This window comes from Dyadobacter sp. BE31 (assembly GCF_031457695.1).
GTDB lineage: Bacteria > Bacteroidota > Bacteroidia > Cytophagales > Spirosomataceae > Dyadobacter.
Genome location: NZ_JAVDXA010000002.1, coordinates 173,015 through 230,685, shown reverse-complemented (window position 1 = coordinate 230,685; position 57,671 = coordinate 173,015). Strand labels below are relative to the sequence as shown.

The window sequence follows — 57,671 nt, the reverse complement described above, 5'->3', positions numbered from 1 at the left end:
CGTACTGGCACGCAATGCGGCCAACATCCGCACATTAGGCGCACCGAGCTACAACGACCAGTTCGTAGCGGCCGTCAAAAAATACTCCGAAAATCCCATCCCCGAAAACGAATGGGGCGTGGTGGACGGCGCACTTCAATACTACGGCTACAACCGGTATCAGGAGAAAATCATGACCGACTACGCGCCCACCAACCAGCAGGATTTGTCGATCTCCGGAGGCAGCGAGAAGTCGAAATTCTTCTTTTCGTTCGGGCGGTATAGCAAGGATGGCTACCTGCGCTACAACAATGAGAAGTTCAAGCGGTACAACATTCTGATGAAGGCCGATTTTCAGGTCAACAAATGGCTTAACCTCTCCGAAAAAGTGGTTTTCAACTCGCAAAATAGCAATAAACCCCACTTCTATAACTGGGACGTAAACATCAATTCGCTGGCGAGAGTGAACCCCTTGCAGGCGATACAATTCCCGGATTTGCCGTCCTATATGACGCCCGGAGATCACGATAAATATGCGCCGTTGATCGGGAAGTACTTCGGCGGAACGAATTTTTTCCCCTACCTGCTCGATGGCGGACGTGAAACTTTCACCAAAAACGACCTGTGGCTATCGCAGGAAGCGGTGCTCACTCCCCTGCCCGGTTTGAAGATCACCGGTAATTTTTCTTACAATATCTACAATAATGTCTACCAGGACGTCCAGAGCAAGGTCGAGATCGTATCTCAGGATTTGAAAGAAGCCAATCCGATCAGCTACGGTTTTAGCGGCGACGACTGGATCAAGAATGTCAACGATTACAACCGGTATTATGTGCTCAATACCTTTGCGGAATATACTTTTCAAAATCTGGGCAAACATCAGCTGATGGCGCTGGTGGGCTATAACCAGGAAATGGGCAACTACCAGTCTGCCACGGCGCAAGCGCGGTCGCTGATCACCCCGCAGGTGCCCGATCTGAACACGACCACGGGCACGCAGCAGACGCTCGGCGGCCGGTCGCAGGTAGCGTTGCGGGGTGTATTTTACCGCGTGGCTTACAATTACGGCGATCGGTATCTGCTCGAATTCAATGGCCGCTATGACGGTACGTCCCGCTTTCCTAAAAACGACCGGTTTGGCTTTTTTCCGTCCTTTTCGGCCGGCTGGCGGGTTAGTAATGAGAAGTTTATGACCGCAACCAACAGCTGGCTCGATAACCTCAAACTGAGGGGCTCTTTCGGAACGCTCGGAAACCAAATCATCCAGAACCGCAGTACGGGCGCCCAAATATATTACCCGTCGGTATCGACGATGGGGTCCGGACAAGCTCCTTACATTTTCGCAGGCTCGCTGATCCCCTATGTTTCGGCAGCAGGCCTTGTGAGCCCGACGCTGACCTGGGAGTCGGTGACCTCCAAAAACATCGGTCTTGACCTGACTATATTGAGAAGCCGGCTGGATATGTCGTTCGACCTTTACACCCGCGATACCAAGAAAATGCTGATGAATGTGGCCTATCCGGACATTCTGGGTACGACAGCCCCTCAGGAAAATGCGGCTGACCTGCGCACCAAAGGATGGGAACTCTCCCTTACCTGGCGGGACAAGATCAAAACCGACTGGAACTACGACGTAACCCTGGCCCTTTCCGACGCCAGTGCAACCATCACCAAATTCCGCAACCCCTCCGGCGCATTGCCCAATGAAGGCAGCGGGATTTATTACGAAGGCCAGAAACTGGGCGAAATATGGGGGTACCAAACCTTGGGGATATTCCAATCGGCGGATGCGGTGGCTGCTGCTCCCAACCAGTCGCGGCTGGGCAACAACTGGCGGGCAGGCGACATCCAATATGCCGATCTGAATGGCGACGGGATCATCAGCTCGGGCAATAATACCCTGGGCAACCCGGGTGACTACAAGATCATAGGCAACTCTTCGCCCCGGTACACCTACGGGATCAATGCAAGCATCGGCTACAAAGGGTTACGCCTTACGGCATTTTTCCAGGGTATCGGAAAAGCGGATTACCTGCCCAACAATGGAAACTGGAACTGGTTTTACCCGTTCAACGCAGGGCACGTAGAAAAGTATTACCTCACCGACACGTGGTCAGAAACCAACCGGGATGCCTATTTCGCAGCCCCGCACATTTCTACCAGTGACAAAAAGAACATTCTGCCGCAATCCAGGTACGTTCAGAACGCCTCATACCTGCGCGCCAAGAATATCATGCTCAGCTACACTTTGCCGTACGAGCTGACGGGCAGGATCGGGATTTCGCGCGCCCAGGTGTTCGTGTCGGGAATGAACCTCTTCGAATTCACGAAAATCCGCAAGCCGCTCGATCCTGAAACGATCCGGACCCCGACCATCGAATATCCAATGCAGCGTATCGGCACGGTCGGTATCAACATATCCTTTTAAAAATCAAATCCTTATGAAAGATATATTCTTAAAATCCATAACGGCCCTCGCGCTGCTTCTGCTGGCAGGCTGTAACGATGAATTTCTTGACCGGGCGCCGATAGACAAAATTACCAATGCAACCTATTGGAATACCGAAAATGACCTGGCAGTTTACAACAACAGCCTTTACAATATCGCCCGCAACGACTGGAAGATCCCCATTATGATGGGCCATACCGAGGGCTTCGATAGTCATTTTGGCAATATCTGGTCAATCGATGAGCTTTCGGATAATATGGCCCCGCGCGAGCCGAGACACAACTTTTTCCAGCAAATACGCGCCGGGAAATACAATGTACCTTCCAGCCCCGACTGGTTTGGTTACCAGGGCTGGGATTTCGTGAGGGCAATCAACGTAGGGCTTGCTAATTACGACCACGCCAAGGTGAGCCAGGCTGTGAAAGACAAATACATTGCCGAAGCGCGACTATTCCGGGGATGGTTCTATGCCGATAAGGTGCAGAAATACGGGGATGTTCCTTTCGTGGAAAAGGAGCTTACGATCGATTCGGAGGAACTTTATGCCGCCCGCACGCCACGCGCGGAAGCCATGCAGAAGGTACTCGAAGACCTGAATTTCGCCAGCCAGAAGCTCCCTAACAACTGGGGAGATGGTAATGCGCCCGGCAGGATCAACCGTTGGGGAGCGTTGCTGGTCAAAGCGAGGGTGTGCCTCTACGAAGGCACCTTTAACAAGTACCATGGAGCGGGCGATTCCAAAATGTGGCTCGAAGAAGCCGCCAAAGCAGCCGCGGAATTAATGGATACCGGCCCCTATCGCCTCTACAACACGGGTAAGCCCCAAAGCGATTACAATGCTTACCACCGGATACTGGACCTGGCCGGAAACTCCGAGGTAATTTATTGGAGAAAATACAAAACGGGGGTCATTAACAACCACGTCCAACAATATTTCAGCTACACCGGCGGCGCTACGAAGAGCCTGGTGGAAGATTACTTGTGTACGGACGGCCTGCCCATTACCCTATCGCCGCTGTACAAAGGCGATGAAACGATTGAAAGTACCTTTGAAAACCGCGATCCGCGCCTCCGTCAGACAATTCTCCACCCGGAGGATACGGGGCTTTATAAATACCACCTGGCCGACGGCCGTGCCTATCCTATGCTGGAAGGTATGCCGGGCGGAGGCTTTAAAACGACCACGGGTTACCACATTATCAAGCATTACAATGCCGATGATATGATTGGAAAGGCCTACAACACGGGCGAGTCTCCGGCCATTACCCTGCGGCTGGGAGAAGCGTTACTGATTTATGCGGAAGCGACTGCCGAATTGGGTACCATTAGCCAGGCCGACCTTGACAAAACCATTAACAAGCTCCGCGACCGGGTAGGCATGCCGCACCTGTTGCTGTCCAAGGTTCCGGTGGACCCGCGTTACACGAAGGACGGGATCTCACCGATCATCGCGGAAATCAGGCGCGAACGCCGGATCGAGCTGTTCATGGAGGGCCACCGCTACGCCGACCTGATCCGTTGGAAGCAAGGCAAAAAACTGGAAATACCCGCGATGGGCGTCCGCTGGAACGAAGCTGCGAAAAAACGCTTCGCCGGCACCACCATGAAATCGGACGTAGACCCTGTTTCGGGCAAAGAGTATATTGCCGTGTACAAGGGCACCGACTACGAAATACCGGTTTTCGATGAAAAGAAGCATTATCTCTGGCCAATCCCGCTGAACACGCTCGCACAAAACCCGAAAATCAAGCAGAACCCGGGCTGGGAGTAACCATTTAGCCATAGTATCATCCGACCGGCCGGCATACCGGTCGGATGCTTTTTAAATTAATACACAACCATCCATTATGAAAAGAGCGCTGACAATACTGATTACCCTGCAACTATTTACGCTGGTCCGGCTCGCCGCACAGCCCGCCGCAGACAGCATTCAGATACTCAAAACACCTCAAAAAGACCATCCCCGGCTCCTGCTTTTGAAGGGCGAGGAAAAGGCGCTGATAGCACAAATAGGAAAATACCCGCAATGGCAAACCGTGCACAAGGCGATGCTGGAAGAATGCGACCGCCTGCTGGACGCCGCGCCGGTGGAACGGATCAAGATCGGCAAACGCCTGCTGGACAAATCCCGCGAATGCCTCCGGCGCGTTTTCATGCTCTCCTACGCCTACCGCACCACCGGCGAACAAAAATACCTCACCAGGGCCGAGAAGGAGCTGCTCGCCGTGGCCGCTTTCGAGGACTGGAACCCTACCCATTTTCTGGACGTGGCCGAAATGACCATGGCCGTGGCGATCGGCTACGACTGGCTGTTTGAGAAGCTGAGTGAACCTACACGTGCACGCCTGCGAGAAGCCATACTCGCGAAGGGCATTAATCCTTCGCTGGACAAAACTTACAACTGGTTTTTGTCCGCTGAGCACAACTGGAACCAGGTTTGTAACGCCGGGATCACCTTTGGAGCACTGGCAATCGCCGAGCATGAACCTGCCATTGCCGCACAGATCCTGAAACGCGCCGTGGGATCCGTACCGAAGGCTATGCTCCACTCTTACAAACCCGACGGCGCCTACCCCGAGGGGTTCAGCTATTGGGGGTATGGGACGAGCTTCAATGTGCTGCTGATATCCGCATTGGAAAAGGCGCTGGGAACAGATTTCGGGCTTTCCGCTTCCGATGGATTTTTAAAAACCGGTTCATTCATGCAGCATTTGGTAGGACCGACAGGCCTGGCCCACAATTGGGGCGATAGCGGCTTGAAAGAAGGCCTCACTCCTGCCTTATTCTGGTTTGCTCAAAAAACCCAGAATCCTTCCCTCTTGTGGGGACAGAAGGCGCTGCTTTCCGCACCCGGGCAGACAGAAGTCAAAAACCGTATCCTGCCTGCATTGCTGATCTGGGGGACGCAAACGGAGCTTTCGGCTGTGCATGCGCCGAGCCAAACATTCTGGGCCGGTCAGGGCCCGTCGCCGGTAGCACTCATGCGAAGCTCCTGGGATAACCCGAATGCCGTATTTCTCGGCGTGAAAGCAGGCTCACCGGCCGTAAACCACGCGCATATGGACGTGGGATCGTTTGTGATGGACGCGCTCGGCGAGCGGTGGGCCATGGACTTTGGCATGCAGGACTACAACTCTCTCGAATCCAAGGGCGTGGACCTTTGGAACCGGTCACAGAACTCCCAGCGGTGGGAAGTGTTCCGCTTGAACAATTTTGCACACAACGTGATCTCATTTGACGGCCAGCTGACCAATGCAAAAGGTTACGCCAGGATCGACGGGGCCGTCGGAATGGGCCCGAATAAAATGGTGATAACTAATTTATCGGAAATGTATCAGGATCAGGCCAAAGAAGTGCGGCGCGGGCTGGGGATCATCGACCAGCGGTACGCAGTAGTGCGGGACGAGATCGAATGCGGCCAGAAGGAAACTGTCATGCGCTGGAACATGCTCACCAGCGCCGACGTCCGCATTGTCGACGGGAAAACCGTGGAGCTTTCGCAAAATGGGAAGAAAATGTTACTCGTTTTCGATACGCAAACTCCGATCAGTATTCGCACATGGCCTACCACGCCCCAGCACGATTACGATGCGCCTAATCCGGGGACTATATTCGTGGGTTTCGAAGCAAAATTGGCTGCGGGCAGCCGGCATAGCTTTTCCGCGTACTTATCCGAGTCGCGTGATGTAGCCCCCACCAAACCCCTGGCCGAATGGCCTGTAAAGCCATTGAAATGATTACCGCATTGCCTTATTCATGACACCTACTTGATCCACGACAGGGCGGATTCCAGCATTTCCTCATATTGAAGCCCGCATCGCACGCTTAGCCCGGCCCCCTGCTTTTGCTTCAACGCCCGCTGGTAAATGGAATCCGCCCTGGGCTGGTTTACTTCCTTCCCGGCAGCGGTAACCGGGTTGATCAACAGCAAACCTTTCCCGGAAAGCGCTTCCACCAGGTCAGGAAGGTCATATTCCGCCAATGCACTTGGCACGGCCGAAAGCGCGAAGCTGGGTTTGTAAAGCCTTTCCTCGGCAATGGATTGGTACGATACCAGCGGCTGGACCAACACCAGTTTGTCGAAAGGATTCTGAATGGCGGCCGCGTGCAGCAAATCGGAGGTCAGCGTTCCTACTGCGGCGGCTGTCAGAGCAGCTCCTTTGGTGCCGTTTTTTCTGATAAACTCTGCGAGGACCATGATTTCCTCCGCACGGGTTGCCACCAGACTTTTGTGCGTCAGCATGCCAAAAAACCACAGATTGAGCGGAACACCTTCAATGACCGAATCGCCGCCATTAATGAACCCGCTTCCGAGTTCTCCTATGCCGCTCAGATCCGGAATAACCACCTCATAACCCTGACTTGCCAGCCGGTCGGCCAGTTTGTTTTTCCGTACTGCCTGCGCTTTGCCCTGATCATCCAGCAACAGGACCGTCTTGCCGGTGCTTTGGGCAGGTTTCAGCCAAAGAACCGGAAGGTGGTAATCACCGCTTCCTTTCACCAGGTATTTCTCGACGGCGTAACCGGGACGGTGCAGCCTGCCTGAGAAAATTACGTCTATTTTACCCACCGGCTTCGTAAATCCGGAAATAGCAATGATTTTCTTCCTCAGCTCATCGGAAAAGTTCGCAGCCGGCTTTGCCTTGCTTCTCCTCTCAGCAAGCTCTTTTACACGTTTTTCATTTAAGGAAAACATGCTTTCACCCCTCAAAGCAGCGATGGCACGACCGCCGGGCGTTGCGTGCAACTCTTCGTCGGTCAGCAATTGTACCTCCAAATCGGCGGAACTGCCGGGATTGTTGAGGTACTTTTGAAAAAATGCATAGGAAGCCTCCCTGTTTTTGGGTGTAGAAGCATGGCCGGCATCATCTTCCGTCATTTGTATTTGCTCCCCTTTCCCGAAAGCCTTATACGCCCTTTTGGCTTCATGATAACTATCTCTGGCCCCCTGAATAGCAAATATATCCCGGGTAGTGGCTACGATTAATGCGGGTTTCGGCGCGCGCACTTCCAGGAAGTCGGCCATGTCGATCCCCTCGGCCAGCCCGTACATCAGGTTTTGCTCTGCATCCTGCGGGCCATTCGAGCGGATCAGTTTGTCAAATGTGGTGATGTAGCATTCCGGAGCGGCCACCGCGATCCGATCATCCATTGCCGCGATATACGCACTTTGCGTTCCCCCGCCCGACCGCCCGGCTATGCCAATACGCGCGGGATCCACTTCTTTTCTTGTCAGTAAATAATCCACGCAGCGAATACCGTCCCAAATAAAATAGTTGGCCGGCGGAAGCCCGGATATAAACGACTGCACACCCGCATAGGAATGCTCGCCTGTTGCCCCCTTTTTCAACTCATCAGGCTGGTACTGTATGCGTTCTCCCTGCCCGATCGGATCAAAAGCCAGTACGACGAAGCCCTTGTTGACGTAATTCAGGATCAAATGCTGATAGGCCTCGCTACGGAAACCGTTTTCGCTGTGGCCGCTGCAAAAAACGATCGCCGGTGCTTTTTCCTGTCTTTTATCGGGCAGGAACATCGCGGCTGTAACATGGTAACCAGGGCGGGATTCGAAATACAGTTTTTCAACCGAAAAGCCTTCCTTTTTCAATGTCCCCGTGATGACCGGGTTCAATGGTGTTTTCTCAGGAAAAGGTCCGACGGCCCTTGCGAGCCTGGCACGGACGTCTGCCTGCCGTTTTTGCCACTGCTCTTTGGTGGTCAGGGATAATACCGCAGCCTCACGTTTATCCAGCTGCGAAAATGCCCTTTCACTGAGCGATTTGTACAAAAGCTGATCCGCTGCGGGTTGATGGTACTTCCAATAACCGTAAACCGAAAGGTCCTCCTGGGCAAAAAGGTCATGGGGTAACCCCAAAAAACAGCAAGCAGCGACGATCAACGTATTGTATTTCATTGGATGCAGGTTTAGGTGGGAAAATTGGCAGAAAAGAACCATACCTGCTTTAAGTCACCTCTTGTGAAATGATACTGACCTTGCTGCCGGAGAAATGTGACGGCATTCCGAATTTTATGATCACCGATTGTAATTTTTACATGCATTCTGACGTTTGCATCAGATCGGGATTTCTGCCCATTTTGCTCCCTGCCCGATAAACGAGGCGCTTGAAAATAAGGGAGGGTATCAAATGCAAACGAAACGTCAAACAACTAGTTGAATTTCAATAACTTACAACACATATAGCAAATCAAATAAAACCCTGCTTGACGACCGCCCGAACTCTCTCACTTGGACTTCTTCCAATAAAATGATAGTTTTCAGCCTCAATTTGAAACTACCAGATTAATCGCTAAACACATGCTGATCACAGAGCCGCACAACTTAGTCTTTCGTCCGCTCGAAAAAAAAGATACCTACCCCGTTTGTTTGCTACTCGAACAATTGTCTGAATTCCCTGGTGGTGTGGATGCAATCGATATCGAAGATAGCTGGGAAAAACTCGCTTCCTGTTCCAATGCCTATGCAGTTGTAGGCATTTCCGACGACAAAATCGTCTGCTACGGCAGTGTCATCATCGAATATAAAATCCGTGGAGGAAGGTCTGGCCACATTGAGGATATCGTTGTGGATCAACAATATAGACGCAAAGGATATGGAGATTTGCTGATAACGCACCTCACCGACTATTGCAAAACGGCCGGCTGCTACAAGGTAATTCTCGATTGCTATCAGGAGACAGTCCCGTTTTACAACAAGCTGCACTTTAAGGCCACTCATTTGGGAATGTCGAGATATTTGTGAGTCCGCTCCGGATAAGCCTTCGCGTCATGTTGGCGAGCTATTCGCCGATCTGAACGAGAGTAGATTTTTACCCTCTTCACCCGTCACTGCATATGCAGGTGATTTCAAAAACCACAAACTTAAAAAAAACGCCTCGCGGGGATTTAAGTCCATATTATGATGATTCCATTTAACAAACCATATCTGACAGGAAAAGAGGCTCATTACCTTTATCAGGCAGTTCTGTCCGGCAAAATCTCCGGAGACGGAATTTTTACCAAAAAATGCCATTCCTGGTTTGAAGAGCGTTACGGCTTTCAGAAATCTCTCCTGACAACCTCCTGTACCGACGCCCTGGAAATGGCGGCCATCCTGGTGAATATCGAGCCAGGCGATGAGGTTATCGCACCTTCCTACACATTCGTATCCACCGTCAATGCTTTCGTATTAAGAGGGGCTAAAATTGTGTTTGTAGATTGCCTGCCCGACCATCCCAATATGGATGTGTCGCAAATTGAAGCACTGATTACCAAAAAGACCAAGGTGATCCTGCCGGTTCACTATGCGGGAATTGCCTGCGATATGGGGCCTATCATGGATTTGGCCGCAAAATATGGCCTGTTTGTGATTGAAGATGCCGCTCAGGCCATCGATTCCTATTTCAACTCTCAACCGCTTGGCCGCATAGGCCACCTGGGAGGATTTTCGTTTCATGAAACCAAGAATATCATTTCCGGCGAAGGCGGAATGCTGGCCGTCAATGAGCCCGGTATGATAGAGCGTGCAGAGATCATCAGGGAAAAAGGGACGAACCGGTCCCAGTTTTTCAGGGGGCAAGTTGATAAATACTCATGGGTAGACATCGGGTCGTCGTTTCTGCCGTCGGACATCATAGCCGCATTTCTGTTTGCACAACTCGAACACCTGGACGACATTCAGGCCAAAAGAAAGGCCATTTGGGACCTCTACCATGAGAAGCTCGGCGCGCTTGCCCAATACGGCGTGCAGTTGCCGTATATCCCCGCGTACGCAACCAATAATGCGCATATGTTTTACCTGGTCTGTAACTCGCTCGATGAACGGACTGCCCTGATCCAGCTATTAAAAGACAATGGAATCTTATCTGTTTTCCATTATTTATCATTGCACAAATCACAATTTTACGCAGATAAACACGACGGAAGGGCCCTGCCGGAAACCGACCGTTATGCCGATTGCCTGGTCCGCCTGCCGCTGTTCTACGAATTAGAAACAGCAGATGTACTCAAAATTTCTGATCTGATACTTGGCTTCTACCAAAATCGCTTTTCTGCATGATACTGCACTTGATGCACGACGAGAAGTTCTGTGACAATACCATTAAGAATTTCGAAAAAGTAAATCCGGGCAACAACAAATACCTTGTATTCAAGGCAGATAAGGATAAGGAGGGCTATCGGTTTATCAGTAACCCCGAGCTTACGCGCGATTTTTTTTATGAGCGGGAAAATTTAGACGATTATGTAACCAGCACACCGGCAGTCAGGGGGATCATTGCTCATTCCATTAGCTCGCTTTTCGCGTCAGCTATTCTAAGCATGAGCAAAAAAGTGAAGTTATATTGGGTCGTCTGGGGTTACGACATGTATATGCTGCCGAAAATTGAACCCGGATTGTACGCGCCGGGAACCTTGTCCTATTTGACGGGAAAGAATCGATGGTTAAGCCTTTCATGGGCGGTAAATAAATACCAACCACTCCGGTTTCTTTTTTACACAGCCCGCGGAAAAAAGAATGTCTGGAACCTGATCGAATCGGCACAGCGGGAGGTGGATTACTTTGTAACCTACGTCCGGGAAGATTACGAACTATACAAAGAGAAATACCCCGAAACGAAATGTGAATTCTTCGACGCTGCCTTCTTCAACCTGAATCAGTATGTCGGGGAAGCTTTTATGGACCAGAAAATTGCCGGCAAAAATATACTGATCGGCAACTCCAACTCCCCCGAGTCCAACCACCTCGACGTCATTCAGTTTCTCCAAAACGTGCCGTTAGCGGAGGACACAAAGGTATACATCCCGCTTTCTTATGGTGATAACGACAGTTATAAAGAAGCGGTTACGCAACGTGCCGAACAACTTTGGGGCTCACGCTCATTTCCATTGTTGGGCTTCATGCCTCAGCAAGCATACCTCGAGATATTATTGACCTGCGGAGTCGGCATCTTTTACCATTACCGGCAGCAGGCAATGGGCAATATCATTGCGATGCTTTGGCTCGGAGCACGCGTTTACATGGCGGGAGCCAATCCTGCCTTCCGATTTTTCAAAAGGCTGGGTATCCATGTGTTTGACTTACAACATGATTTCCAAAATCATGGACTGAACGCACTAACTGAAAGCCAGGTTGCCACGAATCGAGCGATTCTGGCAAAAGCATTCTCCGCGGAAAAAGTGGAGCAGGACTATAAGAACCTGGTCAGTAATATTTATGAAATTTAACAATCTTCCATGTCACTGAAACAAAAAGCATTTGGAGCGGCAAAATGGACGTCTTTTTCAGCCGTAGCTACTTCCGTAATGCAGCTGTTGCAAATTGTCGTCCTCTCGAGATTTATTGATAAGGCAGATTTTGGTTTAATGGCAGTCGCTCTTTTTGTGATCGGACTTTCCCAGATATTTATGGATATGGGAATTTCAAATGCGATTATTCACAATCAAAAGGTCACTAAGGCTCAAATCAATACGCTGTTCTGGCTGAATATTTTTGCAGGTATAGCCATTTATGTTACGTTGTATATTAGTACCCCTTTCATTGCCGATTTTTATCACAGCCCCGAGTTGGTCAGCATTATCCGGTGGACATCCGCAACCTATTTGATTATCCCGTTTGGCCAGCAATTCGAAACACTTCTGGTTAAAGAACTTAATTTCAAATCTTTATCCATCAGGGATGTAATCGGAAAGACAAGCGGCTTTTTCGCATCTGTACTCCTGGCATTTTTGCATTACGGTATTTATGCACTCGTTTACGCCAATTTAATCCAGGCCCTCGTTTCTACCTTGCTACTGATCGTTTACGGCCTGAGAATATTCAGGCCAAGGCTCGATTTTGATTGGCAGAGTTTGAAAAGCGAAGGCTTCTTTTCGTTTGGACTCTTCCAAATGGGCGAAAAAACGGTGAACTACTTTAACTCTCAGTTTGACACGCTCCTCATCGGAAAATTGCTGGGTATGGAGGCGCTCGGTGTCTATAACATTGCTAAAACCCTCGCATTCAGACCCTATCAAATCATTAATCCAATTGTGACCAAGGTCGCATTTCCTGTTCTGGCAAAAATCCAGGACGATATCGACAAATTAAGACGGGCCTATATTCAGATTCTGCGCCTGCTCACCTATGCCAACGCGCCCATTTACGCCGCAATGATCCTGCTCGCCAAACCATTGATTATTCTATTTTTTGGCGAGGCCTGGACCGAATCGATACCTTTTTTGCAAATTCTTGCCATAACCGCCCTTTGCAACAGCATCGGTAATCCGGTCGGTGCCTTATTGCTGGCGAGGGGCCGGGCCGACTGGGGCTTCTACTGGAATGTGGGTATGCTGGCGTTTATGCCGCTTTGCATTTGGATAGGCAGTTTCTGGGGATTGGAGGGGGTTGCCTGGGGACTGACGCTGTTCAAGGTCGCTGTGATGCTTCCCGCGTGGGGTTTGTTTGTGTATCCGCTCTGCAAAGCCAAGTTTCTGGAATATTTCGGGAGTATCGGCAAACCTATTCTGCTCGCTACAATCAGTTTCGCTGCTGCCTATTTCCTTTCTCCGGCCGTAAGCAATAATTATTTTGCACTAGGCATAGGACTCCTGATACTCGGTTCCGTGTATGTTATTATTGGAATGCTGGCCACAAATAACCAGGAAAGGGCATCGCTGATGCATTTTTTTGTCAACAAGGGGCAGGCTGGGCAGCAAAGTTAATCCGAGAGCGCTTACTAGCCACGCCCGGCAAATCACGGTGCCATTCCAGAATTGCAAAACCCAAAACCTTCTTAAAAAATAGGGCAGGACTAAAAGCCCTGCCTATCCTCTGCCTAACTAAATAAAAAATATCGCAAATCCTGGCGGTACCTTGTCAGTACCCGCCGTTCTGTTTCAATTCGGGGCTGTTACGGTCTATTTCTGTCTGTGGAATCGGCCAGAACTCGTACTTGTCTTCGTAGTAAACGATTTTCATCATAGACTTGGAGTTAAATAAACTTATAAAGGAAATCCGAGGCAGCTGAATCGGCCTAAAGGGCACAGCGCAGCCCCCCGCTCATGGAAGGTATCGAAACACAAGGGCCCGCCTGGCAGACATGTGCGAACGCACCAATCCATGGTGGTCAATATGATACCACTTACTCTTTTATGTGTTTATTAGGTTAATCTGAAAGAATACTGCGTCGAAAGCCACCCAAACAGGCTAAAATAAGACTTCCTACCACCTCATGGGCTATTCAGACGCAAGTATCGTATTGGGCAAGAACCAAGGCTGCCAACCGGATGATACAAAGAAAATATATTGAAGGAACCGTCGAGGACAGTATTCTATCCAACTATTAAGCTATCTTGGCATTTAAAATATTTCACAGTTTTTCTTGTGTTTTTTTGATTTGCGGATTACCCGGGAACAGGATCGGTCACGCCCGCATCGCCCTAAAATCGTTCGTTGTCATGAAACCTCATCTTTTGCAAGTGGCTACTGCCCCAAACAGATCTTTCAGTGTCAGGAAAGAACTGATTCCCAATATCAATTGCCGGTGGCACCGCCATGCCGAGGTGGAGCTGATTTGCTTCCACAGGGGCAGCGGCACCCAGTTTGTCGGTGACGATATCAGGCGCTTTGCGCCCGGGGATGTAATATTGGTAGGTTCCAATCTACCCCATTACTGGCATTACGACCAGGAATATCAGGCAGAGGGCAACGACCATGCCACCCCGTTTGCGACGGTCGTTCATTTCATAGAAAACTTCTGGGGAGAGCGGTTTCTGATGCTTACCGAGAACGCGATGCTCAGGAATGTGCTGGACAGGGCCAAACGCGGCCTGTTGGTTAGGGGTGAACCGGGGGAGCTGATTGCAGGATTAATGGAAAAACTGCACGCAGCCGAGGGCCCCTACCGCGTAATGCTTCTGATGGAATGCCTCATTGCCGCCAACCGCGCGGAGGAAAACGACGCCCTTGCTTCGCTGGGATTCAGGGATGACAATGCGGAACAGGAAAGCGAGCGGATCAACGCCATTTACAAATATGCGCTGGCGCACTTCCACGAAAAGATCCGCCTGGAAAAGATCGCATCGATTGCCGGCCTTTCCCCGAACTCGTTTTGCAGGTACTTCAAGTCCCGCACGGGCAAACAGTTCTCTCAGTTCCTTATCGAAATCAGGATCGGCAATGCGTGTAAAATGCTGATCAACAACAACATGAATATCAAGCAAATCTGCTACGCAAGTGGTTTTCAGAATTTCACATGTTTTTACAAACAATTCAAACAAATAACCGGAAAAACGCCCGCCGCTTACCAGCAAGCGTTTTCTAACCGGTAGCTACGTCGGCGGCAACTGCATTTACAAATGTAAGTGTGATCCGCGCACTCGCCGGTTGGGGAATTCAGACATTCTGACGGGTGGATATGGACAATTAAATCAGGTACCTTTGCTAAAAAAATCCGATGAAACATATCAGCATCATTGCCCCTGACGGGCAAACAAGCATGTCCACGGTGGCTTGCATTGTAGGCGCGAACCAAATGTTTACCGAGGCCAGTGGGTACCATACTGCCGCGGGTCACAAACCGGCTTACCGGATTGAAATTGTGGGAGTGGATAAAGAGGCAGACCTCGGCAGCGGATTACTGACAATCAGAACACATACAACCATCCGGCAATTGGCCAAAACCGACCTGATCCTGATACCTGCGGTACCCGATAGTTTCGACAAGAACCTGGAAAAAAACAAGTTGCTAACCGAATGGATTGTGCAGCAATACAAAGGGGGGGCCGAGGTTGCTTCCATGTGTAGCGGCGCGTTCATGTTGGCATCCACCGGACTGCTCGACAGCAAGAAGTGCTCGACGCACTGGCGTTTTGCCGAAACTTTCAAGGCCCAGTTCCCGAACGTGGACCTGCAAACCGACATGCTGATCACCGATGAGCACGGCATCTACACAAACGGAGGAGGCTATTCATTTCTGAACCTCGTGATTTTCCTGATCGAAAAATACTTTGACAGGCCAACCGCCATTTACTGCTCCAAAGTATTCCAGGTGGAGATCGACAGGCAAAGCCAATCCGCATTTAGCATTTTCAGCGGCCAGAAACTACACGGGGACGATGTTGTGCGGCAGGCTCAGGCATACATCGAAAGCAAGTTGGATGAGCGAATTTCTACGGAAGCGCTATCCGCCAGGTTTGCGGTCGGCAGAAGGAATTTCGACCGGCGGTTTATCAAAGCGACTGGTAATACACCCACCGAATATGCTCAACGGGTCAAAATCGAGTCGGCCAAGAAGGCATTTGAAACGAGCAGGAAGACTATCTATGAAGTAATGTACGAAGTCGGATACTCCGATTTGAAAGCGTTTCGCGAGTTGTTCAGGCGGCTGACAGGGCTGTCCCCACTGGAATATCGGACTAAATACAATAAGGAAGCGATAGCAGGGCTTAGCTAGCGAAGCCGTTTGCGCAGCGAATAATTCTGCAATTTAACGGCAGGCGCTCAGCGGCGATTTCTTCCCAGAATGACCAGTGCAATGCCACCCAGAACAGCAACCGATGCTATAATGAGGTTGAAAGTAAGGTTTTCACCCAAAATTAAAACTGCGGCCGAAGAAGCGATAACTGGCACGGTGAGCTGAACCGACGCCGCATGAGTAGCTCTTAGGGAAGGCAGAATGCCGTACCAGATCGCGTAACCTACGCCCGAGGAGATAGCGCCCGACACTACCGCAAAAGTTGCTCCCTGCAAATCGACAGACCCCGCCAATGGGATAAGCAACAGGGAAAACGGTGCGGCCCTGAGAAAGTTACCGGCTGTGGAGGTGAGCGGGTCGCCTTGCTTTCTTCCAAGAAGCGAATAGATCCCCCACGCTATTCCTGCCGTAGCCATCAGCAATGCGCTGAGCGGGTCGGGCGCGTGAATGCCTGGTGCAACAAGGATAATGAGCCCGCCAAATGCAGTGAGCAGGCCGATCCATTGTACCGGGCGGAAATGTTCCCCCTGATACAATCCGGTCATGATCATGGTAGCTTGTACAGACCCGAAGAGGAGCAGCGCCCCGGTTCCCGCAGCTAATTTTACGTAAGCAAAGGAAAATGCAACGGCATACGTCAGGAGGCTGAATGCTCCTGCCCAACTGCCGCTGTTACGAAGCGTGCCCTTGCGCAGCAGAACGATCGTCCCCAGCGTTATGGCCCCCGCAAACATCCGGATCATCGTAAAACCCGCCGGATCGGTATCAGTCTGGGTAAGTGCAATCCTGCACAACAACGAATTGGCCGCAAATGCAGCCATCGACAACGCTACTTGTGAAATGATTCTTACTGAAAGCGATCGGGGTGGCTGGGTCATGGGGTATGTGTGATATTATTGTTTCATGCCAATGAATGATCTTTCTTAGTGCGCTCCGACGAGGCGGCGGCATGAGATCCAAACTCCCCTTTTTCCAAAGCAATCTGATTCCCCCAGGCGAGGATAGCATCCAGCACCGGCGTGAAACTCTGCCCGAGCCCGGTGAGGCTGTACACCACCTTAATGGGTGGCTTTTCTCCGTAAACCTGCCTGAGAATCAAGCCATCTTCCTCCAACTGTTTTAATTGCAGGCTCAGCGTCATTTCGGTGATACCGGGCAGTTCCTTTCGGAGTTCGCTGTACCGCTTGGCGGCATTCTTTAAATGATAAAGGATCACCACCTTCCACTTACCGCCGACCAGGTCCATGGCCAGGCTGACCGTACAAGGATACACTTCATTATTGACCTTTATGAAATCCCCCTGACATTCGATTCCCATCACATTCGCTTTTGATACACCTATCCATTTGGATAGTTATTGCGAAGCTAATAACCTATCAATAGTTTTGCAACTATCATTTTTATAGTAGCAAAAGTTTTCTCCATAATAAATCATGAATAAGGATAAACCATTGATAACCATCACGGGCGTATTGGGCAAACAGGGCCGCAGCGTCGCACACACTCTACTGGTCAGCGGACGTTACCGCGTGCGCGGCATTACCCGCAGAATCGACTCCCCCGAGGCGCTCGGACTGGCTGCGCAGGGGATGGAATTGGTGAGTATTCCGCTTGCTCCCGGAAATCAAAACGCGTTCCGCGATGCATTCCGCGGCTCGGAGGGAGTTTTCCTGCTGACCCCCAACATCGTTCCGCCAGCCAGCCACGAGTTTGAACTGGGGCGCGAAATGGCCGATGCGGCGGTTGATGCAGGCGTGCGCCACATCGTTTTCAGCAGCCTTGAAAACGTTGATCAAATCAGCGGAGGCAAATTGTTTGTGCCCCATTTCACCGACAAAGCGCGCATAGAGGCATACATCCGCACGCTGCCGATCGTCAGCTCATTCATTTACATGGCTTTCTTTTACACCAACCTGATTGAATTCTACACGCCTACCGTGCAAGGCGATACGCTCGTGTTCCCGATTTATTTACCCGAAAATTTCCGTGCACCGTTTGTTGACCCACTCACTGCTACCGGCCCGGCCGTTTTAGCACTGTTATCGAATCCCGAAAAGTATGCAGGCAAGTCGCTGCCGGTCATCGGCGATATCATCTCGCCGCGGGAAATGGTGGACACATTCACGCGCGTCACCGGCCGGAAGGCGGCATACAGTTCCGCATTTTCGGCCGAGGAACTACTGGCGCATTTCCCCGGATTTGCTTCCAATGAGGAACTCGTGCGGGAGATTTCAGGGATGGTTTCCTACGCTTTCGAGTACGGATACTATCGTGAAAACCGCGACCTGCAATGGAGCAGACAAATAGACCCGAATGCGCTCACCTGGGAGCAGTTTTTGCGGGTTACGGGTTGGAAGGGAGATAACAATGCGTTCTTAAATAACTGATTTTATATGATAATACTCTCCGCACCGTCCGGGCGGTGAGTGACAACGATGAAAGTTATTGAGACAGGTCTGACTTCCGCTTATATTTCTTAGGATAGACCCAGATAACCGGCCCGGATTTCCATTGGCTCAGATCGACAAACGCACCATCGGGGACGACGGGACCTCTCTCCCACACGCGCAGGAAACCATAGGATCTCTCCGGAAGGGACTCTTCTTCCCCATCTTCGGCGGAGTCATTGCGGCGCGCGGCAGAAGCGGCTCCGTTATCGAAACGAGTTGAATGCGTTCCGTCAGGATTTACGATGATTGACGTGTTACCATTGTGAAATGCAGTGGAATGCGTTCCGTTCGGATTGACGATAATCGATGTGTTTCCATTGCGAAATGTAGTGGAATGCGTTCCGTTCGGATTGACGATAATCGACGTGTTCCCATTGTGAAATGCAGTAGAATGCGTTCCGTTCGGATTGACGATAATCGACGTGTTCCCATTGTGAAATGCAGTAGAATGCGTTCCGTTCGGATTGACGATAATCGATGTGTTTCCATTGTGAAATGCAGTAGAATGCGTTCCGTTGGAATTGACGATAATCGACGTGTTACCATTATTCATAATATGCGAATGGCTCCCGTCCGGATTTACCATAACGCCTTGCGCAGATCCAGCCAATGCCAGGCTCAACAACGCCAATGTTAGTCTGATCTTCATATCCAAATGCTGATGAAATAAGTAACTCCAATTTAGGTATTTAAATTGATTTGGCTCTTCGAGTCAAGTGAATTTTCCCAATAAAAATTCTTTAAAATTGAGATCTGTCCGTACTAGGAAATACCATTATCGATAACTTAAAATCCAATAAAATAAGCAGTATAAAAAGAGGGTAACAAACAGCAAAATAGGCTGTTCGTTACCCTTCCATTTACATTGACGGTCGGCTAGCCAGACCGCTGTTTATTCATTCACAAATACTTCCATTTCAGCCAGGAACGTATGCACAGAGAGCCCTTCCAATGCTGTAAATTTCAAGTACTGGTATCCGGTGGCTGATGAAACCGGGAAACTCTGAGGCGTGATGGTTGCCGGAACGAATTTGAATTCTCCGAGATTTGTCCATGTTTCGCCGTTGGCGCTTCCTTCCAGTTTGAATTTGGTGAAGCCATTCTTGTTGTTTTGACGGGCCGTCAGATCCACCGAAATCATCTTGTTGGGCTTCTTCATATCTACGACAAACCAATGTGGAAATCCCGGATGGTCGGGATCATATTGGGTGTGCCAAATGGTGTTCACATCCCCATCCAGCACCGCTGATGCTAAACCTGTATTTTCCGAGCCATCTCCCTGTTCGCTGGATACTGCCGTAATGGCCCAGCCTGAACGGTCGGCTTTGGCAGCCAGGGGGTAGTCTATCCTATCATCCGAGCAACCTGTAAAAGAAGCGGTTACCACCAACGCCATCATGAGTTGAAATATATTCTTTTTCATTCTTTCTCCATTTTTAAGGTAAACTTTCGATATCAACTTGCGGTTGCTGTCCTCCTGCCGGACGGGTAAAAGGCGTTCCCGCCTCCACATAGGTATTAAAGAAACCACCGTTCCGGAGGAAAAACCGGCCGTTTTCCACACCACCTCCGAAATCCATCCTTTGTTTGTTTTTGCCCGTGGCATCTACGCCCATCTTGAATGCAGTTATTTCAGTCCATTTGCCATTTACGTCTCTCACCCACTGATTCCCCCAGGTCCCTTTGCGTTCCAGGTAGCCTTGCTCAGGAATGAAATTTTCCAGGAACGAATGCATTCTGGCCAGATAAGTGGTCGTCAGCGGTCGTTTCCAGGTGGCCATAAACTGCCACTTATCATGCTCAGGCCCACGAAACCATGCCGAATAGAGTGTGTTTCCGGCACCATCCGGCTTGCCCTTGGTCAGGAATTTATAGGTATTACCGGCCTTCCAGTTATAAACGAAATAGCTCTGCCCTCCCTCACCTTCGCCACCGAAGCGTTTTGTTACCACGCCTTCTCCCGATTTGACGGGCACGGTCGTTCCGCCATCCGGGTCCCAAACCGAAAACAAAACCCAGCGTTCCGTTTCTGATTTCACTTGTACGCCGAAATAGCCGTGAGCGAATCCGTTACACATGAAAAAGGAACCGATCTGGTCCTGCTTCTCAGGCACGACCAATTCATTGTAAAAGTATTCGATATCACCGGCTGGAATGGTATAGTTGACGTGCGTCGACGGCCCGCGTCTTGACCAGTAGAAGTTCTCAGGATCATTGGCATAAACCGCGCCGTTGGCCGCTACCCCGCCAATCTGGATATCAGACACATCACCAAACGAGGAGCCTGATTTGCTGACACCTTCCAGATCCACTCTCACATAACCTTGTGCCGCAATATTCACTTTCCCCGCATAGTAGGTTTTTGCTTCCGCTCCCGCTAAACTCACGACAAAAGGAGCGCCGTTCACACTGATTTTCACCTTGCTGCTTCCACCACCGGCAATGCCGGCTTTCAGAAACACCGTGAGCTCTCCCGACTGCGCAGCACGAAACCAGGTGCTGGTCACAACGCCGGGTGTGGCCCAGTTGACGAGCCCCTTGCTGGTGATGTTTTCCGTTTGCCCGGTAGCACCTTTGGTGATATAGGCATTCCCGGCCAGGGGAATGCTCACTTTGGGAGTGGGGTCAGGTAGTACCTCCTCTTTCGGGGCATCCTTAGCACCACTAGTGCAACCATAACCGCACGTGAGCGTAGATAAAAACAGGGCGGTAATCAAACACAATTTATTCATAGCATACAGGTATTGGCGTCCGCTTAAACAAAGCATGACAGTTACGGATTTTGGGTCAGCTTGCTGTTCTTGTCGATTTCCGACTGCGGTATAAAAAATATCACGCGGGCATCGGTAGCCGGTACCGTCTGGTTGACATTCGTCGTGGGGGTATTATTCAGCGAATGCGTTCCCGGATAGTTCCGGATCATAGAGCGGTTGTTACGGAAAAGATCGTACGAACGATGCCCTTCGAATGCCAACTCCATCCAGCGCTCTTCCAATACGATATCGAGCGCCGTTTTACCCGCAGGAACCGACGTGTAAAGTGCATCATCCAGCCCTGCCCTTGTTCGGATAATGTTCACATCCGCAAGCGCCGCGGCCGTTTTTCCCAGTTTGGCATTGGCCTCGGCACGGTTCAGGTACATTTCCGCAAGTCGCAGATACACCGGCGAGCTGAGGTTGATGATACTCTCCTGAAGATTGTATTTGTTGACATAATACATGGGCGTCTGAGGTGTCAGTTTCAGGTTCTTTTGCAGGACGCCGTTTAATACATAAGGCGTAATAAAGCTCTTGCGCAGGTCTTTGGGATGCAATGCATATTGGTTAACCAGCTTTTCGGAAGCATATATTTCGCCCCACCCGCTGACGCCCTGCCCGGCCGGATTGCCGGCAACATCACCGCTGAAATACATCGATCCAATCGCCGAGAAGTCCTGGTTTTGAACTTTGGTGTGCCGAATGCACATGATCGTTTCAGAATTTGTTTCAGGATCCATTTTGAAATATCCCTGAAAATTGGCGCCATCGAGTAACGAATAGCGTCCGGAGTTGATCACCAGGTCCGCATATTTAACCGCATTCTCATTATCCTCCTTGTAGAGATATACCCGTGACAAGAGCGCATATGCCACCTCTTTCGAAGCGAAGGAATTACCCTTGTCAACCGTCATGAGATCAGCCGCTTTCAAGAGATCCGCGATCACAAAGTCGTATACTTCTTTCACGGAGCTTCTGGAAAGACCCGTTGTTTCTTCATCCGAAAGGCCGTCCCGCAATATAGGCACGCCTGGCCCCGCGCCACTACCCTGCGGGTACGGACGCCCGAATACACGCACCAGATTGTAATGCATCATCGCGCGCAGGTACAAATTCTCTCCTTTAAGCTGTTTCAGATCGGCCGATGCGTCGTCTGGCACATAGGCGATGATCTTGTTCGCTGCGGCAATTACCTTGTAGGCCTGCCCCCAGAAATTGGTACAGTGCGAGGAAGTGTTAATATGGGTATACCGGTAAGCACGGGTAAGGTCGTCGGAAGAGGACTGTCCCTGAGCCACCTCGTCGCTTGGGAACTCGGTGAGGAAATGGACGCTCCGCACGTAGGACGGATTCCGCAGCACCGCATAGGTACCGATGGTTGCCGTTTCGACATCACCGGCGTTGGTCAGCGCCGAGGTTTCTTCGATGGCCGTAGAAGGAGCAAAAGTTTCCTCACAGGCCGACGCTCCTAAAATCAATGCGCCTGACAGGATATATTTATAAAAATCGTTCGCTTTCATCGCCTATCTGATTTAGAATGAAATATTTACTCCGCACAGGAATTTCTTGCTGATCGGATATTTGAAACTGGAAACCCCGGAGCTGAGATCGGTTTGGGTAAATGACACTTCCGGATCCGGGCCCGAGAATTTGGTTGCAGTCCAGAGGTTATCCCCGCTCAGGAAGATATTCAGATTAGAGATTCCGCTTTTACCAAGCCAGGCTGCCGGCAAGGCATAGCTCAGTTTGATGTTTCGCAAACGGATATAACTTCCGTCTTCCAGGTATCTCGACGACGATTGGTTGGAGTCATGATTTCCGCCCACGATCGGCTTGGGATGCGTGGCGATATCGCCCGGTTTTTCCCATCTGCTCCACCCTTTGGCCAAAACCATTGCATTGTAGCTTTCGTATAAACCGTCGTTATCGAAATACGCCCGGCTGTTGTTATAGATCTCATTACCATATACGAAATTGAAAAACGTGCTCAGGGTTATGCCTTTGTAAGAAAAGGTGTTACTCAACCCGCCCGTGAATTTCGGAGCCGCCGAAGTTCCCGTAAACTGCCGCGATTGCGCCGTGGCCACCGAGCTGTAAGAGTTGGTCAGTACTTTGTATTTCGCGCCGTCGGCATCGGTCACGATTTTCTCCCACAACGGATCTCCATTCTGGGGATCCACACCAGCCCAGATGGGCAGGTTCCATTCATCCATATTGTGCCCTACGGCGATCGGCTGGCGCGCACCGGAGTTGAATACCGCCGCTCCGTCGCTAAGCTCCAAAACCTTATTGCGGTTAAAGGATACATTCAGGTTCGTTTCCCAGTTAAATACGCCTACGATGTTTTTCGAGGTAGCGCTGAATTCCATACCACGGTTTCTGACGGCTCCCGCATTTACCCAGCGATAGCTGTAACCGGTTGTAGCCTGCAATGGTTGTTTGTACAAAAGCGCGCTTGATTTTTTCTCGTACGCGTCGACGGTCAGATCGAGCCTGTTGTTGAACAAACCGATTTCCGCACCAACATTGGCCGTTTTCATTTTCTCCCAAGACAAATCGGGGTTACCCTTCTGCGAGGGGGCCGCTCCCGGAAGGCCGGCATAACTGGCGTCTTGCGAAATACTATACAGCCCTAGCGCCGCATAATTCGATATCCCATCGGCATTACCGACTGTTCCGTAGCTGGCGCGGAGCTTCAAAAAGCTGATGGTTTTCCATTCCTTCATGAAGCTTTCATTGCTGACGATCCACGAACCGCCCAGCTGATAGAAATTACCCGCCGGATTATTGCTCCCGAATTTGGAAGAATACTCATGCACAAAAGACGCGATCGCGAAATAACGGTTGTCAAAATTGTAGTCGGCCTGCGCGAGGTATTTGCTGAAACTGTATTGGTCATTGCCGCCAGTCGGGTTGTTGATGATATCCGTGGCTACCGACATCACATCTCTTCCCGGAGGAAGCCCTTTGCCCGAAAGTGACGCATCGTCATAATAATTACGCTCCGCTTCGCCTACTGCGAGCACAGCAAGGTTGTGCAATCCGAAACTCTCTTCGTACCGTAATCTGTTCGAAGTGAGTATACGGCTGGTGTAAGATCGGGAATTGTACAATTCGCCCCCGTTCGCACCACCCTGCTTGGTTCTTTTATCGTAATAACTGGCGTCGTTGTAATCGAAAAAGCGCACGCGGTTATAAGTCGAGAACGTGAGCTTGGGTGTGATGGCATAATCCAGGTTGACGTCCGTATTGAGATTAAGGCTTCTTGCTTTCGAATAGTTGTATGGAAGGGAATGTAAAAAGTTTTCGCGGTCCCTCCCTTGCCAATTGGTCGCTGTCCGGCCGTCGATAGGGCTTCCGGCTGCATCATATGCCGCGTCGAAAGGCATGTTTACGTAGGCATCGTAAAGCGTACCACTGTTTTCGTAATTGTCCTGCGTGAAAATACCATTGAACAATACACTCAATTTCAACTTTTTAGTCAATTGAGAAGTGATATTAGAGCGGAAATTATAGCCGGTTTTATCATTTTCCAAAACGGTGCCTTGCTCCTTGTAATAATTACCGGAAACGTAAAACTGGGTCTTATCCGAACCTCCCGACGCCGATAAAGTGTAGCTGTTCACAAAACCCTTTCTGAACGCCAGGTCCCACCAATTGGTGTTGGTATTCACGATAGACGGGTCGCGGTCGTAAAATGTTTTCTGATAATCGTACAACTGCTGCGAATTCATCAGTTTGAACTTTCCGGTTGTGGCTTCGGCAAAGCCCAGAGTGGTGCTGAAATCGATTTTGGTATTACCCGCTTTACCCATCTTGGTCGTAATGATGATCACCCCATTCGCGGCGCGGGATCCGTACAAACCGGTAGCGGCAGCATCTTTCAAAACGGTAACAGACTCGATATCAGTAGGATTATAAGATCCACCGATATTGCCGTCCACAATAATCAACGGGGCTGTGCTGGCCGAAATGGTACCTGCCCCGCGGATCAGGATATTCGATCCGCTGGTGGGATCTCCCGAGCTGGTCGATACCACCACGCCGGGGGCTTTACCTTGCAAGAGGCTCGACAACTCATTCGAAGTAACATCCCGCAATTTCTCATTGGGTATCACCGCCACAGAACTGGAAAGGTATTTCGCCTTCTTTGATCCGTAACCTGTTACCACCACCTGCTCCAACAGGTTTACAGACGGCTGCAAAGCAATGTCGAAAACCGTTTGCCCATTGGCCGGAACCTCAGTGGACTGGTATCCCACGAAGCTAAAAACCAGTACCGCAGTACTTACATCCGTATCTGCCAAATTGAGCGTAAAACTCCCCGCCGCATCGGTTACCGTCCCCTGATTCGATCCTTTCACCATGATCGTAACGCCGGCCAGCAGGTCACCTTTTTCGTCTTTCACGGTTCCTTTGATCTGCTTGTCCAGCGATGTGGAGTTATGTACTCCGTCGGCCGTCGGGTCGGGTTCATTTTCCTCCTTTTTCAGGATCACTTGCTGGCCGTCTACCTGGTAGCTTACCTCCAGTGGGGTAAGCAGTTCATCCAAAACCTCTCCCAGGGACTTGTTACTTACCTGAACATTTACCCGATGCCGGGCCGGAAAAATCGACGGCGCATAGGTAAAATGTACGTCGCAAATTTTATCAAGTTCTTTCAGGACACTTTTAATCTCCTGATTTTTAACATGAATGGACACCTTTTGCTTCAAAAGCTCCTGCGCACCCGCAGTGTTCGCGAACGAAACCCCCGCGAACAAACCGGCCAGTAAAAGTTGGTAAAATGAAATTCTCATTGCTATCAGTAACAGCTGAGTTCTTTGTCGACGTTTTTTCATACTTTTGAATGATTTGTTCTTTTCAGAATCGGACAAATTGCTCCCGTGTCCTTTTTGCGAAGGACGCTTGCACAGCTCCGGGAAAAATGGAAGTCAGTAGTGGGGCAAACACTGCTGGCTTTTTTTGTGAATACGACTAATTCATAGGCAGGAAAGCGGTTTAGAGGTTACGATATAGTTAGGTAGTTGATTCACATTCTTATTTACAGCCTTTCGCTAAATGCACGGTAACTTTCTCACCCTTTACGCTATACGTTGCTCCGATTGCCGTGCAGGTTGCATGTAATCTTTGTTTCAAGCCTTCTTCCCTGAAAACGGTCGATACGATGCAGGAAGACAGCCGGGCTTTATCATAATCAATTTCAATTCCGTATTTCTTTTCAATGCTGTCGAACACCTCAGAAACCGGCCGTTCTTCAAAAACGACATCCGAAACATCCGGTAAGCTTTCGAGTATCGTCAGGTCGCGGATTGGCTCCTTTTCATTCTTTTTGGCTTTTGCATTAAAAACAACTCCCTCGTTGGGCGTCAGCACAACGCTCGCAGCCGAGTCGGCGCCATCATTCCTGAACTCATTTTGATTGTATACCGACACTTTTCCGGTTTTCACCGCCACCAGCACACCGCCATCCTCTTTGTTGGTTCTGATCCGAAAGCTGGTGCCCAGCACTTTGGTTACTGTTTGGCCTGCGAAGACCAGGAAGGGCTTTCTCGCATCCTTCGTCACATCAAAAAACGCATCCCCTTTCAAATACACCGCCCGGTTCTTTCCCGAAAAATCGGCAGGATAGATCAGTTCCCCGCCCTTTTCCAGCATCACGACGGAGCCATCACTCAACAAAACCGTCAATGTCTGATCGTCGCTGTTTGCTTTGGCAAGCCATTCGGTATTTTTCGAGCCCGTGTAAGTCTGTACGATGGCAGGCACTTCGGTCTTTTTCATTTGGGCATACCATAGCCCCAGGCTTCCCAACAGGATCAATGAGGCGGCGATCCGCCAGAAGTACCCCTTTCTCCAAATGCTGCGTGAACCGGGAACGGCGGAAGTCCGCGTGTTCCTGTCTTTCACACCGTCGATCAACTTCCTGATATCCTCCTGTACTATTTTCTCATCGGTGACTTCTCCAAACTGTTCTTCCAGAGCCAGTACAAACCACCTGGCTTTTTCCACCACTTCGCGCCTGCTTTCGTCCTCTTTCATCCAGCCCTCCCAAAAAGACGCAGAAGGATCCGCAGGGTTTAAAATCCACTTGCGGAATGCGTGGTTGCCTGCTAACTCTTCAAATCCGATATTGCTTTTGTTGCTCATAAATGGTGACTGGAAAGATTCCCGATGTGCACGAACACACTCGTTTGGTATGATTATCCGCGAATCACCGGTTTATCACCATTATTTTTCAAAAAAATTTCAAAAAGGCCATTTAAATGCTACCTAATGCCCTTTTAGCCAAAGAAAGTAGCAACAAAGAGCCCAAATGTAGGCGCCCCATTGCTCACGTATTTCACGCAGGGTTTTGGAGAGGAGATTGGCTACGCCGGGCTTGCCGATGTCCATAATTTCAGCAATTTCATCGTTGCCGAGTCCCTGGTAATAACGAAGATAAATAATCTCCCGCTGCCGTTTGGAAAGCCGGGAAAGGATCAGATTAAGCCGGTACAGTTCCCGATTCTGGGCTTCGTCTTCAATGAGACTGCTCTCGATAGTCCCGGAAGAATCCTCCGGTTCGAACAACAGTTCCGACGACTCACCAAGGCGTTTCAGGCGGACACTTTCCTTGAAGATTTTATTGCGCAACGATTTGAACAGGTAGGGTTTAACCACGGTATCCTCGGCAAGGAAAAGCTTTCTTTCCCATAACTGAAGGTAAACGTCCTGGATACAATCACGGATAAATTCCAGATCACGGGAAAATTTGGTCCCGTAATTGAGCAGGCTCCGGTGATGAATATCTGCCAACCGGCCCAAAGCATCAGGATTGCCGGCTTTGAATTGACTCCAGAGCTCATCACTAATCTCCCTTTCCTGTGTGGCGTAGATAAGATCCATTTGTAGGTGCCTCGTATCCTGGATAATCGTTAGGTGTCGAATTTTCTTAATTTGAGCCACTCCGGGCTCATAGGCGGGTCAGCACAGTTTCCCGGCGTTTCCCGATGTAAATTAACAAATTCTTTCGAGGCTGTCCGCGGCCGCGGATAAATCATTCCATATGCCGGCGGTGCAGGAAGGCCGGTGTAAAGAAAAGCGGCAGACTTTCGCTAAAAAGTCTGCCGCTTTTCCAATGTCGGACGGCAGGCCTTGCTTGCCCACCGGGATCATATCGATCCATGTTTGCTTAACCTGCTCCAAATGCTCTTCGGGTACAAGCTTGCCAAAAACGGGTGTATCGATCGAGCCGGGTGAAAGCGTATTGACCCGGATGTTTCTGGATAGCAAATCCAGTGAGAGCCCTTTCGCCAGCGAGATAATGGCCGCTTTGGCCGCGCTGTAAATCGCCATGCCCGGCGCGGCACGGTGGGCAGCGCTTGATCCGATCAGGATAACCGACGCTCCATCGCTCAGGTATGGCAGCGATTTTTGAACGGTGAAATAGGCACTTTTAAGGTTCAAATCCATGTACCGGTCGTAACCTTCCTCGGTCACATCGCTGATCGGGAGCGCTTACAGCCCGTAAATCCCGCCTGAAACGGAGATTTTCTCGCCGGTGATCCAGGCGGCATCGTCCGACGCCAGAAAAACGGCTACTTTGGCAATATCATCGGGTTGTCCGGTGCGGCCCAGCGGCGTAGTGTCAACGAGCTTCTTTTCGAAATCACTACCAATAAAACCTGCGCTGCGCGAACCTTCGGTCTCTACCACGCCGGGCAGAATGGAGTTGATGCGTATGTTTTTACCGCTGAATTCCTTGGATAAGGAAACGGTGATGGCATCGAGCGCGGCTTTGGTGGCCGAATAAACCGACCCTGTCGGAAGCGGCGTTCGGCCTGCCTCGGAGCTGATGTTGATGATATTGCCGCCTGTATCACCGAAGAGTTTCAACGACTCCTGGATAGCGAGAATGGAGCCAAGCACATTGATGTTGAACTGCCCATGGAACGTACCGGCCGATACCTGCTCGATCGGCTCATATTGGTAGATGCCCGCATTATTCACCAGAATGTCCAGTGTACCAAATGCGGTTTTGGCCTGTTCGAATAGGGCCGCTATCTCCTCTTCTTTGGACACATCCCCCTTCACGGCAATGGCTCTGCCGCCGTTCTCGGTAATGGCTTGCACCACCTTATCGGCATCTTCCTTACTCGATGCGTAATTCACAACTACTTTTGCGCCTTCTGCGGCAAATTGTTTGGCGATCGCCGCGCCTATGCCTTTAGATGCGCCCGTTACCAGGGCTACTTTGTTTGCTAGTTTGTTCACTTTGTCAATCCATTTAAGTTTGGAATGCAAAGTTCCGACGATCTGGTTACTTTTCGTAACTTTGTAGCAAAAAGTAACGGTGACATCCGGGTAACAAAGTAACATATGCAGTGCGAGCCCCGTCAGAACGATAGGCATAAACTTAATGGATCCAGAAATCCAGCTCCTTCATGCGGATCGGATCAGTCATGTAGTCGGTCATCCACTCCCTGTCCCGGGTGAGTCCGGAGAAGCTGCTAACCTGATTGAACAACGAATAGCGCCAGCGGTAGTGATCGTAAACGGCCATGATATTGACCGCGTACTGGGCGGCCAAAGACGCATCCTGAATGATCAGCAAATTTTCGTCATTGGTTTTGCTCGCTTTGGGCCCAAAGTTATGCGAACCGGTGATCACGTAAGGTTTATCGCCAAAAGGGTCTACAACTAACACCTTGCTATGTATGGTAACCAATCCCGCGGTAATTTCTTTGTACCAAAATGCGAATGCCTCAGGGATACTTTTGGGCAGAATAGCATCCCAATCCGCTTCGATTTTCTGTCCCTTATGAAAGAAAATCAGTGGCTTATGCATAGATGCTCCCGGATCCTGATTGATAATTCCATGAATAAACAATTTTGACTTGCGTGCCTGTAAGTCCTGTATGTAGTTAAAGAAAGTATTAGCCGGTCCCGGGTTAAACATCAAGAATAAAACACTTTGCTTTGCTCCTTCTAAAATAAGCTCCACATCCTCCAAGTCTTTGAAATCCCTTGTCGGAGAAAACCAAACCCTGCTGCCATTATTAGTGAACGTTTTTGCATTCTTGTTATGATCATACAATGCCTGCCCATAGCCACTTGCATTATTTTGCGTATCATCCACTAGTGCAAGCCATTCATCCATGTAGATCTTTGCAAGCGTTTCGTTTTCAATCAGAATTGCATTGTTTACCTGCGCAAACATTCCTCCAGAGGTGATGTTGGTACTTCCCGTCCAAACCTTCAACGGCTTACCGTTTTTGCAGATCACGATAAACTTGTTGTGCGCAAAATGCTTCTGGGTAACGTCGACAATGCGATCATATACGTTCACTTGCGCCTGCTTGATCCGCTTTCTCGAATCTTCATTTTTATCCTCGCCTTTTTTCTTGGCAGCCCCATTGGCGAGCACAATGTTTGCCCGCGCACCAATCTGACATAACTTGGCAACGAAATCTTCCTGGTGCAGTTCATAAAGCGCTGAATAAACGGTAATTTCTTCATCCGATATTACCTGATCCAATAGACCGAACAGCCTGTTATCCAGAAAACCTCCCAAAAAGTCCCTGACTCTATTGTTATCTCCGTTGATGATCGCCGCAAGGGTCGTTCCGGGTAGTTCGTCGGCCAGGCTTTCTCTCATTCTGGAAAAAAACTGGGACGAAACTACCCCACGATTAAAATAGGCATGATATGGAGACTTACCTCCTTCAAGGTCAATTCCCGTGTCAGCAAAAATATAGGGCGTCCAATCGGATGTATTATCAGTGTCTTTTCGCAATTGTATCCCATCATATAAAATCGGCACTACCTTGTAACGGGCTTTGTCTCCATGGCTGATTGAAAAATCTGTCCACACAAAACGTTGGATCGGCCATTCAAAGCTGGGGCGCTGTTCACCCTTTCTGAATGGTTCTCCTGCAAAACCAATGCGATTAGGCAATGCATCTGCCTCCGCTTCTGTCTCATTATTCATTTGCCTGTAAACCGCAAAACCAATGCAATCTTTAATTGCCCCTTCGTATCGCCAGGCGATAATAATCTGGTCATTGTTGCCGACAGCCCTTATAAATGGCTTGGCTAACTGGGTTTTAGGTTCCGGCGTCGCCGCTGGCACCAGGCTTACTTTTTTTGACATACCACGACGGAATAAGATTGATTTTCAGACGATTAAGATGTATTACAAGTTACAAAAAACGCTATCGCTCTTGCCCCTGATTGCCGTTATCTTTTTATGAAGTTAGTTTTCGGTAAAAACTTGGCATAAGCCGTTATCCATCCGAATACATTTCAATCACCTAAATTGGTTAATTTGCCCTTTGCCACTAAGCAGCTTCCTGCCTGCTAAGAATAGTAATAACTCAATCACAACCCTTGCCAAAATGACCAAACTTATTTCTATACTTTTTTTGACGATTCTGTCAGCCGGTACCATCGAATGTATCGCGCAAATTGCATCATCCAAACAACGCATATCCGGCAAGCAGGAAATTATCACAGGTGCAGATCAAACGGAAAAGTATTTACGTCTTCTAAAAGGAAAACGAATCGGCCTGGTGGCCAATCAGAGTTCTATCATCGGTACGAGGAGCAGTGTGGACAGCTTGCTGAGCCTGGGCATTAAAATTGTTAAAGTATTTGGACCTGAACATGGTTTCCGGGGCAATGCCAGTAATGGGGCCGCAGTAAATAATGAGACGGATGCCAAAACCGGCATTCCAATTATCTCACTATATGGTAAAAACCAGAAACCGACAAAAGAACAACTGGCGGATATCGATCTTCTTGTATTTGATATTCAGGATGTCGGATGTCGCTATTATACCAATATCAATACCCTTGAATATGTGATGGAAGCTTGCGGAGAAAATGATAAAGAGCTGCTCATTCTCGACAGGCCCAATCCAAACGGATATGTGGTAGACGGCCCCGTGATGACCGACGATCGATTCAAATCGGCCATCGGCATTCATTATACGCCTATGACACACGGCATGACCATCGGGGAGTTTGCCCAATACCTGAACGGTGAAGGTTATCTGCCCAAAAAATGTAAAATAAAGATCATCAAGGTCGCTAATTATGACCATGATATGCCATATGTATTGCCGATCAATCCCTCGCCCAATTTGAATACCCAGCAAGCTGTCATGCTTTTCCCCAGCTTATGTATGTTCGAGGGAACCGCCATTAACGAAGGCAGAGGAACCTATATGCCGTTTACGATTCTGGGAGCGCCTGCATTGAAAGGCAAGTATGCATTTTCTTATAAACCGGTCGGTATTCCCGGAATGAGTGAGCGACCCAATCACAAAGACTCCGTTTGCTACGGGCTCGACCTTCGGGAATACGATATCGCAAGTCTCCGGAAGAGCCGCCAGATCAATTTGGCGTGGCTCATCGAGCTGTATAATGCATATCCGGATAAGGCCCATTTCTTTACTCCCGGAAGGGCCAATCAGGATATATCCGCGTTTGACCTGCGCATAGGAACCGATCAATTGAGAAAACAGATCATAGCCGGCGTATCGGAAGCGGACATCAGAAAAAGCTGGGAGCCCGGATTGCAGCAGTTCAAGGAGATCAGAAAGAAGTATCTCCTGTACCCCTGAGAAAGGAGCTGTTACCACATGCTTCGCACCTCCGGGAGCCAATGATCCAGCAAGTCGCGGCAGTTGATTACTTTCTCGGCCAGGTCGTTACACACGTAGAAATAATGGTTGGAAGCTTCGAATCCAAGCCGGCTATCGCCGCCCTGCAATTGCGCCATTCGTTTGGCCAGGGAGATTTCGTCACGAAGGACACGTTCGATTGCCGCGATAAGCTCCATCGCTTTTCCCTTGTCCTTTTCAAGCGAGAGTTTATCCCGAGCCACCACAAACGACGCCTGGTTAGCGACACTGCTGTAATGTATGGCAATTGTTTCGGCCACGCCGCATTCATCTGTCAAAGCTTTGCGGAATCCTGCCGGCAATTTCAAGCCTGCCGTTTCGCGTCTGAGCTCCGCCTGCGCTTGCTCGAAGCGACGCGCCACTTTTTGCATCTGGGAAATAAAAATTTCAACGGGATAGTTTGCCCGCCAGCTATTCACATCGTCATACGGCAGCCCCACCATACTCGCCTTGTAGCCCGTAGGCTTCGCCCATAACAAATTCGAAGGACCTGCCTGCAATGGCGCCGAATAAACTACGCCGATATGGTATGGGAATTCGCTGAATCCCTGACTGTACTGCTGCCATGCTTTTGTCACCGCATCGCCGGCCGCGCCATACCGGCGGCTGGCGACTTTCTGCATGGCTTCCCTGCCCGTGATGGTTTTGCTATTGCCCATTTCGGCCACGACTTCCAGATTGGGCGACGGATAACCGCCCAGTGTCCAGCCCAGCATCAGGCCATCGACACGTGCATTTCGCAGGTTTTCGGCATGCCGCGCGACGTTCTCCATCGCCGGAATGTATGGCACGGCCGCAATCTCCCAGGTACAACCGGCCTGGATCTTCGCAATGGTTTTCAGACCATTTTTCCGGGCGATATCCCAATGCCTCGCTGCCCGTGGTCCCGGCCCTACGGACGAGATCGAATATTCGCCCACCTTGTTTTGCACCCCGCCCCTGTTGATTTCCAGGTCCCATTCACTGACGCTCATCAGCGCAGCACTTTTGGGTAATGCGGGAATGATTTCCTCTGCCCAGCCGTCTTTCCAGCCCCAATCCCAGGCGATTAGTCGGGGACCTTTTTCCACTTGGGCGGTGGCTACTCCCTGGCTGATACCGTTCAGATAGAGCTGGTTCAGCTCGGCGATTACAGCCGACGGCCCCCTTTTGGAACAACGCGGACATTCGGCGCCTTTTCCATGCGACCAGCAATGCGTATGGTTTTCCGAGGCGGTAATTGAAAAGAAACCAGCCAGCCCGGGTGCCCGCGAGGTGATCATCGCCATCGAGTCGATCAGATATTTCTGTACATCGGGATGACTGGTACACAACGCTGCCTGCTCGCCGATCTGTACGCCTTTCAGCTCAGGATGTTCCTGAAAGAACGCCAGGGGCATGAATCGTGGCTCATTGAGGTACAGATAGATCCCTATCCCGTGCTTTCCCGCCTTTTCAACCAGTTTTCCCAGATTTTCCAGCCGCTTTTCCCAATGGTCGCTTACCGACGGGTCCCATGGAAACGGGGTGAGCTTGGAGAGTACGATATGCAACCAGGTACCATCGATTCCCGAGGCCGACATCTGAGCCAGGTATCCATCGGGGTATGGGTCGATTTCGGACTGCAACAGCGGATCGCCGAAAAGAGCGAAGTACGCATAGCCGAACCGGGGCGAGAAGCCGGACGAGCTTTGCCGTTCTACTTTTTCCTGCGCTTTTGACAATTCCTTTACAAACTGGAAAAGCGGTTCGTCGTGCTGCGGAAACCCGGTCACGAACTCCTCCCGGATAACGGTGGAGAGCCATTTCACCTGCTTCTGCACCGCTTCCGAGGTTGCGCTGAACCTGATCGGCTCACATTCCGGCTTGATACTCCCGAGCTTGATGTAGAAAAAATCGTCTTCCTGCAATGTGAATGTCAGCTGCTCGTCGGTCCAGCCCAGCAGTTCAAGCATTTGTTCCCTGGGTAGCAGGTGCCAGTTTCGCCTGATCACCGTTAGATAACTCCGTTGCTGCTGATCCGGCGAAACCGCTTTTACCTCGGGCAGACCTATTGCGGCAGCCAGTTTGTATATATCCTCAGGCTTTGCTCCGGTTACTGCCGCAAGTCGGTCGACCGACACCAACCCCCAGTTTCGCCATAGAAACGCATGCACTCTGTCCGGAAAATGGGATAATGCAAGGGCCTGTTTTTCAATGGAGCGAAACGCAAAAGCCGAAGGCAGGGTAAGCAAACCAGCCGTAGCCACTGTGGCTGTTCTCAAAAATTCTTTTCGTGTGAAAGTCATTGATCCGATGAATTAACATTTCCGAGCTGTTCGGGAAGCTCAGATAATAATACTGAATTGGGGTTTAAACGGACTCTCCGGATCGCCGATCCCGACGCTCGTGCCGCCAATCGCTAATACGGCCAATCAGGCGCCTGCCACATCCCCTGATTGAGTATCTGGCAATTGGCGTTCTGCTCGCAAGTCGGTTCCGGCACAAACGACAGTCTTGCCTCCTGAATGTCTCTTCCACGGTTATAGTTGTACGGGGCGCCAAACAGTTTAAGAGCCGTTGTGTTGTTTACGACTCCAATCACCATTTCTCCGCTATACACGCCGCCGAGCATCTCGTAGTCGAAGCCGAGGGTAACGAGCAATTCGGCCGTTCGTGTTTCACCCACGGGCATATCGAAAGTGACGGGCCTTTTTGCAGGAGAAAGCGGCAGGGTGTTACCAGCCGACTGTACAACGCCCGGCTCATTAACGACATCGTCATAAACGGGAGGGTATCCCGGCACAATCGGAGCCATGCGGTAATAGACCAATTCGTAGCCGTCGATCGGCTGAGATGAAGCGGGCGCAATCCGTTTCACATGTACGCGCACCCGGTACTGCAAATAAACACTGGAATGCATCGAAAGCCAGAAGTAGGCCTGTGACGCATTGATAGGCAATGCAACCGTGGCGTCGCCAGGCCGAAAGGTGCTTACTACCTGATTGGTAGTACCGCGAAGGAATTCCAGTTTTACAATTTCAAATTCACACGGGAAGGCGCGGGCGCCCCCATCTACGCGCTCGCAATGGGTGACGGGATCGGGAATGTGGTGATCCTGGCAGGAAAAAGCCATAGCCGTTATAAATACGGCAGACATCGCTGCGATTTTAACAAGCGGACGAGTTTTCATTTTTTGCAGAGCAGTAAGGTTGACAGAAGTTACAAAACATAAGTAACTGTGAGTCAAATACTACCCATGTCTACAAATACGCTGCGATCCTCAGAAAAAAGACTACTGTTAATGTCGCAATTAAAGTCCGGTATCTCGCCGCGCCATGCAGCAGCTCATTTAATTAAGACTTAGGTCGTTTCTTTCATTACGATTTTGCTACAAAACAACCGAATGGCGGGCATAATAATTGTTAAGTAAGCGCCTTCACCAAACAATCATCAGCAATGAAGGCCTTAGTTTTTCATGGAAAGAAAGATGTCAGCGTGGATCAGCTGGAAGATCCGCGCATTGAAACCCCGCGTGACACCATTTTGCAGGTAACCTCCACAGCTATTTGTGGCTCGGACCTACACATTTATAATGGCTTGTTTCCCCAGCCCACTGATATGGTACTGGGCCACGAGTTCATGGGCATAGTCCAGGAAGTGGGTGCTGGTGTAAGCAACCTCAAAAAGGGCGACCGGGTGGTTGTGCCATTCCCCATTGCCTGCGGGCATTGTCATTTTTGCAGTATGGACTTACATACCCATTGTGAGCAATCTAATCCTGAGCACTATGGACCAGAAGGAGGGCTATTGAAAGGCAAGGGTGGCGGGCTTTTCGGATATACCGATTTATATGGCGGTTATAACGGAGGGCAGGCCGAATATGTGCGAGTGCCCTACTCAGACGTCGGGCCCAGGGTTGTGCCGGAAAACCTGACCGACGACCAGGCGTTGTTTTTGACCGACATATTCCCAACAGGGTGGGCAGCCATAGACTGGGCCCAATTGAAAGGCGGTGAAGTCGTCGTCGTGTTCGGATGCGGTCCGGTGGGCATCATGGCCATGAAAGCCGCATGGATACAGGGGGCAAGCAGGGTAATCGGCGTTGATATCCTGGATTACCGCCTGGAAATGGCCAAAAAGGCGGCCAATGTTGAGACCATCAATGCTTCCAAAACAGACGCTGTAGATCAGATCCGTCAGATGACCGGTGGCTATGGGGCAGACGTATGCGTGGATGCGGTGGGTATGGAGGCCGACCGCAGCCTGATCGAAAAAGCCCTCGGGGTTGTCAGGGCGGAAGTGGGCACGATGAAAACATTGGGATATTGCCTGGATGCCGTGCGCAGAGGAGGCGTGGTAACCGTAGTAGGCGTATACGGTACACCGTTTGACAATTTTCCGTTGCATCAATGGTTTGACAAGGGAATCCAAATCAAAGGCGGACAGGCTACAGTCCACAAGTACATCGATCACTTGCTATCGCTTGTGCAGCAAGAAAAGGTGGTTTTGCAGGATATTATTACCCATCAGGTACCGCTGGCAGAAGCCGCAAGGATGTATGAAATTTTCAATAACAAAGAAGAAGAGTGCGTCAAAGTCGTGCTCAAGCCATAGTTGAAGTTGCCGGGCAAAACGCCCTGGCAGCTTTGTTCCCCATTAGTCCTCTGGAACACTTTTTTGCAAGTGCGCCGAAATTTTCACATTCACAATCAATTTATTTATCAATCATGGAATCAAACAAAAATAAAAGTCATCAGGAAGGTGATGTTGCGAAGGCAATCGAAGAGCAAACTGCTAAATTACCATCCGACATATTTCTGTGGACGTCTGTTGCCTCAATGGGCGTATCGCTGGCGTTCAAAATAGCCGGGCACAAACATACCGCCTTGTTCATAGGGCAGTGGGCGGCGCCCCTGCTATTGTTGGGTATCTACAATAAAATTGTAAAGACCCAGGGACATGATTAGGTCGGCCAAAATACGCCCTGAAGCCAACTATCTAAGCCGGTTGAAAAGCCGGCTTAGATAAAATGTCCATCTGCCGGCATGGACGCGTCCGAGTTCTTCGAAACATTGCAGCTGGTCTCCCCCTGCGGTACAAAACGAAACACTTAAACCTTATACTTGAACTTCAAGATCAGCATCGCAATATTGAGGCAAACTGTAAAAGTATTTGTAGCGATAATCGGAATGTCATTTTTTTCTATCCCGTAGTAAACCCACAAAGCGTTCCCTGCCAACATCACAACAAACATCGCTGTTGACACCTGGGCGGCTTTTTTCTTCCTAATTGTGGTAATCAGCTGGGGTAGCACGGATGATGACGTGCATACCCCCGCCGCAAGTCCCACTATCTCAATCATTTCCATGTACCTATTGAGTTACCCCTTCGCGGTCTGTTTTTACCCTGCCCACCTCAGTCATGCTTTTTCCGGGTCGAGTCACTATTCAGATTGGATTGGTTGGACGGATAACCCAGCGAATCTTTCTGATTATCTTCTCCCAGGCCCATGTCTTTCCTGCTTTCCGAACCGCTGCTGTCATTAGGGGTCGTTTGGGATTTACTCCCCGCCTCATCGGTACTTTTTTCCTTGTTGTTTATCGTATCGCAGCCAGTAAGCGCGGCCGTGGACAAAAGAACCATCATGGAAATTATCTTGAATGCCTTCATCATTATGCCAGTGATTTGATTTCGCGCTGTCTTTAGAAAAGATCATACCAGTCGCAAGCAAATGACTCCTGCACTCCGCCAGTTAAGCGTGAAGTTCAAGCATCCATCTGTTTTTTACGGCTTGGAGAATAAATCCCTGTTTCCGTCCACCAGCGCGGCGCCGGAGGCATTCGGATTGGGTGTCCCTCCACCCGCCAGATTCTGATGATAACCATTCCAGCCCGGGTGCGCCTGCATGTAATCCCAGGCAGGGAAGTTGTTCTGTCCGCTGGATGCCACTCTTTTCAGCAACTGAAAAGCAAACATGCCCTGAACGCCGGAGAAATTGTTATTGATTTTCTGAGCAGCAGCATCCCAATCGGCTCCATACACATTGTTGAACCAGTCGGGATGGACCGCGAGCTTTGCGCGCCGTGGAGGATATGCATTCACCGGGATTCCGCTGGCCGGAGGGGAGTGGCCAGCGGATGGAATTGAGTCTTTGGGCGGCGGCCGGGCATATCAGGCAATATCGCAGATGGTAACACCCTGTTTCAGGGATGCAAGATCATCGTTGCGACTCGGCATAAACTCCTGACCAACGAAGCCTGTATAACCCGTTTCGGCAATGGCCTTCATGATAGCCGGATAATTGAGTTCCTGCGTTTCGTCGATTTCCCGTCTGCCCGGAACGCCGCCGGTGTGATAGTGCGCAATGTATCGGTGGTATTTCCGGATGGTGGCTATGACGTCGCCATCCATGATTTGCATATGGTAAATATCATAAAGCAGTTTGAATTTCTCAGAACCCACCATTTCACATAGCGCGGCGCCCCATTCGGTACGGTCACACATGTAATCCTTGTGGTCCACTTTGCTATTGAGCAGCTCCATTACCAGCGTAACGTTATGTTTTTCAGCGAGCGGCATCAATTTGCGCAATGCCGCGGCGCAGTTGATCATGCCGTCCGCGTCGCTCATACCCCTGCGGTTACCGGAAAAGCAAATGACCTGCTTGTAGCCCGCAGCCTGTACTTTTGGAATGAGGTCGGTAAAGCCTTTAATGAGCTCGTCATGGTTTTTAGGGTCATTAAAGCCCCTGTCCAGGCTCCTGGTGAGCCCTTCTCCCCACGGAAGCGCGCAGGTGAGGCCGTGTTGTTTCAAAATGGGCCATTCTTCCTGTCCGCAAAGTTCTATGGAAGTCAGTCCTATTTTCTTCGCTTCCACCGCCAGCGTTTCCAGGGGAATTTTGCCGTAGCACCAGCGGCAAACCGAGTGATTGATTTTTCCGTTGAGTTTCGGGCCAAGCGCTTTTTGAGAAGCTGCCATGACGTTGGTCATCGACAGCGGCAGGCCCAAAGCTCCTGCAACGACACTTTTTAATGCGGTACGCCTGTTGGTTGTACTTTTCATTTTACTGGTTACTGTTATGGTTAATCGGGTCATTTAATTGTGTCCATCCTTTCGCTCATTCTATCGCTACCTTGAATGTATAGGTCCCAAGCGTGATCAGGTATAGCCCCATTGGCAAATGAGAAGTTTCGTAACTGGGCTCTGAAAAATCGGCTTTGTCGTCGACGATTACTCCGGCCATATTCCGGACGACCAACCGCCTTTTGGCAGGAGGCACATCAAAGTGCAATTTTCCTTTGACCGGATTGGGATAAACGATCAGCTTGATTCCGGATTCATTTTTAAGATTGATGCTTTTCGAAAACGTATAGCGCTGATCAGCATCCAGCTGTTTCAACCGGTAGTAAGCATTCAGCAGAGGCTGTCTGTCAACAAACTGGTAGTCGCTCCTGGCAGACGAAGTACCTTTGCCTGCTACGAAACCGATTTTTTCGAACATCACGCCATTTACGCTTCTTTCAATATCAAACCCTTCATTGTTAACTTCCTCGGCCGTGCTCCAAAGCAATACATTCCCCTCGGATGATGCCTTTCCCGAAAAACTGATCAGGCTAACCGGTAGTGCATTTTCATTGGCCAGCAAAATGGCCGTCGTCGACAGTGCGGGGACGGTGATGGTCAGCGAATTCGAGTTCACGGCCGCCGTGCCTTCCTGCAAAGCATTTTGGGTATGCGACACAAACGTTTCGGTCGCCGGCAAGGAAGCCAATTGCAGGGTTTTGTAATTTCCATTGGCGACGGTGAAGTTACTCAGGTTGATCGTCACCGTGTGGGAAGCATTCATATCGCGGTTTACAAGCATGACGGTCAAAGAATCGGTACTTTCGCTCACCGAGGAATAGGCCGAAACCGTATTTTCGAGGGAAGAAGTACTCGCTACGCTGTACTTTTTGGCATTGCGACTGAACAGGTGCAGCGTTTCCCACATGCCCACAGACCAGTTCCATGGTGTAAACAACTCAACGCCATGGTTGGCGAATGTACCCAAATGCGAAGCGTAAATAACCGATTCCAGACTCGGGTTGCTGCCCGACATGGTTCCCCATTCGCTCACACCGGGTGTTATACCGTGATTAGGACCGAAATGCTCGGTCAGCCAGCCGTCGATACGCTTGAAAATATATTGCTTTGTAATGGAGGTATCCCATCCGCCATTGATCGTCCTGATGCCGTTCGAACCCGGGTAATCGTAGGTTTCGTCATAATAGATCCGGTGGCCCTGCAATGCGGCGGCATCATCCCCATTATACCAGGGGTAGTTGTGAATATCCAGCACATCCACCAGCTTCATGCCGGTTGCCTTATACTCATCGCCGAGGCGTTTGATGAAGTATTCGAGCCAGGGATAGTACCTGCCGTCGACCACGATACTTTCATTGGACCATCTGTACCATTGCCATTCGGAGGTGGTTACCGGGCCGCAAATTTTCACATCGGGGTCGATCGCTTTCGCCTTTTTCGCCAGTTCAATGAAGCGGTCCATAAATGCGGAGGCCGATATCAACGTCGGCATGGCCCAGTCGTGCGTTCCGTTCCAGATATCTACCTCGTTGTCCATACTCCAATAACGGAACCGGCTTTTGTCGAGCCCCAACCCATTGGTCCCAAACCAGTGGTCCAGGATCGCCACCGAAGAGTCTGCCGGCCAGGGCTTGCTGAACAGGTCGATGTTCCCATCCACCAGCGCCTGGGTCCCGCCGGCCGGGTTTACTTGCCCTCCGCCAGCCAGGTTCTGGCCGACGCCTTGCCAGTACTGGGATTGGTTGTAAGCCCAGTCATTGAAGTTGTTACTGCCATTGGATGCCACCCGGCCCAATAACTGAAAGGCAAACATACCTTGCATGTTGGAAAAGTTGTTATTGACCTTTTGGGCCAATGCATCCCAGTCGGCGGGGTACACATTGTTGTACCAGTCGGGATGGACCGCCAGCTTTGCGCGCCAGTTATAGGCAGATGCATTGTTGCCTCCGTTCATGCGCGCGAAGCGCAGCCCCGCATCTTTGTAGAATTGATCCGATTTGTCGAGGAAATCATTTTTTCCGTATATGTTCGGGGAGATCAGGCGTTTGTCCTGCGTTGCATTTACTGAAATAGTTACATTCTGGGCAAAAGCCGTCGCCGAAATGCTGCACATCAAAGCCCCGGCCAGGCACTTTTTTGCCAGGCAAAGTAGTGGGTTTTCCATTTTAAAATTACTTGCGGATGTAGTTGTAAATAGCCATTTCTGATTTGACCGGATCCCGGAAGCCGAGCTGCATCCTGTCCTCTTTGAGACTGATCACATAAGCCTTAGTATAAACCTGGTCCCTGCCCATATTTAGCGGCACAACATTTACGAACGACATCGTCTTTGTCTTAACATCAAAAAAGTAGCTGCCCGAGAACGTCCCGTTTTTGCTTATCCCTTTCTGGCTCACCCTCACCACGGGCTCCGCTGTTTCGCTCTTTAAGCCCAGCGTCATGGTACCGTAATCCTGCGCCGCGCCCATCCAGCTTTCATAATTCGGATCGTACAGCCAGCAATCTCCTCCTGTCTTGCTGCATTGATTATCCCAGCCATAATCCACGCCCGAGAAGTACAACGGACCTTTGAATTTGGTTGAAACACCTTTCGCATCCAGATCAAGTACCCAGGTTTTTTCCTTACCAATTCCGCCGGTGAGCAGTTTGAACACGGGGTCTTTGTAATATTCCAGAATAGCGGGGTCGAAAATCCGGATGGAATATTCAGTTGTGTCGATTGCCGTGCCATAAGTGATTTTGTTCGCCAGCAAAGGATCGGCTCCCGTAAAACTGCCAGGGACTTTCACGATCACACTCGAATCGGTGTAGATAACTCCGGCCAAACTGGCGTCCACACCCTGAAATGCTATTTTCGTCGCTTTTTTGAGATTATATCCAACGATGTTGATCGTTTGACCCGGAACAATGGTATTGACGACCGTATCCTTCGGCGCGGCGGCGTAGTTTCTCACGTGCGAGATCATCGGCGCACCGGTGATGTTGATGGTAAAAGAAGCCGAGCCGCTGCTGTTTACCACGGTAACGATGTTGACCTTATCCCTGGCCACAGAATCGAACGGAATCGAGGGCACCTGCACGACAATGCTGCCGTCAGTCGCCAGCGTCTGGTTGATCGTCGCCGGAATGCTGCCGAAATAGACCTGCGAAACATCTCCCAGGTTTTGTCCAAGCACGACCACCCATTGCGCGGCCTGCAATGTTTGAACCACGGTATCAGCCGGAGATGCTGCATAATTGCGTATTTCAGTGATAACAGGCGGAGACAGCTCATCCTTTTCACAGGCAGACAGCAGCAGCGAGACCGTCGCCATGCAGTAGAACAGCGCCAAACATATTTTCTTATATAAAGTCTTTTTCATTTTCTCTGGTTTTTAAAACGAGTAAGGCACCGGAGTTTCCAGCAGTTTGGGATTAGCCGTTACTTCCGGCGAAGGGATCGGGAATTTGAATGTGGTCGTATTGGCCGGCGTAATGGCTGCCAGCGCGTCACCTTTTGTCACAACACCCTTGTCATCATAGGTAAACAGGATCCGCTCCTGTTCGTTGAGCTTTTTGATGGCCTTGGGTTCGTTGTAATAGGAAAGCCTGACCAGGTCTTCCCAAAAATGCCCTTCTGCCGCTAATTCGACTCTTCGTTCTCTGAACAAGGTTTCCGCGTCAAGGGATGTTACCGGGGCAAGTCCTGCTCTTGTGCGCACTTTGTTGAAATAAAGCAGCGCGTCGGCATTGGTCGTCGAGGTATTGTTGCCCATCACGGCTTCCGCATAGATTAGGTACACCTCCGCGAGCCTTAGCAATGCATTGTGCTCGGTAGACGACGTCAATGACATCGTCGGGGCGCTGTTATCTACCCTCGTACCGATGATGTGCTTCTTCAAACCGGTGTTGCCGTTAAATTTATAACCTCCTCCCGCCGCATTCAGCTCAGGATAGTAGTCGCCTTTGAGCATAAAAGTGGCCTTCCGTCTCAGTGAGTCGCCTCCCTGGTATTGCTTGTACAAATCGTAAGTGGGCGATATCGAAAACCAACCGGCCTGCCCCGCGGCTGAAATCTCAGCTCCTCCCGGTGAATAGATTTGGAGCATGTTTCCTTCCAGCCACCCGGCACCCGCAGCCCATTGCAAAGCAAATAAGGATTCCTGGTTATCGTTAAACTGCGTTTTGAAAAGGTCCGCATAGTTGGGCAGCAGCGATAGGCCGCTTAGCTTGCAGACATTGCCCGCATGCAATTTGGCACTATCCAGCAGCGCCTGGTTGCGCGGGCCGTTACCCTTTGCATCCAGCCCCGCCCAGGTCAGGTACACTTTGGCCAACATGCCTTGTGCCGACCAGGTCGATACCCTTCCGGCATCTTTCACCGGGAGATGTTTCGCAGCAAAGAGCAGGTCGTTCGCCGCAAACCGGTAAACATCCTCAACATTATTGCGGTACACCAATGGAGAATTGATCAGCTTGGTATTGTCTTCTATAATGGGGACGTCCCTCCATTGCAGGGCCAGGTTATAGTAGGCATATGCGCGTAAAAACTTCGCTTCGGCAATAGCCGCGTTCCGGTCTTTTTCGGGAATGGAAGCAGGCGCTTTTTCCTGGATGGCTTTGATGGTAACATTGCAATGCGCGATGATCTTGTACATCGATTTCCAGCTCGCGATCATGATTTCGTTGCTTCCACTGACAGAAAAAGTGTGCAGCTGCACCGCATCCCCCCAATAATTGACGGCCATGTTACCGCTCAAAACTTCGCCGATCGGCAGGTAGCAGGTATAGTTCCACTCCGCCCACGGCTTGCCGCCATACAAGGCGGCCGTCGCCAGCCGGAGGTCACTGGTAGTCTGATAAAAGTTATCGGCACTGATCTGCGACAAAGGCGGGCGGTCCAGAAAGCTATCGCTGCATCCGGCCATGCACGCGCTGGCGAAAAGCAACGCTGCCGCCAGTTTATTCTTTATTTTCATTGCTTAATATTTTAAGATTCAAATCATTAAGAAGAATAGGCGCAGGAGACGCTATTTGGTCAGCTGCAAACTTGCGCCTACGGTGAACACACGCGGCTGCGGATAGAAACCGCTGTCATATCCTGCATTCAATGGGTTCCAGGAACCAATCTCAGGGTCCATTCCCTTGTATTTGGTGATCAGGAACGCGTTCGACACATTGACATACACCCGCAGTGAGTGAATATGCGCCTTTTCCAACAGGTTTTCAGGAAGCGTGTAGCCCAGCGAAATGGTCTTAAACCGGATAAACGACCCGTCCTCGACGTATTTATCGGAAGCCCTGTTGTTGCCGTTCGTATTGTCATTTCGGATGCCGGGAATGTCCGTATCCGGGTTAGTCACGTAAACATTGTTGATGTCGGTCGCAGGTTTGGTGGGATCGATCAACGCGAGTTTGGCGTAATTGTCCAGCGCTTTGAGGTAGCCGAAACTGGTTCCGGGATATTCGCCGGTCATGCGCATTTGGTTAAACACCTTGTTGCCGTAGTTACCGGTCAGGAAGATGTTCAGGTCAAACTTTTTATAGGAGAACGAGTTGTTAAGTCCGAATTGCAGTTTCGGGATCGGCGACCCGAGGTAGGTTTGGTCCCGCTCGTCGATCACCCCATCGCCATTAATGTCCTTGAATTTAAGGTCGCCATACCAGATACTACCTCCGGCCGAGCCGACGGGCAGGGGAGCTCCATTCTTGGTAGGCAATGCGTGCGTCTCGAAATCCTCCTTTTTAGCAAAAACGCCGTCTATCTTGTACCCGTAGAACTCACCGATCGAGTTGCCGACGATGGTCTGGCTATACGGCCATCCCACGAGCGACGCACCATCGGTATTCAGTTTCAGCACTTTATTAACATTACGCGATACGGTCAGGTCGGTCTTCCAGGTAAGTGCCTTTCCCTGAATGTTGGTAGAACTGATTTTGAAATCGAATCCCTTGTTGCTGATCGTACCGACGTTCACGTACGGCGCATCGAGCGCTCCGGGCGACCAGCCCACAGCGGTTCCCGAATAGAAGGGCAATGGAATTTGCATTAACAAACCGTCGGTTTTCCGGTTGTATAAATCGACGGAGAAGTTGAGCCGCCAGGATAGCAATGCAGCGTCGAGACCGACGTTGGCATATTTGGTTTTTTCCCATTCCACATATGGGTTTCCGATGTTCTCGGTGAGCTGCGATATTCCCGACAAACCGGTGGCCACTGTCGCTAACGTGGATGTATATGCGAAGTCCCTTACGTTCTGGTTGTTGGTCAAACCATAACCTACCCGAAGCTTCAACTCATTGATGTCTTTGAGATTTTTCAGAAAACCCTCATTCTGTATTTTCCAGGCCAATGCGCCCGAATAGGTGGTTACCCAGCGGTTTCCGGCAGCAAATCGGGAAGAGCCATCGGCACGGACGTTACCGGTAATCAGGTATTTATCAAACAACCCGATATTCAACCGGCCGAAGTATGATTCCTGCGCATTCTGCGTTTTCGAACCGGAATTGGTTGCCGAAGTAGGGTCACCGCTGTTGATTACCTGCACATTGTTGGACGGAAAGTTATTACGGCCCGCGCCCACGTTTTCGCCTTTGCTCAACTGCGCCTCGTGGCCGACCATTACATTGGTATTATACCGGTCGTCGAACGTATGCGCGTAAGTGAGGTAGTTTCTGATGGTTGTATAAACACTCTGGCTGTAATTGTAGGAAGCGCTGTTGCTGTTGTTCTTCACCAGCCCCATGGTGTAGCTTGGGTTGAATTTGTCCTCGGTCGCCATCGAGAAGCTTCCCGTAACCTCGTTGCGCAGCGTAAGCGATTTACTGAAAGCGATCTCCGCGTAGGCATTTCCAAACAGCTGGTTCCGGTTTACCTGATCTTTGTTGATACTCGCCACAGCATAAGGATTCACGGTGCTGTTCACCCAACCGTTAGGGTTATACGCACCGCCCCAGCTGCCGTCGGCATTGGTGACGGGAATGTCGGGCGTTTGGCTGAGTGCTGAGTTGATGACGTTCGAACTGGTCGAATTGACGTTCTCCTTGATATTGGCCAGTTGCAGGCTCGTACCGATTTTCAGCCAGTTCGTTGTCTTGTTGTCCAAGTTCAACCTAACGGATATTCTTCTGAAATCGGACCCCAGGGCGATACCATCCTGCTTGAAATACGAGCCCGAGAGCAGGTATTGTGTTTTGACATCGCCTCCGTTGACGGTAATGGTATGGTTGGTCATCGGCGCGTTCCGGAACAGCTCCTTTTGCCAGTCGGTACCTTTACCCAGGTATTGCGGATTGGCAAATTCGGGCCGGGTATCAAATCCCCAGCCCAAACCGGAATTGCGTTCGTTGATGAAGGTGGCGTACTCCCGCAAATTCATCGTAGGAATGCGCCGCGGCAATTGTTGAAAGCCTGTATAAACATCGTAGGAAATGCGCGGAGGCGCTACTACCCCCCGTTTTGTCGTGATGATCACCACCCCATTCGTCGCTTGTGAACCATAGATTGCCGTAGCCGACGCGTCTTTCAGCACGTCCACCGACTCGATTTCCGAAGGGTTGATCGCCGCCAGCGGGTTGGTACCTGCGCCCATGGAAGCGGTAGAACCTATAATTACGCCGTCAATCACATACAACGGGCCTCCGGATCCGAACGACGATATTCCCCTGATCTGCACCGAAACGCCTCCGCCGGGCTGGCCGGATGTTTGCTGTACGACCATACCTGCCACTTTTCCCTGCAATGCCTGGTCAAAGGTTACGGGGTTCGTTTTACGGATTTCGGCGCCGGTAACAGAGGATATAGAACCGGTAACGTCTTTTCGTTTGGATTCACCATAGCCGATCACCACAACTTCCGAAAGTGTGGCAATATCGGGCTGGATGGTAATGTCGAAATGGGTCTTGTTTCCCACGGGAATTTGCTCGGACAGGTACCCTATGAAAGAAATTTTGAGAACGTCCTCCGGCATTGCCTGGATGGCAAACTTCCCGTCGGTATCCGTCGATACGCCCATCGTTGTCCCTTTCAGCAGCACGGTTACACCCGGCATCGGGCTGCCGGATTCACTTTTTATAATTCCCGACACCTGCCTTCGCTGCGCCTGGGCTACTACACACGAGAACAAAATAAGCGCAGTAACACATAAGCATCTGTAAATTTTCCCCATCATTCGATTAGCCTTAAGGAGTTACACCATATGATTTACAAATAGACACCTACCGGCACAGTCCGAAGCGCCCGGGCACGCTACGCACAACTGTAACAATAGGATGAATTATTTGCATCAAAGGTAGAATACCGCGTAAGTACTAAAGGGTATCGATTAGTCCGAATAAAGGGTACAAAAAGTCCAGAATGCTATTAAAAGACCAAAAAACAGGGAAATAATTCAAATTACCGGACTAATTGCTGCCTGGCTCCCGTTTGCCGCCTGAATACTCGGAAGGCAATACATGATACACCTCCTTAAAATAACGGGCAAAATATTTGGGATTGTTGAACCCGACCTGGTAGGCGATTTCGGAAATGGAAAGCTGGCTTTTTTCCAGCAGCTGGGCAGCGTGTTGCAACCTGATCTCCCGGATTACTTCAAGCGGGGATTTGCCGGTAACCGTTTGCACTCTTTTAAACAATTGCGAACGGCTCACGCCCAGCTCACGCGCAAGGTCGACCACCGTAAACTCCGGATTGGAAATATGGCGCTCGATTGCCTGGATCATTTCGTGAAGAAATTGCTGGTCCAGCGGCGTTACCTTGATTTCGCTTGCCTTAATACCATTGCGGGTTACAAAAAGGCTGCGGAGTTTTTCCCGCGACGAAATCAGGTTCCGGATTCTTGATTCCAGCACCTGAAAATTGAATGGCTTGGCGATATAGTCATCCGCACCAGCCTGGAATCCTTCGAGGAATTGCTCGTCGTCCGACCGGGCGGTGAGCAAAATTACCGGGGTCTGCGAGGCCTGTTCGTCGGCTTTGACCATTCTGCAAAGGTCCAGTCCATTCAGGTCGGGCATCATAATATCCGAAACAATCAGGGCTGGACGGTGTTCCAGTACTTTATCCCAACCCTCCCGGCCGGTCGAAGCCTCGATGACGGAATAAAATTGCTTTAAATTGTCTTTGAGATAAAAACGAAAATCTTCGTTGTCTTCCACGATCAGGATGCGCGGCTTTCCTTCCGCATCCTGTGTTTCCGGGTCTTTTTCGGCGCGCACTGCGGCCTGGCCCGATGTGTCGGTCAACCCGGCTGCGATTACTTCGGTATGCCTCTTCAAAGGCAGTTTCACCACAAAGCAACTCCCCTCTCCCACTTCGCTCTCCACCCCCACAGACCCACCGTGGATGCGGACGAATTCCCTGGTAATGGCCAGCCCGATACCGCTTCCCTGATTGATGATCGAATTGGGCAGGTCGCTCTGAAAGTACCGCTCAAAAATCAGGTCATGTTTTTCGGGCGGTATTCCGATGCCGGTGTCTTTCACTTTGATCTCCACGAAATAGTCACCATCCGCATCCCGGACATCGACGGCCACCGATACCTGGCCGGGGCCCAAAGTAAATTTAATGGCATTCGACAGCAGGTTGAACAGGATCTTTTCGAGCTTGTCATGATCGAACGACGTTTCCAGTCCGGAGACATTGGAAGAAAACAGGAGCCGGATATCCTTTTTCTCCGAGAGATCGGAGAACGAATAGACGGTGTTCTTGACGAACCTGATTATATCTCCCTCCGTAGGATGAAACCGTATTTCATTCACTTCCAGCTTTCTGAAATCCAGCAGCTGGTTGACCATGTTCAGCAGTCGCCGTGCATTTCGCTGGATGAGGTCCAGCTGTTTGCGGTCCTGACTGTCCACAGCCCTTTCGGTGAGCTTTTCGGCAGGCGCAAGTATCAGCGAAAGCGGGGTACGCAGCTCGTGACTGACATTGGTAAAGAACTTTGTCTTCAACATATCGAGCTCCTGCGAGCGCCTTGCCTCCTCGCGCGTCTGCACGATCGCAAATTTCATGCGTTCCCTTTCCTGTATGAGCTTCAATGCCGCGAGCAGCAATAAAGCTATCGCTATCACATACAAGACATAGGCAACCGGCGACCGCCAGAATGGGGGCAGCACTTTGATATTGAGCGATATTCCCTGCTGATTCCACAGTCCATCGTTGTTGGATGCGATTACACGAAAAACGTAGTCGCCGGCATCGAGGTTAGTGAAGGTAACTTTCCTGTTGCTGGCGTCCGTAACGAGCCAATTATCATTAAAGCCTTCCATTTTATACTTGTATTGGCTCCCACCCGGCTGAATGAAATTTAGCGCAGCAAATTCTATGGAGAAAACATTGTCGCTTGCCTGTAATACAACAGAAGGATTTGTCGTGACCGACGAAGACAGCACGGGCTTTCCCCCAGGCCGTGCCCCGGGGCGCACACTACGGTTGAATAGCTGAAAATCGGTAAATGCCAGCCGCGGAACCATTTTATTTTCTCCCAAATCGCCCGGTCTGAAAATATTGAACCCGTTGGCTCCACCGAAAATCAGCTCTCCGGCGCGCGTCCTGAGTGCAGCGTCTTCGGTAAATTGCCTTCCTTGCAGCCCATCCATTTCCGAATAGTTCCGGAAGCTTACCTGCAAACGCCCCTTGCCCGGAGAAATCGTCGCGCATGACAGGCCATTGGGCGTGCCCAGCCAGAGCCGGCCATCTTCGTCCTCGGCCATCGACAGGATCGCATTATGCGGGAGCCCATGCTTTTCGCCGTAGTTCACGAACGTATCAGCCCCCGGCACCCACATACTGAGCCCTCCCCGGGAGCCGATCCAAATCCGCCCTTGGGCATCTTCCAGGATGCCGAAGATGTCGTTACTGGCAATGGAAGCCGGATCCCCCTTTTTTGTTTCAAAATGCACCAATGCACCCGACGTCTTTTTCAATACATCGATCCCCGTCGAAGTCCCGAACCACATATTTCCTTTGGAATCCTCGAAAATGGTGGGAACGTAGGTGGAATAAAGCGCACGTTGGTCGGGATGCCGGTAGCGGGTGAAGTTTTTGCTTTCCTGGTCATACAGGCACAGTCCGCCGTCGAGGGTGCCGATCCAAAGTCGCCGCTGTGAGTCTTCGAATATCTCCCATACGCTCCTACCCGGAAGGCTTTGGGGCTTGGCAGGATCATGCTGATACCGGATAAATTGGCGCCCGTCGAAGCTGTTTAACCCGCCCAGAAAAGTGCCTATCCACAATTGGTTTTTATGATCCAGGCACAAACTGACGACCACATCGCTGCTCAATGAACGCGGATTGCCCGGATCATGGCGGTAAGTGGTGAATTTCCCCGTGTTTCTTTCGAAATAGATCAACCCTCCTCCATTGGCTCCCAGCCAGAGATTCCCTTTGCGGTCCTCGACAAACGCATTGATATCTTCAAAAGGCAGGCCGTAAGGCTTCGTTCGCCGGTTAACCAGCGGAAACACGCGGATATTCTCATGAAAGTAATCGAGTCCGGCCTTGTAGGTCCCTACCCAGATCAGCCCGTCGGGATCTTTGAGCATAGCGGTGATCGCATTATGGCTTAGCCCATTCGCATTCTCCGAGGCATACCGCATATTGGTTACCGATCGTGTCCTCTTGTCCAGCACGTCGATGCCGTTTTGGCCATTGGCGATCCAGATATTGCCCCTGTCGTCCTCTACCACACCGGTAATCAAATCAGAACTGAGACGGGGACTTCCGAAGGTCTTGCCCAGATAGTTTACCTTTCCCAGCCGCTTGTCGAGATATGCTATACCCAAATCGAAGTTAGTGGGAAACGCCCAAACGTCGCCGTCCCGGTCCGCGGTCAGGAGGCATTGCAGCTTGTCATTTTTGCCCCGCCTGCGATCGAAAAAGAAATTATGCCTTTGAATAACCCGAGCAGCCTGCTTTTCGAGGACTATATTTTCGACCATTCCATTCGAATGTGCCAGCCAGTAGGTGCCATCGCTTCCCTGCGCCATGGACGTGACATCGTTGCTGGCAATGGAAGTAGTGTCACTGCCCGAATGCTTGACAGAAAAAGCCTTTTTACTTTTTTCGTTATAGCAAATAAGTCCGTCGTCCTCGATGAGAAACCAGTAATTACCCCTGCTATCGGGCACGACCACTCTCAGCTTAGCCGGTTTATGGATCGAATAAGGCTGAAATCCTTGCAGGGGCCGCGAAAAAGTCTCCTTTGCCGGGTCGTAGACGCAGGGCCCGAGGCTGGTGATGACACCCATTTTGCCTGACGGCATTTCAAATAATGCAGCGATGTCGTCGTCAAACAGGGATGCAGGATCCGACGCATCATTCCGAAAAACCTTGATCGCGTACCCGTCAAACCGGTTGAGGCCTGATTCCGTGCCAATCCACAGGAAACCGCTTTTGTCACGGTAAATAGCCTTGACATGAGCGTGGGAAAGGCCCTGACGGGCATCGACATGAACAAACCGGCGCTGCTGCCCGAATAATTGAAATGAGGCATGAATAAGGAGAAGCGCCATCACCAACACGCTGATCTTCCACGGACGTTGTCTTTTCACCACCAAAATTCAGATTAAGGTTTGTCATTCAAATCCCTAAGGCGGTTCCGCGTATTTCAGCTTGTTCAATACCTGGATAAACGAAATTGGCCAAAGTGAATCCTTCGGCCAAAGTTAACTACCACATCTAAAAGAACCCAATGCAATGATCGGGTTCCCAGGTTATCTTGTGCGCAGAGCGCGTGTATTGATGTTATTTAAAAAGCAGTTGGGCGAATCCAAACAGGTCGTGCCTCCATACCGGCCACGTGTGCCCGCCGGGATATTCGCTGTATTGGTATTTAATGCCGAGCTCGTCATATTTGGCAAGCATAATCTTGCAGTTCTTGAAGGCAATGTCCTCAGGGCCGCCCATCGAGATCCAGAAGTTTTTCAGGTTGCTGTTGATGGAGGCCGCATTGTTTTTGGCAAATTCGTAATGCGGGCCCGACAATGCATTATTATTCCCGAACCAACCCGAGCTGAACACGCCAAGCGACGAAAACATGTCCGAGTTCTTCACGCCTGCATACAGTGTCTGGATCCCTCCCATCGAAAGGCCGGCCAGGGCCCGGTTTGCCGCATTGGCTTCCACCCGGTAGGTACTTTCCACAAAAGGTATCGCGCCCGATTTCAATTCATTTTCGAATGCTTTCAGAAAACCGTCACCGGCTGTGCCAAGGCTACCCGGACCGAGCGGGATCCCTGAATTTCCGTCCATCATCACGATCAGCATCGGTTTGGCTTTACCCTCCGCGATCAGGTTGTCCAGAATCAGGTTCGTTTTGCCCTGGGTAGCCCAACCCCGCTGGTCTTCACCGCCGCCATGCAACAGATACAGCACGGGATACTTTTGGGTCGAAGCGTCATAGCCCGGAGGCGTGTATACGTACATTTCCCGCCAGGAATTGCTGGCCTTCGACAGGTAGCGCTGGATCTGTACGTTGCCGTGAGGCACCTCCTTCAAGGCATAGTAACCGCCCTTCCGGAAAGGGATTTCGATGCCGCTGGCCATTCTGCCCATTCCGTAAAAGGTCTCGCTGGCGGGGTCGGCCAGTGCCACGCCGTCAATGAGCAGCGAATAGTAATGGAACCCCTCTCCGATTGAATCCGTAGTTACCGACCAAACGCCGGCGGTATCTTTCAGCATATCGTATTTTTTGCCCAAATCCACCTGCACTTTCTGGGCATTGGGTGCTTTCGTGCGGAATACCACCCGGTTGTCGGGCAGGATCTGGGGATATTTCGCAGACCGGACGTTTGTCGATGCCGGCGTGCCGAGGATAGTGTACTTCGAGAGCGATTGAACATCGACGGGTTTAAACAAAAACTGCGAAAACATGTACAAGCCGTTTTTCCAAACCTTGAAATCGTGAACACCAGGCTCGACGTAATATACATGGGGAACGTCGTGCTCGAAGAGGTAATCGTGCGTGCGCTTGCTGAAAGTGATCAGGCGGTCGTCATCGCCGCACGAAAGCCAGAGCAATTTCAGTTTGCTTATGGCATTCTGAGGATCAGGTATCAGTTCTTCCGGTTTTTTGGTGTTAGGCGCGGACGAAAACCCTCCCACCCAGGCGAATTTGTCCAGATTCCCCAAGCCGAAATTGAGCGACTGCCCGCCGCCCATCGACAGGCCGGCAATCGCACGGTTTTCCCTGTCGGAAAGCACCGGGTACTTCTTCTCGATGAACGGGATGAGGTCGGTGAGCAAATCCTGCTCGAATGTTGAGAAAGCGGCGACCTTGTCCGGTGCCATAATGTTTCCGGTCGCCCGGTCGTCTTTCATGGCCCGACCGTTAGGCATGACCACGATCATCGGCTCGATCTTCTTTTCTGCATACAGGTTGTCCAGGATCACCTGCGGGTTACCGCCTTTCAGCCATTCCTTTTCGTCACCGCCAATGCCATGCAGCAGGTATAGCACAGGATATTTTTTCTTCTTCGAAAACCCGGGCGGCGTGTAAACGAGCGCTTTCCGGCTATTGCCTACCGTCCTGGATTGGTATTGAAGCGTATCTATTTTTCCTGCCGTCACACCCTCCCGCACCGAATCGTACCCCGTGGGCATTTCCATCGGTTTGTTTTGTGCGAGAGAGGCGGTAGCCAGCATAAGCAACCCCGCGAGTAGCGGTAAAGGTTTTAGCATAGTCATAAATGTTGTAACCGTTTTTTATTTATATTGAATACCAACTATTTAAGTACTCCAAAAATGGAGTCACTGAAAGTTTTCGTGTATTATTTGTCAAATTGACAATATATTTCCCACACATACTACTTCTATATCGGCATTGCCAACTCATCATTTTTCCAACATTATATTTCATTTATTGACGAGCAAATGTAGATAACCCTGGGCGTTTGTCATGAGCATATTTGTTAAAAGTAATGCCACAAATGTTCAACGGGGGCCAATGCGATGAAAAATAAACAACAAAACCGGACCATATTATGTCAGCGTCCTTGAAATTTTTAATGATCATTTTAACCGGCTTTCTGTTTGCGCTGTCCCTGCGTTGCATGGCCGGCGGAAGCGATTTGCAACTGAACTTTACCGCGATCACATCCCTGGACGGGCTCTCGTCCAACACCGTTCATACGATTTTGAAGGATCATTATGGCTTGCTGTGGTTTGGTACCGACGACGGCCTGAATAAATACGACGGAACGGATTTCACCATTTACAGGCACGACAGGTCAAACCCGTCGAGCCTGGCCTCCAACGATATCTCATCGCTCCACGAAGACAAAGCGGGCCGGATGTGGGTTGGCACGATTCAGGGTTCCCTGCATTTGTACGACCGGAAGAAGGATGCTTTTGTACGGGTGATCGGCAGCGAAAGCGTCACGGCGATTACGAGCGATCACACAGGCCAGTTATGGGTGGCTACCACCACTGGACTCATCCTGGTCGACCCGGCAACATTCAAGGCGACACGGCTGAGCCAGCGCCCCGGCGTTCCCGATCAGCTCCGAAACGGATTGGTACAGAGCTTCTTCGAAGATCAGCAAGGGCATATGTGGGTGGGGACCGAGACCGGCCTGTTTCGGTACGACTTCAAAACCAGCCGCTTCGCACGGGTCGACTATGGCGAGAACGCTGTCGCCGCCAATGCCAATCAGGTAAAGACAATCAATGGAGACCAAATGGGCTACATCTGGGCAGGCACATTTAACGGTTTATACCAATTTTCGCCTGACGGAACCTTGCTCCGGAGCTTTAAATACCAGGCCAATGACGAGCATTCGATCAGCAGCGACATGATCTACGCGGTGGCACCGGAAAACCGCCAGACGCTCTGGATATGCACGGATAGCGGCCTGAACCTGATGGACACCCAAACCGGCAAAGTAACCCGCTATGCGCCGGACGCCCGGGCATCTTTCAGCCTGACAAACAAGTCGATACGGAGCATTCTCATCGACAAACAGGGCATTTTCTGGCTCGGTACTTACAAGGGAGGCGTCAACAAGTTTGATAAAAACCTGACCACCTTCGCCCTGAAACGCTCAAACCCTTATGATCCGCATGGGCTGAGCACCTCATTTGTAACCTCTTTTGCTGAGAAAACAAACGGCGATCTTTTCGTGGGAACCGACGGCGGCGGCTTGAACCTTTACCACCGGAAGACAAACCTGTTTACCAAAATTCCGGTCTTGCCCAAAAATAAGCCTGGATGCTCGGGTTTGGCGATTATGTCGCTGGAACTGTCCGGTGACAAGCTGTGGATCGGCAGCTTCCAGGACGGGCTTTTCGCATTTGACATCCACACGGGACAATACCGGCAATACACGCAAGGCCCGAGTCCCTCATCGCTGAACAACGACGACATTTTCTCGTTGATGACCGACAAGCAGGGCAAACTTTGGGTAGGGACCAATGGCGGCGGCATCAATGTATTCGACCCTGAAACGCAGCAATTTGAACGCTATTTCGATGCCGGCATCCCAATCGCGAAAAGAATGATTCCGCTGAATGGCTACATCCGGGATATTCTGCAAGACAAAAACGGCCAGATCTGGATCGCGTCGCACGGGACCGGCTTGGCCATATTTGATCCGGTTCAGAAAAAGTCCGTCCAGTACGACAAGCTGAACAGCACGCTGCCGGGAAACAATGTTCTTTCCCTTCTTCAGGATAGCAAGGGGGCCGTCTGGGTCGGGACCGGTGGCGAAGGCTTGGCCCGGTTCGACGCCGCAACACGCAGCTTCACGGTTTACGATCAAAAAGCGGGACTTGCCAGCGGGGTGATCAATAAAATCCTCGAAGACACCCAGGGTCGTATCTGGGTGAGTACCGACCGGGGAGTCAGCTATCTCGACCAAACCACCAAAAAGTTTACCAACTACTCGCCGCACAATGGCTTGCAGAACAACACTTTTATCCTCGGCGCCGGCATCAGAACACAGGATAACCTGCTGTTTTTCGGCGGCATTCAGGGCTTCAATTACCTGGATACACGCACGCTCAGACAGAACAGTAACCCGATGCCCGTCATTTTGAAAGAACTCAGAGTGGGCAACAAATCCATCACGCCCGCCGATTCCACGACGCTCAGCGAGCATATTTCAGTCGCGAAATCCATACATTTGGCTTATAAGCAAAACTTCACGCTATCCTACGCGGCGCTCAATTATTCCGATCCTTCGCAGACCGTGTACCGCTACCGGCTGGATGGTTTCGACAGCGAATGGCAAGATGCAGGCACGTCTCAAACCGCCGGCTATACAAACCTGTCACCAGGCACCTACCGGTTTGAAGTACAAGCCAAAAATCACAACGGGAGCTGGAACAGCCGGGGGGCCGCCGTTGAAATCGTGGTGGAGCCCCCCTTCTACATGACCATTTATGCTTACGTTTTCTACGTGCTGAGTTTTATCGGGTTGATGTATCTGATCAGACGCAGGGGCATTCAAAAGCTTGAAAACAAATTCAGGCAGGAACAGTTTGAGAGGGAAATCGAGCGGAAGAGGGAACTCGATGAAATGAAAATCAAGTTTCTGACCAATCTCAGCCACGAGTTCAGAACCCCTATTTCCCTGATACTGGCGCCGCTGGACCAGCTCCTCAACCGGGCGGCGCTGGCCGAGAACACACCGCATTTGCAGGGTATCAAGCGCAATGCCCGACGGCTGCTGAACCTGGTCGACCAATTGCTTGATTTCAAGAATCTTCAGGAACACGAATCGAAACTCGAAGCTACGCAGGGCGAGATCGTCTCCTTTATTCAGGAAACTTCGGAATCATTCCGGTACTTATCCCAAACAAAGGGCATCGACTATGTCTTCGAAAGCCAGGTGAGCAGCCTGCATATGGATTTCGACGCTAACAAAATCGAACGCATTATCTTGAATCTGCTATC

At 50.5% G+C, this 57,671-nt stretch carries 40 protein-coding genes (2 of these 40 running past the window's edge); 14 read left to right on the top strand and 26 right to left on the bottom strand.

Features of this window, described 5'->3' with window-relative positions; all coding sequences use genetic code 11:
• The 3 genes from J2Y43_RS09915 to J2Y43_RS09905 all read left to right on the top strand — a co-directional run.
• Nucleotides 1-2,407: the 3' portion of a TonB-dependent receptor gene (locus tag J2Y43_RS09915; RefSeq protein ID WP_309982030.1), read on the top strand. It extends 812 nt beyond the left edge of the window; only the last 2,407 of its 3,219 coding nucleotides appear in the window; its start codon lies beyond the left edge, outside the window; it ends in the stop codon at nt 2,405-2,407.
• A 13-nt stretch (nt 2,408-2,420) separates the two neighbouring features.
• Nucleotides 2,421-4,199: a RagB/SusD family nutrient uptake outer membrane protein gene (locus J2Y43_RS09910; protein WP_309982029.1), complete on the top strand. Its 1,779-nt coding sequence runs from the start codon at nt 2,421-2,423 to the stop codon at nt 4,197-4,199.
• Nucleotides 4,200-4,275: 76 nt separating this feature from the next.
• The gene (locus J2Y43_RS09905; protein ID WP_309982028.1) at nt 4,276-6,165 is read left to right on the top strand and encodes a heparinase II/III family protein; all 1,890 of its coding nucleotides are present in this window, start codon (nt 4,276-4,278) and stop codon (nt 6,163-6,165) included.
• 26 nt (nt 6,166-6,191) lie between these two features.
• On the opposite strand, the gene J2Y43_RS09900 is transcribed toward J2Y43_RS09905, so the two are convergent.
• Entirely contained in the window at nt 6,192-8,342 is a 2,151-nt protein-coding gene (locus tag J2Y43_RS09900; protein WP_309982027.1) for an acetylxylan esterase, read from the bottom strand.
• Between the two features lie 402 nt (nt 8,343-8,744).
• Between J2Y43_RS09900 and J2Y43_RS09895 the strand changes: the two genes are divergently transcribed.
• The 4 genes from J2Y43_RS09895 to J2Y43_RS09880 all read left to right on the top strand — a co-directional run bounded on the left by J2Y43_RS09895 (nt 8,745) and on the right by J2Y43_RS09880 (nt 13,126).
• Entirely contained in the window at nt 8,745-9,188 is a 444-nt protein-coding gene (locus J2Y43_RS09895) for a GNAT family N-acetyltransferase (RefSeq protein ID WP_309982026.1), read from the top strand.
• 156 nt (nt 9,189-9,344) lie between these two features.
• Nucleotides 9,345-10,484, top strand: coding sequence for a dTDP-4-amino-4,6-dideoxygalactose transaminase (rffA, locus tag J2Y43_RS09890; protein ID WP_309982025.1), 1,140 nt, complete (start codon nt 9,345-9,347; stop codon nt 10,482-10,484).
• A complete protein-coding gene (locus J2Y43_RS09885; RefSeq protein ID WP_309982024.1) occupies nt 10,481-11,650 on the top strand; it encodes a TDP-N-acetylfucosamine:lipid II N-acetylfucosaminyltransferase in 1,170 nt (389 codons plus the stop codon). Before rffA ends, J2Y43_RS09885 begins: the two co-directional genes overlap by 4 nt.
• A 9-nt stretch (nt 11,651-11,659) precedes the next feature.
• Complete coding sequence (locus tag J2Y43_RS09880; RefSeq protein WP_309982023.1) at nt 11,660-13,126, top strand: MOP flippase family protein; 1,467 nt, start codon at nt 11,660-11,662, stop codon at nt 13,124-13,126.
• A gap of 154 nt (nt 13,127-13,280) precedes the next feature.
• Here J2Y43_RS09880 and J2Y43_RS09875 read toward each other — a convergent pair whose 3' ends face one another.
• The gene (locus tag J2Y43_RS09875) at nt 13,281-13,385 is read right to left on the bottom strand and encodes a RagB/SusD family nutrient uptake outer membrane protein (protein ID WP_309982022.1); all 105 of its coding nucleotides are present in this window, start codon (nt 13,383-13,385) and stop codon (nt 13,281-13,283) included.
• 476 nt (nt 13,386-13,861) lie between these two features.
• Between J2Y43_RS09875 and J2Y43_RS09870 the strand changes: the two genes are divergently transcribed.
• Entirely contained in the window at nt 13,862-14,734 is an 873-nt protein-coding gene (locus tag J2Y43_RS09870; RefSeq protein ID WP_309982021.1) for an AraC family transcriptional regulator, read from the top strand.
• A gap of 125 nt (nt 14,735-14,859) precedes the next feature.
• Nucleotides 14,860-15,858 carry a helix-turn-helix domain-containing protein gene (locus J2Y43_RS09865; protein WP_309982020.1) on the top strand — a complete coding sequence of 333 codons (999 nt, stop codon included), beginning with the start codon at nt 14,860-14,862 and terminating at the stop codon, nt 15,856-15,858.
• A gap of 47 nt (nt 15,859-15,905) precedes the next feature.
• On the opposite strand, the gene J2Y43_RS09860 is transcribed toward J2Y43_RS09865, so the two are convergent.
• Nucleotides 15,906-16,757 carry a DMT family transporter gene (locus J2Y43_RS09860; RefSeq protein WP_309982019.1) on the bottom strand — a complete coding sequence of 284 codons (852 nt, stop codon included), beginning with the start codon at nt 16,755-16,757 and terminating at the stop codon, nt 15,906-15,908.
• A gap of 23 nt (nt 16,758-16,780) precedes the next feature.
• Nucleotides 16,781-17,197 (bottom strand): helix-turn-helix domain-containing protein, encoded by a 417-nt coding sequence (locus tag J2Y43_RS09855; RefSeq protein WP_309982018.1) that lies wholly within the window; start codon nt 17,195-17,197, stop codon nt 16,781-16,783.
• 115 nt (nt 17,198-17,312) lie between these two features.
• Here J2Y43_RS09855 and J2Y43_RS09850 point away from each other — a divergent pair, with 115 nt between their 5' ends.
• Nucleotides 17,313-18,266 (top strand): NmrA/HSCARG family protein, encoded by a 954-nt coding sequence (locus J2Y43_RS09850; RefSeq protein WP_309982017.1) that lies wholly within the window; start codon nt 17,313-17,315, stop codon nt 18,264-18,266.
• 55 nt (nt 18,267-18,321) lie between these two features.
• On the opposite strand, the gene J2Y43_RS09845 is transcribed toward J2Y43_RS09850, so the two are convergent.
• The 10 genes from J2Y43_RS09845 to J2Y43_RS09800 form a co-directional block, all read right to left on the bottom strand.
• Complete coding sequence (locus J2Y43_RS09845) at nt 18,322-18,978, bottom strand: hypothetical protein (RefSeq protein ID WP_309982016.1); 657 nt, start codon at nt 18,976-18,978, stop codon at nt 18,322-18,324.
• Between the two features lie 243 nt (nt 18,979-19,221).
• Complete coding sequence (locus tag J2Y43_RS09840; protein WP_223401003.1) at nt 19,222-19,752, bottom strand: discoidin domain-containing protein; 531 nt, start codon at nt 19,750-19,752, stop codon at nt 19,222-19,224.
• A 13-nt stretch (nt 19,753-19,765) separates the two neighbouring features.
• Entirely contained in the window at nt 19,766-21,061 is a 1,296-nt protein-coding gene (locus tag J2Y43_RS09835) for a DUF3472 domain-containing protein (protein ID WP_309982015.1), read from the bottom strand.
• 41 nt (nt 21,062-21,102) lie between these two features.
• Nucleotides 21,103-22,605, bottom strand: a complete 1,503-nt coding sequence (locus J2Y43_RS09830; RefSeq protein WP_309982014.1) for a RagB/SusD family nutrient uptake outer membrane protein — start codon at nt 22,603-22,605, stop codon at nt 21,103-21,105.
• Nucleotides 22,606-22,617: 12 nt separating this feature from the next.
• Nucleotides 22,618-25,884: a TonB-dependent receptor gene (locus tag J2Y43_RS09825; RefSeq protein ID WP_309982013.1), complete on the bottom strand. Its 3,267-nt coding sequence runs from the start codon at nt 25,882-25,884 to the stop codon at nt 22,618-22,620.
• Between the two features lie 241 nt (nt 25,885-26,125).
• Nucleotides 26,126-27,235 (bottom strand): FecR family protein, encoded by a 1,110-nt coding sequence (locus J2Y43_RS09820; protein WP_309982012.1) that lies wholly within the window; start codon nt 27,233-27,235, stop codon nt 26,126-26,128.
• Between the two features lie 123 nt (nt 27,236-27,358).
• Entirely contained in the window at nt 27,359-27,973 is a 615-nt protein-coding gene (locus J2Y43_RS09815; RefSeq protein ID WP_309982011.1) for a sigma-70 family RNA polymerase sigma factor, read from the bottom strand.
• 111 nt (nt 27,974-28,084) lie between these two features.
• Nucleotides 28,085-28,567, bottom strand: a complete 483-nt coding sequence (locus J2Y43_RS09810; protein WP_309982010.1) for an SDR family oxidoreductase — start codon at nt 28,565-28,567, stop codon at nt 28,085-28,087.
• A gap of 18 nt (nt 28,568-28,585) precedes the next feature.
• Complete coding sequence (locus J2Y43_RS09805; protein ID WP_309982009.1) at nt 28,586-29,341, bottom strand: glucose 1-dehydrogenase; 756 nt, start codon at nt 29,339-29,341, stop codon at nt 28,586-28,588.
• A gap of 142 nt (nt 29,342-29,483) precedes the next feature.
• Nucleotides 29,484-31,220, bottom strand: coding sequence for a phospholipase D-like domain-containing protein (locus J2Y43_RS09800; protein ID WP_309982008.1), 1,737 nt, complete (start codon nt 31,218-31,220; stop codon nt 29,484-29,486).
• Between the two features lie 244 nt (nt 31,221-31,464).
• Here J2Y43_RS09800 and J2Y43_RS09795 point away from each other — a divergent pair, with 244 nt between their 5' ends.
• Complete coding sequence (locus tag J2Y43_RS09795) at nt 31,465-32,694, top strand: DUF1343 domain-containing protein (RefSeq protein ID WP_309982007.1); 1,230 nt, start codon at nt 31,465-31,467, stop codon at nt 32,692-32,694.
• Nucleotides 32,695-32,705: 11 nt separating this feature from the next.
• Here J2Y43_RS09795 and J2Y43_RS09790 read toward each other — a convergent pair whose 3' ends face one another.
• The gene (locus J2Y43_RS09790; RefSeq protein ID WP_309982006.1) at nt 32,706-35,021 is read right to left on the bottom strand and encodes a hypothetical protein; all 2,316 of its coding nucleotides are present in this window, start codon (nt 35,019-35,021) and stop codon (nt 32,706-32,708) included.
• A gap of 113 nt (nt 35,022-35,134) precedes the next feature.
• Nucleotides 35,135-35,905: a hypothetical protein gene (locus J2Y43_RS09785; RefSeq protein ID WP_309982005.1), complete on the bottom strand. Its 771-nt coding sequence runs from the start codon at nt 35,903-35,905 to the stop codon at nt 35,135-35,137.
• Between the two features lie 266 nt (nt 35,906-36,171).
• On the opposite strand from J2Y43_RS09785, the gene J2Y43_RS09780 reads away from it, so the two are divergent.
• Both J2Y43_RS09780 and J2Y43_RS09775 read left to right on the top strand, forming a co-directional pair.
• Nucleotides 36,172-37,329: an alcohol dehydrogenase catalytic domain-containing protein gene (locus J2Y43_RS09780; protein WP_309982004.1), complete on the top strand. Its 1,158-nt coding sequence runs from the start codon at nt 36,172-36,174 to the stop codon at nt 37,327-37,329.
• Nucleotides 37,330-37,442: 113 nt separating this feature from the next.
• Nucleotides 37,443-37,682: a hypothetical protein gene (locus J2Y43_RS09775; protein ID WP_309984259.1), complete on the top strand. Its 240-nt coding sequence runs from the start codon at nt 37,443-37,445 to the stop codon at nt 37,680-37,682.
• A 143-nt stretch (nt 37,683-37,825) separates the two neighbouring features.
• Here J2Y43_RS09775 and J2Y43_RS09770 read toward each other — a convergent pair whose 3' ends face one another.
• The 10 genes from J2Y43_RS09770 to J2Y43_RS09725 all read right to left on the bottom strand — a co-directional run bounded on the left by J2Y43_RS09770 (nt 37,826) and on the right by J2Y43_RS09725 (nt 54,421).
• Nucleotides 37,826-38,083, bottom strand: coding sequence for a SemiSWEET transporter (locus J2Y43_RS09770; RefSeq protein ID WP_309982003.1), 258 nt, complete (start codon nt 38,081-38,083; stop codon nt 37,826-37,828).
• Between the two features lie 47 nt (nt 38,084-38,130).
• A complete protein-coding gene (locus J2Y43_RS09765; protein WP_223400988.1) occupies nt 38,131-38,388 on the bottom strand; it encodes a hypothetical protein in 258 nt (85 codons plus the stop codon).
• A 111-nt stretch (nt 38,389-38,499) separates the two neighbouring features.
• Complete coding sequence (locus tag J2Y43_RS09760; RefSeq protein ID WP_309982002.1) at nt 38,500-38,817, bottom strand: hypothetical protein; 318 nt, start codon at nt 38,815-38,817, stop codon at nt 38,500-38,502.
• A gap of 69 nt (nt 38,818-38,886) precedes the next feature.
• Nucleotides 38,887-39,777: a TIM barrel protein gene (locus tag J2Y43_RS09755; RefSeq protein WP_309982001.1), complete on the bottom strand. Its 891-nt coding sequence runs from the start codon at nt 39,775-39,777 to the stop codon at nt 38,887-38,889.
• Between the two features lie 55 nt (nt 39,778-39,832).
• Complete coding sequence (locus tag J2Y43_RS09750) at nt 39,833-41,962, bottom strand: glycoside hydrolase family 44 protein (protein ID WP_309982000.1); 2,130 nt, start codon at nt 41,960-41,962, stop codon at nt 39,833-39,835.
• Nucleotides 41,963-41,969: 7 nt separating this feature from the next.
• Nucleotides 41,970-43,160, bottom strand: coding sequence for a hypothetical protein (locus J2Y43_RS09745; protein ID WP_309981999.1), 1,191 nt, complete (start codon nt 43,158-43,160; stop codon nt 41,970-41,972).
• 12 nt (nt 43,161-43,172) lie between these two features.
• Nucleotides 43,173-44,756, bottom strand: coding sequence for a RagB/SusD family nutrient uptake outer membrane protein (locus tag J2Y43_RS09740; RefSeq protein WP_309981998.1), 1,584 nt, complete (start codon nt 44,754-44,756; stop codon nt 43,173-43,175).
• Between the two features lie 51 nt (nt 44,757-44,807).
• The gene (locus J2Y43_RS09735; RefSeq protein WP_310226472.1) at nt 44,808-47,948 is read right to left on the bottom strand and encodes a TonB-dependent receptor; all 3,141 of its coding nucleotides are present in this window, start codon (nt 47,946-47,948) and stop codon (nt 44,808-44,810) included.
• 232 nt (nt 47,949-48,180) lie between these two features.
• Nucleotides 48,181-52,329: a two-component regulator propeller domain-containing protein gene (locus J2Y43_RS09730; RefSeq protein WP_309981997.1), complete on the bottom strand. Its 4,149-nt coding sequence runs from the start codon at nt 52,327-52,329 to the stop codon at nt 48,181-48,183.
• A gap of 193 nt (nt 52,330-52,522) precedes the next feature.
• The gene (locus tag J2Y43_RS09725; RefSeq protein ID WP_409014430.1) at nt 52,523-54,421 is read right to left on the bottom strand and encodes an alpha/beta hydrolase-fold protein; all 1,899 of its coding nucleotides are present in this window, start codon (nt 54,419-54,421) and stop codon (nt 52,523-52,525) included.
• Nucleotides 54,422-54,783: 362 nt separating this feature from the next.
• Here J2Y43_RS09725 and J2Y43_RS09720 point away from each other — a divergent pair, with 362 nt between their 5' ends.
• On the top strand, nt 54,784-57,671 hold the 5' portion of the coding sequence (locus tag J2Y43_RS09720; protein WP_310226469.1) for a two-component regulator propeller domain-containing protein. The gene runs 1,198 nt beyond the window's last position; only the first 2,888 of its 4,086 coding nucleotides appear in the window; the start codon lies at nt 54,784-54,786; the stop codon falls past the right edge of the window.

Excerpts from the sequence above, each read along its gene's own strand:
- J2Y43_RS09785 (WP_309982005.1), bottom strand. The coding sequence starts at position 35,905 with ATGAAAACTCGTCCGCTTGTTAAAATCGCAGCGATGTCTGCCGTATTT.
- J2Y43_RS09860 (WP_309982019.1), bottom strand. The coding sequence starts at position 16,757 with ATGACCCAGCCACCCCGATCGCTTTCAGTAAGAATCATTTCACAAGTA.
- J2Y43_RS09825 (WP_309982013.1), bottom strand. The coding sequence starts at position 25,884 with ATGAGAATTTCATTTTACCAACTTTTACTGGCCGGTTTGTTCGCGGGG.
- J2Y43_RS09900 (WP_309982027.1), bottom strand. The coding sequence starts at position 8,342 with ATGAAATACAATACGTTGATCGTCGCTGCTTGCTGTTTTTTGGGGTTA.
- J2Y43_RS09830 (WP_309982014.1), bottom strand. The coding sequence starts at position 22,605 with ATGAAAGCGAACGATTTTTATAAATATATCCTGTCAGGCGCATTGATT.
- J2Y43_RS09835 (WP_309982015.1), bottom strand. The coding sequence starts at position 21,061 with ATGAATAAATTGTGTTTGATTACCGCCCTGTTTTTATCTACGCTCACG.
- J2Y43_RS09770 (WP_309982003.1), bottom strand. The coding sequence starts at position 38,083 with ATGGAAATGATTGAGATAGTGGGACTTGCGGCGGGGGTATGCACGTCA.
- J2Y43_RS09865 (WP_309982020.1), top strand. The coding sequence starts at position 14,860 with ATGAAACATATCAGCATCATTGCCCCTGACGGGCAAACAAGCATGTCC.
- J2Y43_RS09795 (WP_309982007.1), top strand. The coding sequence starts at position 31,465 with ATGACCAAACTTATTTCTATACTTTTTTTGACGATTCTGTCAGCCGGT.
- J2Y43_RS09765 (WP_223400988.1), bottom strand. The coding sequence starts at position 38,388 with ATGATGAAGGCATTCAAGATAATTTCCATGATGGTTCTTTTGTCCACG.
- J2Y43_RS09735 (WP_310226472.1), bottom strand. The coding sequence starts at position 47,948 with ATGATGGGGAAAATTTACAGATGCTTATGTGTTACTGCGCTTATTTTG.
- J2Y43_RS09850 (WP_309982017.1), top strand. The coding sequence starts at position 17,313 with ATGAATAAGGATAAACCATTGATAACCATCACGGGCGTATTGGGCAAA.
- J2Y43_RS09820 (WP_309982012.1), bottom strand. The coding sequence starts at position 27,235 with ATGAGCAACAAAAGCAATATCGGATTTGAAGAGTTAGCAGGCAACCAC.
- J2Y43_RS09855 (WP_309982018.1), bottom strand. The coding sequence starts at position 17,197 with ATGGGAATCGAATGTCAGGGGGATTTCATAAAGGTCAATAATGAAGTG.
- J2Y43_RS09790 (WP_309982006.1), bottom strand. The coding sequence starts at position 35,021 with ATGACTTTCACACGAAAAGAATTTTTGAGAACAGCCACAGTGGCTACG.
- J2Y43_RS09745 (WP_309981999.1), bottom strand. The coding sequence starts at position 43,160 with ATGAAAAAGACTTTATATAAGAAAATATGTTTGGCGCTGTTCTACTGC.
- J2Y43_RS09740 (WP_309981998.1), bottom strand. The coding sequence starts at position 44,756 with ATGAAAATAAAGAATAAACTGGCGGCAGCGTTGCTTTTCGCCAGCGCG.
- rffA (WP_309982025.1), top strand. The coding sequence starts at position 9,345 with ATGATGATTCCATTTAACAAACCATATCTGACAGGAAAAGAGGCTCAT.
- J2Y43_RS09815 (WP_309982011.1), bottom strand. The coding sequence starts at position 27,973 with ATGGATCTTATCTACGCCACACAGGAAAGGGAGATTAGTGATGAGCTC.
- J2Y43_RS09885 (WP_309982024.1), top strand. The coding sequence starts at position 10,481 with ATGATACTGCACTTGATGCACGACGAGAAGTTCTGTGACAATACCATT.
- J2Y43_RS09750 (WP_309982000.1), bottom strand. The coding sequence starts at position 41,962 with ATGGAAAACCCACTACTTTGCCTGGCAAAAAAGTGCCTGGCCGGGGCT.
- J2Y43_RS09755 (WP_309982001.1), bottom strand. The coding sequence starts at position 39,777 with ATGAAAAGTACAACCAACAGGCGTACCGCATTAAAAAGTGTCGTTGCA.
- J2Y43_RS09725 (WP_409014430.1), bottom strand. The coding sequence starts at position 54,421 with ATGCTGGCTACCGCCTCTCTCGCACAAAACAAACCGATGGAAATGCCC.
- J2Y43_RS09845 (WP_309982016.1), bottom strand. The coding sequence starts at position 18,978 with ATGAAGATCAGACTAACATTGGCGTTGTTGAGCCTGGCATTGGCTGGA.
- J2Y43_RS09905 (WP_309982028.1), top strand. The coding sequence starts at position 4,276 with ATGAAAAGAGCGCTGACAATACTGATTACCCTGCAACTATTTACGCTG.
- J2Y43_RS09775 (WP_309984259.1), top strand. The coding sequence starts at position 37,443 with ATGGAATCAAACAAAAATAAAAGTCATCAGGAAGGTGATGTTGCGAAG.
- J2Y43_RS09895 (WP_309982026.1), top strand. The coding sequence starts at position 8,745 with ATGCTGATCACAGAGCCGCACAACTTAGTCTTTCGTCCGCTCGAAAAA.
- J2Y43_RS09910 (WP_309982029.1), top strand. The coding sequence starts at position 2,421 with ATGAAAGATATATTCTTAAAATCCATAACGGCCCTCGCGCTGCTTCTG.
- J2Y43_RS09800 (WP_309982008.1), bottom strand. The coding sequence starts at position 31,220 with ATGTCAAAAAAAGTAAGCCTGGTGCCAGCGGCGACGCCGGAACCTAAA.
- J2Y43_RS09840 (WP_223401003.1), bottom strand. The coding sequence starts at position 19,752 with ATGAAAAAGAATATATTTCAACTCATGATGGCGTTGGTGGTAACCGCT.
- J2Y43_RS09870 (WP_309982021.1), top strand. The coding sequence starts at position 13,862 with ATGAAACCTCATCTTTTGCAAGTGGCTACTGCCCCAAACAGATCTTTC.
- J2Y43_RS09875 (WP_309982022.1), bottom strand. The coding sequence starts at position 13,385 with ATGATGAAAATCGTTTACTACGAAGACAAGTACGAGTTCTGGCCGATT.
- J2Y43_RS09780 (WP_309982004.1), top strand. The coding sequence starts at position 36,172 with ATGAAGGCCTTAGTTTTTCATGGAAAGAAAGATGTCAGCGTGGATCAG.
- J2Y43_RS09880 (WP_309982023.1), top strand. The coding sequence starts at position 11,660 with ATGTCACTGAAACAAAAAGCATTTGGAGCGGCAAAATGGACGTCTTTT.